Annotated in this window: 52 protein-coding genes and 1 riboswitch (1 of these 53 running past the window's edge); of the genes, 32 read left to right on the plus strand and 20 right to left on the minus strand. The window is 51.1% G+C overall.

What is annotated here, in order from left to right; all coding sequences use genetic code 11:
• The first annotated feature begins 312 nt into the window (after positions 1-312).
• Genes SBI19_RS03560 through SBI19_RS03570 form a run of 3 tightly spaced genes read left to right on the plus strand, consistent with a single transcriptional unit; the run spans position 313 to position 2,066 of the window.
• Positions 313-1,017: a hypothetical protein gene (locus SBI19_RS03560; RefSeq protein WP_317965021.1), complete on the plus strand. Its 705-nt coding sequence runs from the start codon at positions 313-315 to the stop codon at positions 1,015-1,017.
• 12 nt (positions 1,018-1,029) lie between these two features.
• Positions 1,030-1,728 (plus strand): CD3324 family protein, encoded by a 699-nt coding sequence (locus SBI19_RS03565; protein WP_317965023.1) that lies wholly within the window; start codon positions 1,030-1,032, stop codon positions 1,726-1,728.
• Entirely contained in the window at positions 1,725-2,066 is a 342-nt protein-coding gene (locus tag SBI19_RS03570) for a hypothetical protein (protein ID WP_317965025.1), read from the plus strand. Before SBI19_RS03565 ends, SBI19_RS03570 begins: the two co-directional genes overlap by 4 nt.
• A 72-nt stretch (positions 2,067-2,138) precedes the next feature.
• Here SBI19_RS03570 and SBI19_RS03575 read toward each other — a convergent pair whose 3' ends face one another.
• Entirely contained in the window at positions 2,139-2,753 is a 615-nt protein-coding gene (locus SBI19_RS03575; RefSeq protein WP_317965027.1) for a zf-HC2 domain-containing protein, read from the minus strand.
• 3 nt (positions 2,754-2,756) lie between these two features.
• A complete protein-coding gene (locus SBI19_RS03580) occupies positions 2,757-3,236 on the minus strand; it encodes an RNA polymerase sigma factor (RefSeq protein WP_317965029.1) in 480 nt (159 codons plus the stop codon).
• A 323-nt stretch (positions 3,237-3,559) separates the two neighbouring features.
• Positions 3,560-3,646, plus strand: a riboswitch (cyclic di-GMP riboswitch).
• A gap of 194 nt (positions 3,647-3,840) precedes the next feature.
• On the opposite strand from SBI19_RS03580, the gene SBI19_RS03585 reads away from it, so the two are divergent.
• The 6 genes from SBI19_RS03585 to SBI19_RS03610 all read left to right on the plus strand — a co-directional run bounded on the left by SBI19_RS03585 (position 3,841) and on the right by SBI19_RS03610 (position 13,447).
• Complete coding sequence (locus SBI19_RS03585; protein ID WP_317965031.1) at positions 3,841-5,595, plus strand: methyl-accepting chemotaxis protein; 1,755 nt, start codon at positions 3,841-3,843, stop codon at positions 5,593-5,595.
• Positions 5,596-5,616: 21 nt separating this feature from the next.
• The gene (locus SBI19_RS03590) at positions 5,617-9,387 is read left to right on the plus strand and encodes a non-ribosomal peptide synthetase family protein (protein WP_317965033.1); all 3,771 of its coding nucleotides are present in this window, start codon (positions 5,617-5,619) and stop codon (positions 9,385-9,387) included.
• A 163-nt stretch (positions 9,388-9,550) separates the two neighbouring features.
• Positions 9,551-11,065 carry a stalk domain-containing protein gene (locus SBI19_RS03595; protein WP_317965035.1) on the plus strand — a complete coding sequence of 505 codons (1,515 nt, stop codon included), beginning with the start codon at positions 9,551-9,553 and terminating at the stop codon, positions 11,063-11,065.
• 194 nt (positions 11,066-11,259) lie between these two features.
• Positions 11,260-12,435 carry a serine hydrolase domain-containing protein gene (locus SBI19_RS03600; protein ID WP_317965037.1) on the plus strand — a complete coding sequence of 392 codons (1,176 nt, stop codon included), beginning with the start codon at positions 11,260-11,262 and terminating at the stop codon, positions 12,433-12,435.
• A 31-nt stretch (positions 12,436-12,466) separates the two neighbouring features.
• Positions 12,467-13,006: a LytTR family DNA-binding domain-containing protein gene (locus SBI19_RS03605; protein WP_317965039.1), complete on the plus strand. Its 540-nt coding sequence runs from the start codon at positions 12,467-12,469 to the stop codon at positions 13,004-13,006.
• Between the two features lie 9 nt (positions 13,007-13,015).
• Positions 13,016-13,447 carry a hypothetical protein gene (locus SBI19_RS03610; RefSeq protein WP_317965041.1) on the plus strand — a complete coding sequence of 144 codons (432 nt, stop codon included), beginning with the start codon at positions 13,016-13,018 and terminating at the stop codon, positions 13,445-13,447.
• A 61-nt stretch (positions 13,448-13,508) separates the two neighbouring features.
• Here the strand turns inward: SBI19_RS03610 and SBI19_RS03615 are convergent, their stop codons facing one another.
• Positions 13,509-14,006, minus strand: coding sequence for a hypothetical protein (locus SBI19_RS03615; protein WP_317965043.1), 498 nt, complete (start codon positions 14,004-14,006; stop codon positions 13,509-13,511).
• A gap of 200 nt (positions 14,007-14,206) precedes the next feature.
• Here SBI19_RS03615 and SBI19_RS03620 point away from each other — a divergent pair, with 200 nt between their 5' ends.
• Positions 14,207-16,372 (plus strand): hypothetical protein, encoded by a 2,166-nt coding sequence (locus SBI19_RS03620; protein ID WP_317965045.1) that lies wholly within the window; start codon positions 14,207-14,209, stop codon positions 16,370-16,372.
• 119 nt (positions 16,373-16,491) lie between these two features.
• On the opposite strand, the gene SBI19_RS03625 is transcribed toward SBI19_RS03620, so the two are convergent.
• Entirely contained in the window at positions 16,492-16,893 is a 402-nt protein-coding gene (locus tag SBI19_RS03625) for a TerB family tellurite resistance protein (RefSeq protein WP_317965046.1), read from the minus strand.
• 266 nt (positions 16,894-17,159) lie between these two features.
• Here SBI19_RS03625 and SBI19_RS03630 point away from each other — a divergent pair, with 266 nt between their 5' ends.
• Complete coding sequence (locus SBI19_RS03630) at positions 17,160-19,025, plus strand: AbfB domain-containing protein (protein WP_317965047.1); 1,866 nt, start codon at positions 17,160-17,162, stop codon at positions 19,023-19,025.
• Between the two features lie 120 nt (positions 19,026-19,145).
• On the opposite strand, the gene SBI19_RS03635 is transcribed toward SBI19_RS03630, so the two are convergent.
• From SBI19_RS03635 to SBI19_RS03650, 4 genes are all read right to left on the minus strand, one after another.
• A complete protein-coding gene (locus SBI19_RS03635; RefSeq protein WP_317965049.1) occupies positions 19,146-20,111 on the minus strand; it encodes an alpha/beta hydrolase in 966 nt (321 codons plus the stop codon).
• A 173-nt stretch (positions 20,112-20,284) separates the two neighbouring features.
• Positions 20,285-21,466, minus strand: a complete 1,182-nt coding sequence (nagA, locus tag SBI19_RS03640) for an N-acetylglucosamine-6-phosphate deacetylase (RefSeq protein WP_317965051.1) — start codon at positions 21,464-21,466, stop codon at positions 20,285-20,287.
• Entirely contained in the window at positions 21,463-22,191 is a 729-nt protein-coding gene (gene nagB, locus SBI19_RS03645; RefSeq protein WP_317965053.1) for a glucosamine-6-phosphate deaminase, read from the minus strand. The genes nagA and nagB overlap by 4 nt, the downstream gene beginning before the upstream one ends.
• Complete coding sequence (locus tag SBI19_RS03650; RefSeq protein WP_317965055.1) at positions 22,188-23,051, minus strand: MurR/RpiR family transcriptional regulator; 864 nt, start codon at positions 23,049-23,051, stop codon at positions 22,188-22,190. Before SBI19_RS03650 ends, nagB begins: the two co-directional genes overlap by 4 nt.
• A gap of 344 nt (positions 23,052-23,395) precedes the next feature.
• On the opposite strand from SBI19_RS03650, the gene SBI19_RS03655 reads away from it, so the two are divergent.
• From SBI19_RS03655 to SBI19_RS03685, 7 genes are all read left to right on the plus strand, one after another.
• A complete protein-coding gene (locus tag SBI19_RS03655; RefSeq protein ID WP_317965057.1) occupies positions 23,396-24,265 on the plus strand; it encodes a PRD domain-containing protein in 870 nt (289 codons plus the stop codon).
• Between the two features lie 37 nt (positions 24,266-24,302).
• Positions 24,303-24,809 carry a PTS sugar transporter subunit IIA gene (locus SBI19_RS03660; RefSeq protein ID WP_317965059.1) on the plus strand — a complete coding sequence of 169 codons (507 nt, stop codon included), beginning with the start codon at positions 24,303-24,305 and terminating at the stop codon, positions 24,807-24,809.
• A gap of 27 nt (positions 24,810-24,836) precedes the next feature.
• Positions 24,837-26,297 (plus strand): N-acetylglucosamine-specific PTS transporter subunit IIBC, encoded by a 1,461-nt coding sequence (gene nagE / locus SBI19_RS03665; protein ID WP_317965061.1) that lies wholly within the window; start codon positions 24,837-24,839, stop codon positions 26,295-26,297.
• A 29-nt stretch (positions 26,298-26,326) separates the two neighbouring features.
• Complete coding sequence (locus tag SBI19_RS03670) at positions 26,327-26,587, plus strand: HPr family phosphocarrier protein (protein ID WP_317965063.1); 261 nt, start codon at positions 26,327-26,329, stop codon at positions 26,585-26,587.
• A 1-nt stretch (position 26,588) separates the two neighbouring features.
• Positions 26,589-28,358: a phosphoenolpyruvate--protein phosphotransferase gene (gene ptsP, locus SBI19_RS03675; protein ID WP_317965065.1), complete on the plus strand. Its 1,770-nt coding sequence runs from the start codon at positions 26,589-26,591 to the stop codon at positions 28,356-28,358.
• 200 nt (positions 28,359-28,558) lie between these two features.
• A complete protein-coding gene (locus SBI19_RS03680; RefSeq protein WP_317965067.1) occupies positions 28,559-29,023 on the plus strand; it encodes a MarR family winged helix-turn-helix transcriptional regulator in 465 nt (154 codons plus the stop codon).
• 16 nt (positions 29,024-29,039) lie between these two features.
• Positions 29,040-29,411: a VOC family protein gene (locus SBI19_RS03685; protein ID WP_317965069.1), complete on the plus strand. Its 372-nt coding sequence runs from the start codon at positions 29,040-29,042 to the stop codon at positions 29,409-29,411.
• An 85-nt stretch (positions 29,412-29,496) separates the two neighbouring features.
• On the opposite strand, the gene SBI19_RS03690 is transcribed toward SBI19_RS03685, so the two are convergent.
• The gene (locus SBI19_RS03690) at positions 29,497-29,838 is read right to left on the minus strand and encodes a FlxA-like family protein (protein WP_317965071.1); all 342 of its coding nucleotides are present in this window, start codon (positions 29,836-29,838) and stop codon (positions 29,497-29,499) included.
• Positions 29,839-30,200: 362 nt separating this feature from the next.
• Here SBI19_RS03690 and SBI19_RS03695 point away from each other — a divergent pair, with 362 nt between their 5' ends.
• The 7 genes from SBI19_RS03695 to SBI19_RS03725 all read left to right on the plus strand — a co-directional run bounded on the left by SBI19_RS03695 (position 30,201) and on the right by SBI19_RS03725 (position 36,337).
• Positions 30,201-31,205, plus strand: coding sequence for a lysylphosphatidylglycerol synthase domain-containing protein (locus tag SBI19_RS03695; protein WP_317965073.1), 1,005 nt, complete (start codon positions 30,201-30,203; stop codon positions 31,203-31,205).
• Complete coding sequence (locus SBI19_RS03700) at positions 31,198-32,397, plus strand: glycosyltransferase family 4 protein (protein WP_317965075.1); 1,200 nt, start codon at positions 31,198-31,200, stop codon at positions 32,395-32,397. Before SBI19_RS03695 ends, SBI19_RS03700 begins: the two co-directional genes overlap by 8 nt.
• Before the next feature lie 148 nt (positions 32,398-32,545).
• Complete coding sequence (locus tag SBI19_RS03705; RefSeq protein WP_317965077.1) at positions 32,546-33,829, plus strand: TcaA NTF2-like domain-containing protein; 1,284 nt, start codon at positions 32,546-32,548, stop codon at positions 33,827-33,829.
• Between the two features lie 55 nt (positions 33,830-33,884).
• On the plus strand, positions 33,885-34,451 hold the full coding sequence (locus tag SBI19_RS03710; protein ID WP_317965079.1) for a DUF1697 domain-containing protein: 567 nt from the start codon (positions 33,885-33,887) through the stop codon (positions 34,449-34,451).
• Positions 34,448-34,999 (plus strand): AAA family ATPase, encoded by a 552-nt coding sequence (locus tag SBI19_RS03715; RefSeq protein ID WP_483312239.1) that lies wholly within the window; start codon positions 34,448-34,450, stop codon positions 34,997-34,999. The genes SBI19_RS03710 and SBI19_RS03715 overlap by 4 nt, the downstream gene beginning before the upstream one ends.
• A 170-nt stretch (positions 35,000-35,169) precedes the next feature.
• Positions 35,170-35,478, plus strand: coding sequence for a PadR family transcriptional regulator (locus tag SBI19_RS03720; RefSeq protein ID WP_317965081.1), 309 nt, complete (start codon positions 35,170-35,172; stop codon positions 35,476-35,478).
• A 28-nt stretch (positions 35,479-35,506) separates the two neighbouring features.
• Positions 35,507-36,337 carry a permease prefix domain 1-containing protein gene (locus SBI19_RS03725; RefSeq protein WP_317965083.1) on the plus strand — a complete coding sequence of 277 codons (831 nt, stop codon included), beginning with the start codon at positions 35,507-35,509 and terminating at the stop codon, positions 36,335-36,337.
• A gap of 357 nt (positions 36,338-36,694) precedes the next feature.
• Here SBI19_RS03725 and SBI19_RS03730 read toward each other — a convergent pair whose 3' ends face one another.
• A complete protein-coding gene (locus tag SBI19_RS03730; protein WP_317965085.1) occupies positions 36,695-37,492 on the minus strand; it encodes a hypothetical protein in 798 nt (265 codons plus the stop codon).
• Positions 37,489-38,019 (minus strand): RNA polymerase sigma factor, encoded by a 531-nt coding sequence (locus SBI19_RS03735; protein ID WP_317965087.1) that lies wholly within the window; start codon positions 38,017-38,019, stop codon positions 37,489-37,491. The genes SBI19_RS03730 and SBI19_RS03735 overlap by 4 nt, the downstream gene beginning before the upstream one ends.
• A gap of 239 nt (positions 38,020-38,258) precedes the next feature.
• Between SBI19_RS03735 and SBI19_RS03740 the strand changes: the two genes are divergently transcribed.
• Positions 38,259-38,801 carry a P-loop nucleotide/nucleoside kinase family protein gene (locus SBI19_RS03740; protein ID WP_317965089.1) on the plus strand — a complete coding sequence of 181 codons (543 nt, stop codon included), beginning with the start codon at positions 38,259-38,261 and terminating at the stop codon, positions 38,799-38,801.
• A 99-nt stretch (positions 38,802-38,900) separates the two neighbouring features.
• On the opposite strand, the gene SBI19_RS03745 is transcribed toward SBI19_RS03740, so the two are convergent.
• Complete coding sequence (locus tag SBI19_RS03745) at positions 38,901-43,325, minus strand: S-layer homology domain-containing protein (RefSeq protein ID WP_317965091.1); 4,425 nt, start codon at positions 43,323-43,325, stop codon at positions 38,901-38,903.
• 164 nt (positions 43,326-43,489) lie between these two features.
• Positions 43,490-44,173 (minus strand): response regulator, encoded by a 684-nt coding sequence (locus SBI19_RS03750; protein WP_317965093.1) that lies wholly within the window; start codon positions 44,171-44,173, stop codon positions 43,490-43,492.
• A 242-nt stretch (positions 44,174-44,415) separates the two neighbouring features.
• On the opposite strand from SBI19_RS03750, the gene SBI19_RS03755 reads away from it, so the two are divergent.
• A complete protein-coding gene (locus SBI19_RS03755; RefSeq protein ID WP_317965095.1) occupies positions 44,416-44,745 on the plus strand; it encodes a hypothetical protein in 330 nt (109 codons plus the stop codon).
• A gap of 240 nt (positions 44,746-44,985) precedes the next feature.
• Here the strand turns inward: SBI19_RS03755 and SBI19_RS03760 are convergent, their stop codons facing one another.
• Both SBI19_RS03760 and SBI19_RS03765 read right to left on the minus strand, forming a co-directional pair.
• Positions 44,986-45,201 carry a hypothetical protein gene (locus tag SBI19_RS03760; RefSeq protein WP_317965097.1) on the minus strand — a complete coding sequence of 72 codons (216 nt, stop codon included), beginning with the start codon at positions 45,199-45,201 and terminating at the stop codon, positions 44,986-44,988.
• A 240-nt stretch (positions 45,202-45,441) separates the two neighbouring features.
• A complete protein-coding gene (locus tag SBI19_RS03765; RefSeq protein ID WP_317965099.1) occupies positions 45,442-46,071 on the minus strand; it encodes a DUF975 family protein in 630 nt (209 codons plus the stop codon).
• A gap of 304 nt (positions 46,072-46,375) precedes the next feature.
• Here SBI19_RS03765 and SBI19_RS03770 point away from each other — a divergent pair, with 304 nt between their 5' ends.
• Positions 46,376-48,733 carry an ABC transporter ATP-binding protein/permease gene (locus SBI19_RS03770; protein ID WP_317965101.1) on the plus strand — a complete coding sequence of 786 codons (2,358 nt, stop codon included), beginning with the start codon at positions 46,376-46,378 and terminating at the stop codon, positions 48,731-48,733.
• Positions 48,730-51,309, plus strand: coding sequence for an ABC transporter ATP-binding protein/permease (locus SBI19_RS03775; RefSeq protein ID WP_317965103.1), 2,580 nt, complete (start codon positions 48,730-48,732; stop codon positions 51,307-51,309). The genes SBI19_RS03770 and SBI19_RS03775 overlap by 4 nt, the downstream gene beginning before the upstream one ends.
• A 98-nt stretch (positions 51,310-51,407) precedes the next feature.
• Here SBI19_RS03775 and SBI19_RS03780 read toward each other — a convergent pair whose 3' ends face one another.
• Entirely contained in the window at positions 51,408-52,358 is a 951-nt protein-coding gene (locus SBI19_RS03780; RefSeq protein WP_317965432.1) for an NAD(P)-dependent alcohol dehydrogenase, read from the minus strand.
• Positions 52,359-52,700: 342 nt separating this feature from the next.
• Positions 52,701-53,456, minus strand: a complete 756-nt coding sequence (locus tag SBI19_RS03785; RefSeq protein ID WP_317965105.1) for a peptidase MA family metallohydrolase — start codon at positions 53,454-53,456, stop codon at positions 52,701-52,703.
• Between the two features lie 196 nt (positions 53,457-53,652).
• On the opposite strand from SBI19_RS03785, the gene SBI19_RS03790 reads away from it, so the two are divergent.
• Genes SBI19_RS03790 through SBI19_RS03800 form a run of 3 tightly spaced genes read left to right on the plus strand, consistent with a single transcriptional unit; the run spans position 53,653 to position 55,742 of the window.
• Positions 53,653-54,225, plus strand: coding sequence for a TetR/AcrR family transcriptional regulator (locus tag SBI19_RS03790; RefSeq protein ID WP_317965107.1), 573 nt, complete (start codon positions 53,653-53,655; stop codon positions 54,223-54,225).
• 38 nt (positions 54,226-54,263) lie between these two features.
• On the plus strand, positions 54,264-55,127 hold the full coding sequence (locus SBI19_RS03795) for a phosphotransferase family protein (RefSeq protein ID WP_317965109.1): 864 nt from the start codon (positions 54,264-54,266) through the stop codon (positions 55,125-55,127).
• A gap of 39 nt (positions 55,128-55,166) precedes the next feature.
• Entirely contained in the window at positions 55,167-55,742 is a 576-nt protein-coding gene (locus SBI19_RS03800) for a hypothetical protein (RefSeq protein ID WP_317965111.1), read from the plus strand.
• Positions 55,743-55,845: 103 nt separating this feature from the next.
• Here SBI19_RS03800 and SBI19_RS03805 read toward each other — a convergent pair whose 3' ends face one another.
• From SBI19_RS03805 to SBI19_RS03815, 3 genes are all read right to left on the minus strand, one after another.
• Complete coding sequence (locus SBI19_RS03805) at positions 55,846-56,469, minus strand: M15 family metallopeptidase (protein WP_317965113.1); 624 nt, start codon at positions 56,467-56,469, stop codon at positions 55,846-55,848.
• A gap of 146 nt (positions 56,470-56,615) precedes the next feature.
• Positions 56,616-57,422, minus strand: coding sequence for a CPBP family intramembrane glutamic endopeptidase (locus SBI19_RS03810; RefSeq protein ID WP_317965115.1), 807 nt, complete (start codon positions 57,420-57,422; stop codon positions 56,616-56,618).
• 215 nt (positions 57,423-57,637) lie between these two features.
• On the minus strand, positions 57,638-57,671 hold the end of the coding sequence (locus tag SBI19_RS03815; protein WP_317965117.1) for a glycerophosphodiester phosphodiesterase. The gene runs 1,742 nt beyond the window's last position; the window shows 34 of its 1,776 coding nt (coding positions 1,743-1,776); its start codon lies off the right edge, out of view — the gene reads right to left on this strand; its stop codon occupies positions 57,638-57,640.

The following is a 57,671-nucleotide window of genomic DNA, read 5'->3' on the forward strand; positions in this document are numbered from 1 at the left end:
TCAGCTTGGTAGAGCACCTGGTTTGGGACCAGGGGGTCGCATGTTCAAATCGTGTCATCCCGATATGACAATAACTTTTGCCCATGGTATGGGACCTCAATATAACACCTTCAAGAGAAGGCGATCCTGTCGTAAGAGAGGAGGGCTGATCTTGGAGGTGTTTTTTGCGTTAATGTTCGATCCGGTAACGCGTCGTGTAAAGTCAGTTTAAGATATACATAACCTATCTCTGAGCGGTTTCCAATGGTATTCTTATCCCATCAGATGCGCAGCTGGTGGAATTGAGATGAGAATCGCGAAGGAGCAAATACAATGAGCCGAGACCATATTCTTAGATCGATCTTGTCCGAGAAGGTCAACATGACGCCGGATGGATTCGATGCCGATCAATTGACCCCGGAGCAGTTCCGGGATTGCCACGAGCTGTTCTTCGACAAGATCCTGGAGATTCATGCGTCGGATATTTCGGGCGTGGAGGGTTATGGAAAGTTAGATGAGCAGTGTAAGACAGCGTATACAACATTCAGGGAGTATGCCATCGACACATTTGAAGAGGATCAAGAGGGGTACTGGTACAATTGGACGGAATTGTTCGATACAACTCTCCTTGAGCGAGAGTTCTTCGATCACTATTATAAGGAGATGGAGGCCCGCATTTCTTACTGCGAGGGACAGCGTTATTTGGTCAATGATTATACGTTCTTCAACAAAATGATTACGGACGGCAAAACAACGGTCGGATTTCCGGACTGGACCTTTGCGAGCATCAGCGATTTCCTAATGGACTTCGCGATTATGGATTTGCATAAGCCCTATATGAAAATCCCGGAACTGCTCGTTCAGTACCTGGATAGGAGAGGTATTCCCGTTCCAGATTTCAAGGAAAGATTCCTGTGTATGGGCTATATGAAAGGTCTGCATGTTTTGCGGTGGCATGCGTCCATTGATGATGAGGAGTCTTGCATCTCCATCATGAAATCGATGAGCGAACTGAAGGATCGAATTTATAACTTGTAAAATGGTGATCGGATGAGATACGAGAATGCGATCGATGTGCTCCCCGAGGAGCTGCTGAGAGAGGTTCAGAAATACGCTGCGGGAAAGCTGCTCTATGTTCCCTCCGGCGAGGACAAGCGATCATGGGGAGAGGCCTCGGGTTACCGGGATCAATTGCTGAAGCGCAATCGCATGATCCGCAACAAGTATGCCCACGGGATTACCGTATCAGAGCTTGCGGATGAATACTTCTTATCCATGGATTCGATCAAGAAGATTATTTATTCGAAGAAAGCCGCAAGCCATTTGACGTATGCTCCGACCGTGGCATCTGCCGTTCAATATGCGAATGCGGGACTGTTCGAGGAATGGATTCAATACTATTTGATGTTTACGCATAGGGCCGTTTCCGATGTCGATGATTTCTTGAAGGGAGAGCCTCTCTTCTTCGGCGTTGTGAAGTTCCCCCTTCGTCTCATTCAGCCTATTGGAATGGAGACCGGTGTCGGGGCTGCTGTTGGCCAAGATGACCCCAATAACACGCAGCCGCCGCTTCTTGTGCAATACGAGGAAGGGAAGTTCAGCTGTACCGTGCAGCAAGAGCTTCTTGCTTCATTGAAGCTGCGTAGAGTAAACGCCTATCCGTCCATTATTGTGCTGAGAGGCAATGCCGACTACAGCAGGTTCAATAAGCATTACGGCAATGTCTTTTTCTACGTGAACGAAGGATGACTTGGATTGATTCAGTCAGAACGGCAGCGATTCATGGATTCTATATGGGGTATTTCGTGGACGTGTGGCAGGAGAGCCGTCACCATGCGGAACAGTTCCTGCGGGAGATGCAATTGGAGATTCCCGAGCTGGAGATGGAGCTCGGAGAGGCCGCGGTGACGTATGCAGCAATCAGCGCCATCTATCGGCGGTTGAATGAGTTGTTCCCATGGATGCAGCCGCATGAACCGATCGCAGACCCGTTCAGAAGGAAGGATGCGATCAGTCTTCTGACAGAAGCCAAGGAGTTAGAGAAGACCGCATATGGTCAATTGGAGAAAATTTGTGCCAAGCTATAATTCCATTCCATAAAGTTATCACGACCCAGAGGCCGCCGAATGATTCGGCGGCCTCCTATGCTAAGCGAGCGTTCAACGCTGCTGCGCGTCATAGTTACTTGAGGTGAAAACGATGTCACCGTCAGCCAGCCGGAGGACGACCTTATGATTGTACTTGGTGAAGCTGTCGATTGTGGTGCCATACATGAAGGAAGTGTTGCCGCTCTCCAGAATGGGCGAAGGCAGCAGTTCACGCGGGGTGACGAGTACGCCTACAATCGGCTTGATGCCTTTATCGTCCTCGTCACCATAGATCGGTTCCGTATGTACAAGCAGAGCTTTGCCGTTGTTCAGCTCCATATTCATTTCCCACGTGTCCCCGACAATGCTGGTTGTATAGACGAGATCCTGCTTATTGACTGTTGAGCCGATAGCGTAAAGATAAGTTAACAGGGCAACAACCACCAGAAGCACGGCGAATACGGCCACTGCTTTCTTGGTCATTGTTCTTCTTACCTTCTTCAGAAAATCAATTTCCTTCTTGGCTTCGTGCGGCTTGGCGGTGTCGATCGAAGCGGATAGCTTGGCATGAAGCGAACGGCAAGCCTCGCATTCCTCCAAGTGCTGCCGCATGTCCTGTTCGGTCTCCTGACTTAGCAAGCCGTCCAAATAACTTGGCATGAGATCTTGGGCGATATGGCACTTCATTCGTTACAGCACCTCCATAAGTTTTTGTTTGGCTCGGTAGAAAGTGACGCGTGCCCAGTTCTCGCTCCGGCCTAGGATTTCACCAATCTCTGCAAAAGAGAACTCGCCGGAAATTCGCATATGAACAATCTCCCGCATAGGCTCGCCCAGCTTGTGAATGGCCCTGTACAAGTCCATTTTGCTGGTCTTGCGCAGCACATCCTCCTCTGGCGATATGCCCGGAGATGGAATATTCTCATGCAGCTCCTGGGTGGGTCGCCTTCGTCTCTTCTCAAGCTCCTGGTACCATACATGCTTGGCGATCTGGCAGAGCCAGACGCTGATCTTGCAGGAGCCGTTATAGGTATGTATCGAATATACGGCACGATAGAAAGTTTCCTCGGTCAGCTCTTCGGCCAAGTCTTCATCATGCGTCAGACTAAGCAAATAGCGAAAAACATTTTGTGCATGATTCCTATAAATCTCCTCTAGATCCTCCGCCACTTTCTCACCTCCTTCGTTCATATATCCGATTAATGAGCGATTCGTTACATCGTTATTGGAAAATAATATCGGCTGATAAGGTAGGATGCAAGAATTTAAGGGAGGCCCAATAGCGGGTAAACCGCCTCTATCTGATCGTTAATTCCTATTAACTTGCTCGGTAAAATGATGAGAGAAACCCTTAAATACGGGCAATAAACAACTATTAATGTGACAAATTGTCGAAAGTAGTCGACTTGAAGTTAGGCTTTACAAAACATTTTGTCGAAAAATGAAATGGTTTTCCTTGTAAATAAGCTGGAAAAATAGTACATTGGTAGGGTGACCGATAATAGCACACTTGACGAAAGTCAGGGCCGCAAAGCCGCGGGTCTAAGGTTCTACGGAACGATGACAGCCGGGCTGCCGAAGCGTATGGACAAAATGATGTCTAGTTGTGACAACGGCTGCTCGTACGAGCAGCCTTTTTGCGTTCAGAGACTTCGAGGTGGTACGTGCTGAGCAACCGTGGAAGGAGTGATAGAGGCAGCCCTTACATGAAGGACGCTTATCTTGTTGACATCTAGCATTTCCTGTACTTCACAAAATATCGGAGGTAACGTAAGTGAAAAGCAGAATACGAATGTCCTTTTTCGCCAAGAATCTATTGTTCTCTTCCATTAACATTATTTTGATCGGCACCATTCTTATTGTTTCTAGCTACTATATCGAGAAAAACATACTGACCGACCAGCTCCATCAGCAGATTAAGACGATCACCGAAGAATGGTCGAAGCAAATTAAACCGGAGATGGCCCGTGCATCGTTGCAGGAGCAGGACTTCCAAGGTGCAGAACAACTCAAGCTCAGACCTATCCTCGACTCCGTTAACCAGTACAATCCGAACATTGCACAAGCTTATGTAAGTGGCACGGAACTGCTGGACGGGAATAAGACGTCGCAGATTGCTGTTCCTACCGCTCTCTTGGAGCCGCTTAAGGAAATGAAATTGACGGCCAAAGATATGATCGAGCAGCCGCCGGTTATCGTCGAAACGCTGCAAAGCATGATGAAGACGGGAGAGCCGACGTTCTCCGATATTTACTCCGACGATTTCGGTACATGGACGACGATCGCTTACCCGATCAAAGACGAGACGGGTGCCATATTCGCTTATTTCGCAGCGGATGCGGACGCCAGCGCGATTAACAGCGGGCTCCACGAGCTTCTTACTTACAGCCTCCTGATCATGTTAGTCTTCCTCGTTATTGTGCTGCTTGTTCAGTACTACGTCGTGAGGAGAACGTTGTCCCCTATCAAGTTGCTTATGGCGGGCATCGAGAAGGTGAGTGCAGGAGATCTCGATGTGGAGATCGCGGCAGGCACTGATGATCTAGGAATCGTCAACGACAAATTCAATCAGATGGTTCGCCGGATGAATGGTACGATGATTAAAATTCAGGAGCTCTCTTCGCAAGTGGCGGAATCTGCCCAAACGTTGTACCTCACGACAGAGGATAACAACCGTCAGGCGGAATCGATCCATCACAACGTGAAGATGATTGCCGACAATATTCTAACCCAGCAGCAGTCTGCTCGGGACAGCTCACGCGCGATTACCGAAATGACGACCGTCATTCAATCGGTAGCACAGAACTCGTCCAGTCTGGCAGAAGAAGCGGCAGACATGGAGACCAAATCCGAGCAGGGCAATTCCGCCGTTAGCAATATGGTGGATCAGATGTCAGAAATCTCCGGGTTCGTGAACAATGTCTCGCAAACGGTGGAATTGTTGAATCAGAGATCCAATGAAATCGGCAGTATCCTCGTGATGATTCGCGGAATTGCCACACAGACGAACCTTCTGGCGCTTAATGCAGCCATTGAGGCATCGCGTGTAGGCGAACACGGCCGTGGATTTGCTGTCGTCGCAGGGGAAGTGCGGAAGCTGGCTGAGCAGTCCAAAGAATCGGCTGAGCAAATCTCGACGCTGATCGATGAAATTCAAGTCAGCATTCAACATGCGGCACAATCGATGGAATACGGAACTGGCGTCGTGGAGAAGGGGATGTCCTTGGCCCATGAAACGAGCAGCCTATTCACTGAAATCTCGAGAGCGACCAGAAACGTCTCGGAGCAAACCCAGGAAGTGTCCAGCGCTGCGCAGGAAATGTCTGCGGCAACGGAAGAGCTGGCCGCATCCGCAGATGAACTAAGTGCAACCGTCGATGTAACGACGTCGGGAACGGAGAAGATCACCCATTCCGTTGAGGCGCAGCAGCAGCGTTTGTCCTCCATTGTAGAGGCGTCCAACCTGCTGTCGTCGGTAGCAGAGAAATTGAAAGAACAGATCGAGACATTCCGCGTTAAGACCAAATAGCACAGGACAGGAGGGGAGATAATGGTCAAGAATACTGAATTGGGACCAACAACAGATGACGTACAAGATTACGAACTGCCGATTGTGCTGCTTCCGATGGACGGCGCACGTCAATTAAGAACGTATACGTTTGAAAGTATGAATGTGGAGCTTCGTGAAGATCTGCTGGCGTCTTATTCAGGCAATGTGCGTGATGAACAGAGACGTAACGCGTTTTTCTTGGCTGTCTATGCCTCCCTTCTCTACCGGTTCTCCGGCGGAGAGACCGATATCGCAGTTGGGGTATCCATGCCGGATAAAGGCGAATTCTATATGCTGATCTCTCTGGAGAAGGATCGATCGTTTCGGACTATCCTGAAGAGAGTTCTTGAACAACTCGAGAGGCCGGGATATCAATACGGCGATTCGATGGCGAATACCGGCTTTATCATTGACGGAAAGCCGGATTCCAATACAGAACAGCCTTTAAGCTGGTTGCTATTAGGCGAAAGCCAGGAAGTACGATTGCAAGCGCACTACGATACGTCCCTATTCAAGGAGTCGACCATTCGTCGTTATATAGATGCCTACAGCAAGATAGTGGAGGCAGCTCTAACCGATGAAACCGTGAATATTGAGACGATTGATTTGTTGTCTGCAGAGGAATACGCCCTGTACGACAAATTAAACGATACTGATTTGGATTATCCTGTTGACTTAACCATTCATCAATTTATTGAGAATGTGGTTCGGCAGTATCCAGATCGAAAGGCTGTTTCATCGGCGGAGAACGCTTATACGTATCGGACGTTGAATGAGCAAGCTAACCGAGTCGCTCACCTGCTGTTAAGCAAAGGGATACGCAAAGGCGACCTGGTGACGATCTTCATGGAAAGAAGCACGGATACGATTGTCAGCCTGCTCGGCATTCTGAAGGCAGGGGGGGCGTATGTTCCCGTAGACCCTGAGTATCCCGAAGAGCGCATCAGCTATATTCTGGAGGATACGAGAGCAGGATACATACTAACGAAGCAATCTCATCTGAAGCGGGCGGAGCAGCTTGGGGAAAAGCTCGGTACGGTGAAGCATGTTGTTGCCGTAGATTCGGCGGAGAATCTAGAGGCTTACAGCGCCTCCAATCCAGAGCAAGATATCGCACCGGACGATCTGGCTTATGTCATCTACACATCGGGCTCGACGGGAAGGCCCAAAGGTGCGCTGCTGGCTCATCAAGGGGTAGTGAACCTAGGCGTCTTCAGTCGGAAGGAATTCGAGATTACGGAGCGCGATATTGTGACGCAGTTCGCATCGTTCAGCTTCGATGCATCTGTCTCGGAGATGATTTGCGCGCTGTTCAGCGGCGCACATCTGCATCTGCTCTCTGCTGAGGAGCGGGTTTCGGTAGATGCCTTCGTATCCGTGTTGGAACGAACGAAGACGACGTTCATCCCGTTCGTCCCGACCGTGTTCTTCAATCAGCTCGCCTCCGTGCTCTCGGAAGAGGACTTCCGCAGGCTGCATCGGGTCAGAACGATTATGACCGCAGGCGAGGCTTTGTACGGGGAGCAGGTCCGGGTATTCCAGAAGAAAACCGATGGCAGAATTACCGTGTACAATTTGTACGGACCTACGGAGTGCACAGTGGGAACGACTTACTATCGGATCCCTTCGCCGGTGCGAGATGGGCTGACCCATGTTCCAATCGGATTGCCGAACAGCAACTACAAAGTGTATGTCGTTAACGAGGCCATGCAGTTGTGCCCAGCGAACGTTCCCGGCGAGCTGCTGGTTGAGAGCGTTGGTCTCTCCCGAGGGTATCTGGGTAAACCGGACAAGACGGCAGAAGTGTTCGTTCCCAGCCCATTCAAGCCGGGGACCAAGGTCTACAGAACCGGAGATATCGTCAAGCTGCTGGAGGATGGAACGCTGGAATATGTCACCCGCAGAGATACGCAGGTCAAAATCCGAGGACATCGGATCGAGATTGGCGCCGTCGAGGATGTCATGTCTAAATATCCGAATATACAGGAAACGGCTGTCGTTGCAGTCAAGGAGCCGAACGGACAGTTAGCGCTCGTCGGTTACTATACCTCCAAGGACGGCAATCGATTGTCATCTTCAGAGCTGCGCGTTTTCCTGAAAGAGAAGCTGCCCGCTTATTATGTGCCCAAATGGTTAAGCAGACTCGATAAGATGCCGCTCTCCCCAACGGGCAAAGTCGACCGCAAGAAGCTGGCCGCTTACGAGCTTTCATCGATTGAAGAAGAAGAACAATCTCTGGCGGACCCATCCATGCGGCCGCATACGGAGGTTCAGAAGCGTATCTCTCATGCCTGGAAGGAGGCATTGGGTAAAGAAGCGGCCAGCATCGAGGACGATTTCTTCCGTATTGGAGGCGATTCGCTAGCTGCCATTCAAGTGCTTGTCAGTCTCAAGCCGCAGTGTCCAGCGCTTGAAACACAGCATCTCTATCAATACAGAACGATTGGGCAGTTAGCCGGCTGGATGGAACAACTGGCCGAGCAGGGACAAGCTGCATCTGGTGTAGGGGCAGCGCGGGACGGCAGCATTAAGCTGCTGCGTGAATATCCAAGAATGCTAGGCTCAACCATTTCGAATGCAGAGCATAGCGAACCTGCATGTATATTATTGACCGGAGCGACAGGTTATCTCGGCTCTCATATTCTCTATGAGTTGTTGAAGAAAAGCCAAGCCAGGATCGCAGCACTCGTTCGCAGATCGCATGAACAATCCGCTGTGGATCGACTATGGGATGTCATGAGAACATATTTCGGCGACAGCCTGCTGTTCCTGATGAACGAGCGCGTTACAGTGGTTGAGGGCGATCTCGAGATTCCCGGGCTTGGGTTGTCACCGCAAGACAAGGAGATGCTGTACAGCCAGATCGACACAGTTGTTCATGCTGCCGCCGACGTAAGACATCTAGGCGATGAGGAACAGATTTTCAAATCTAACGTCGATGCTACTCGGCATTTGCTCGAACTCGCTCAATCCAGACCAGGCGTACGCTTCCATCATATCTCGACGATCGGCGTTCCCGAGCAATTGGCATTGGACGGGAAGTGGGAGTCCGTAGAACAGTCGGGCGCAATCGATGCGAATCTAAATGTGGACAACGTCTACACGAACAGCAAGCTGGAAGCGGAGAAGCTTGTGTTCGCCGCCGCCTCGCAAGGGCTTGCCGTCAGCGTGTATCGGCCGGGGAATATCGCCTGCCACTCCTTGTCGGGCAAATTCCAAACTAACATAGAGAGCAATGCCTTCTATCGAATGATCAAGGGCATGCTGCTGCTGGGCAAAGCGCCGGAAATCAGCTGCTACATCGATGTTACGCCTGTTGATTATGCAAGCAGCACGATTACCGATCTTATGCTGAACCAAGAAGCAGTCGGGCGCGTATTCCACATCTGCAACCCGAATCCGATCACTTACATGGAACTGATCGAGATGATTAACAAATGCGGATACAGCGTGGAAACGATGGAGTTCGGCAAGTACGTCCAATGGCTGTTCGATCCGGCTATCGCGAAGAGCCAAGAGGCGCTTGAGCTTGCTATGGCAATGCTGGAGGGTGATGGAGCGAGGGACTCGGAATACATCTACGATTGCGAGACGACCATCTCGCTGCTGGAGCCGACGAGTCTTCGATGCGCCTACACCGATCTATCGTTCATTCACAAGCTGATCGCTTGTGCCAACTACGTCGGCTATTTCCCGCAGCCGCAGCAAAGTTTACCGACAGCACTGGCTTTAACGGCTGCAGCCGCACAAGCTGCACAAGAGCGACTGTAGGAAGATCGTATATTTAAATGCGAAGGGCATCCTTATGGGGTGCCCTTCTAGTTTTTTATTTTGACAGCTAAATAAACAATATTACCCATCCGAAACTACTAAATAGTGGTATACTTTCTCAAGGTCGACCATTTTATATTTTACTAATAAGGGAGAAGTCTACATGAAGTCTGGCTGGTCAATCGTAATCGCCTTATTGCTCTTTCTATCGATCAGTTCAAGCGCGACAGCCGCCGAGCCTACGGCTTACGGGGTAACCGTCGATGGGATGAAGATTGCCGCACTTGCTCCACAGTCGAAGAATGGCATGACTTACGTCTCTATCATCCCCTTGTTCGAAGCTTTGGATACGAAGATGACGGTCGATAGCAAGAAACAAAAAGTCGAGGGTACAAGAGGAAAGAAGAAGTTTACACTTACTGTCGGGTCCAAGAGCGCAAAGCTTAACGGCGCTGCGATTACATTAGACCAAGCCCCCCTGCTGATTAATAACACGGTGTACGTGCCTGTTCAAATCGCGAACAAGCTCGTCGGCGCCGAAATCGAGAAGAACGTCTCCGCTAAGATTATTAACGTTCGTTCTTATTCCATCGATCTGACGGTTAAAGAGAAGCTGCCGATTACGAATGATAAAGACTTGCCGATTACGCTCCAGCATCGCGGCAATGTGAAACTGAAATGGTCGTTTAAGGATGAGAGTCCGCATCAGCAATACACGGGATACGTTGGTCCGAACCAAACGTTGATCTTTAAGGGTTTTGGAGACCAACGCATTGATACGGATTATAGCGGACATAAGCTTTATGAAGAAGAGGGTTACCAAAGTGCGAGCTATGAATTTGAGGCACGAAAGAGTTCAAATGGCTATGATATCATTGCACGTTCGGATGATGACAGCCGCAAGTGGCAAGGCATCGATCTTTATTTAGATAGTAATGTTGAGTCGATATTTTATATCGATAATAAGCCTTCCTTAGATTTTCTATATATCAACGCAGCAGTGGATAAGAACGGCAACTTAATCGTACTCACGAAGGAAGGTTTAGCTGCATATAACGCCCAGGGTGAACGGCAGTGGGTTCGTACGGGGTGGTCTACAGAGGAGGGTACGCTGTCTGCCTTTGAGGATGGGTTGACGATATCGGCAGATTCCGAGAACCGTCTTTATATTCAGAATTACGCCGGCTATGCTGTAGTCGATGCTGCAGGTGAAGCGCTGTGGACGGCGGAAGGTTATTTTCAGCCGGATATTACTTCTGAGGGCTTAATGCTATACTACGGCGGCTCTTATCGTATCGAAGATGGCCAGTTAAATTCGGTCGGGTCCCCCTATATGGATTACACAAGAGGAAACTATGTGAGTACTTATGAGGAGAATTCGCTGAAACGGATGGACAAGACGGGGACGAAACCGTTGTGGATTTTCGAACAGTCGCTGAAGGAGAAGAACAGAGGGTATAGTCTGTTCAGCAGTACGCTTGTCGTGGATGGCGACGGCAACGCGTATATATCGACAACAGGCGGTACGGTTTATAGTCTCGATCCAGCGGGCAACTTGCGTTTCATGCTGAACGTGGATAACGGTACAATCTCCAGCACGCAAATTATCCCGCTATCGTCTACGACATTCGTTGCGATCGATAACAATAACGTCATGTATTTTGAAGTGACCAAATAAGACCGGATAAGTATTTCAAAGAAAGCATCGCCGTGGTTCGTATAGACTGCGGCGATGTTTTTTCTATGCCTTGCAGTCAGACCGCAATAAAGTCGTCTTACCCGCCAATAATGACCGCTTAGCCCCAAAGCATATCGAAACCATAAATCACCGATTAGATTAAGGGTATAACAATGCGGTGAAAGGTGGTCTATATGAAGACAGCCATTCGAATTGCGGTCGGCGGAATCATTGTGATTGGGGTGCTGGCTTATATGAATAGGCCGATATCTCGAGAGGCTGTTAATGAGAAAATACAACAACATCTCGTGAAGGTTGTGGAAAGCAGCGATTCGCTATCCAGCGCCTTGTTGACGATTTACTCGAATAAGACCGGTTATCATGAACAATTTGCGGTAGGTACGGTCAATCAAACTTCCGATCAACCGGTTCAAGCCGACAGTCCTTATCATTCGGCGAGCGTTGGCAAAACCATGTGTGCCGCGATCTTTGGTTTGTTGGTAGACGAAGGCAAGATCAGTTTCGATGATTCAATCAGCGCTTGGCTGGATGCGGACATGCTGCGAGGGTTATTCGAGATAGACGGCACGGACTATAGCAATCTAGTCACCTTAAGGCAGTTGCTGAGCCATACATCGGGAATCGCCGATTATTTCGAAGGGCCGGTGAAGAGCGGGGAACCAATGCTGGAGCTGATCTCGTCTAATCCAGACCTCGCGTTTACACCGGAATCATTGGTCGCTTTCACGAGAGACCATCAGGAGCCTGTGGGGCGTCCGGGACAACAATTTCACTATTCGGATACCGGATATATTCTGCTTGGACTTATTCTGGAGGCGATTGAGGGCAAGCCTTATTCGGACATCTTGCAGGAGCGGATATTCGAGCCATTGGGCATGATGGACAGCTACTTGATGTTCTACCGCGATGAACCTGCTGATATCATTGGAATCTATGTGAATGGCGTCGACTTGAGCAGCCGAGACGCGTTATCGGTTGACTGGGCAGGCGGCGGCGTCGTGACTACGATGGCGGACTTACTCATGTTCATGCAAGCATTGGAGAATGGAAAGCTGTTGTCTGACGAGACCTACAGCCAGATGACCGACTTCCAATACCGTTACGACAAAGGGATTTATTATGGCATGGGCATGATGATGTTCGACCTGAGCGAGTTGTCGTTTCTATTACGATTCAGCGGACTGACAGCTATGTATGGCGCCGTCGGGGCTACGGGAACGTATGTCTTGTACGATAAAGATAATGACACTTATTTTGCGGCGAATTTCGGATCGCTTGATTTTGCAGAGAAAGCGATTGAGGAATTGGTAACAATACGAATGATTTATGATAGGATGACAATAGAATAAACAACTCTAGTATTTGTCATTAGGAGACCTAATGGTTCAATTATTGTGCTCGACTAAAGTGTATGAGAAATTGAAGCAAGAGCTGTCCAAGCATCATATCGAGGTTACGACAGACAGCGACTGGGTGCTCGTTGAGCAAGGATTTGCTCTGCCCGAGGGCAAGCGCTGCATTGTGTTTGATGCTATCGATTACATGGACGTGGTGAAGCTGCTGGTATCCGGCATTAGGGAAGATACACAGTATGCGAATACGCTGACGGGCTTGATCGATAACAAGTTTGCTGTAATTGAACCTAAGGATGTCGTCTATCTAGAAGCGGGTTCCGATGGTCTGATGGCCTATACGAAGTCCAATCGTTACAGTGTCAAAGAAACGCTGCAATATTACGAGAACCTCTGGGCGGCCAAAGGGTTTATCCGAATCAACAAATCGCAGCTCGTTAATTTGCTTCAGGTGAAAGAGATCATTCCTTGGTTCAATTCCAGATACGTGCTTCGCATGGATAATAACGCAGAGCTCGAAGTGTCTAAGATGTTCTCGAAGAAGCTTAGAAACACATTGAACATATAGGTGACGATTATGGAGAAAATTCATTTAGAGAACGTTATAAAGTCCTTTTTTCTAGGCCTCTTTCTCGGTGTAATGCTGCAGTTGCAGACCCGCTCGGATGTGTCTGTCGAATACAGGGTTCTGCAGGCATTGGCCAGCGGGAGCATAGGGTTCATTATTGGTTTCATAACGGAGTGGCTCACATTGAAGCTCCCGATCAGTATGGCGAAGGCGCGGGCGTACTTCTTTATTAACAACCTTATTGCCTTGATCGTTACCACACTTATTATGGGGTCTTTTGTTCTAATCGTGGGTTATAGTAAAGCAGACAGAGGGCAATTCATGACCGTATTATTAATCGTGCTTGGCGTCGTATGTATAGCCAATTTCTTCGATTACATGATGTACCGGCGAGCGCAGAGGAAGCTGGCATCTTTCAAGGCTTTGATTAAAGATAAGTAGCTTCTTCTATACAAAAGCCGCCGGAACCCCGGCGGCTTTCTTCTTGTCATCCTGACGCTGTCTAGCAATTGCCCTTGCAATTATTGTAGATCGCTTCAGCCTCCTGCAAGCATTCTTGAGCGTTTCTGCCTCTGAGTCGGCAAGCCACAATGTATTGGGAGTATGCCAGGCGGCATAATGGGACTCGGATAAAGCAAGGCACAGCAGCTTCAGCACTCGACTTCCTCGACCGGGATGCGGACAGCTCACTGCTCAGCTTGCGGAAGACTAGCGCCAATGCGGGACCAAGCTCTCTAAGCTTGCTGCGGTCGTATACCTGTATCCGCTGCCTAATGCCTTTGGATTTGCAGTCGCAGCCGCACTTCTTCGGCTTGCCGCTGCTCGAAACAACAACCAAAGGCTTGCCCTTCAAGGAGATCTGCAGCACACCGCTTACGATGCCTTGCGCTACGCGCTCGGTCTCTACAAAGTTAACCTCCAGGATACCATATTTGGTCTTCGTCTCGGCATCTGCGGAGAATATCGCGGTATTTCCGATTCGCTTGAAAATAACAGCCATCTCGAATCCCCTCTCAAGGTACATCTACCCATCATATATGAAGGGTACAGATCGATAGGCAACCGGATAACGGTCTAATTTGAACAAAAGAGGCCATTGCCTAAAATGGAAGAAATGATAGTTTACACTTCCTATTAATGGTGCTAGTATTAGGAACTGTGTCCTACATATATCCAATAAAAGAGGGGATTTTTGCCACCGTGTTTAGAAAATTTGGTTACATAGTCCTAGTACTAATGATCGTGTTAGCGGGCTGTTCGAAAGCGGGAGATAAAGCTGTCGACAATGGTCCGAAGTATCAAGAGGATCCATCGGTTAATATTGCGAAGGACGAAGTTCTTCTGTATGTGATGACGGATATGGCCAACGGCCTCGGAGATCTATATATCCAGAAGGGGGGCGCAGACAAAGAGAAAATCGCCTCCAATGTACTTAAGGACCAATTCGGTTACATGTACAATGCAAAGGTTGCCATGTATATCGACAAAGAGCATACGCTTTACCAGAAGGAAGCGGGCAAGCCGAGCGAGCAAATTGCGACGGATGTCTATGGCGATTCGATCGTGCACTCCGAGGATGAGACGACGATTCTGTTCCTGAAATCAACGGTTGCCAAAGACTACACCGGTTCAACCGGAGATCTGTACCGAATGGTCAGAGGCAGCGAGAAAGAGAAGATTTCCTCTGATGTGAGCAACTATAACTACGAGGTTTCGAAGGACGGCAAGGTTGTAACCTTCGTAACGGCGGACGGATCGCTGTATCGCAAAGCTGCGGATGTGACCGACAAAGAAAAGATCGGATCCGATGTGTCTGTGTATCGGACGAGTCCAGACGGCAGCGTGACCATCTACCAGAATGCAGAGAATGACGTTTACATTAAGTATGCGAATGCTGTAGATAAAGAAAAGCTGGCGTCTTCGAATATTGGTCAAGTGGTATATACCCAAGACAGCAAGACGCTCGCTTATCTTGACGATTACCGAAGCGATTCGTCGAAGGGCGAACTCATTCTGATGAAGAACGGATACGAGAAAGCGAAGCTTGCCTCGGACGTTCAACAATTCGAATTCACGGCACTGGGCGATTATATTTATTTCTTGAATGAAGATAAGACGCTGTATGCGAAAGAATTGACGGATGCCGAGGATGCGGGCGATAAGAAAAAGAAAGAAGCGGACTCTTCGGAGGCTCCGGCAGCGCTTAAGATTCTTAATCCGGCCGAGAAAGTAAAGATTGCGGACGATATCAAATCTTTCAATGTTGCGCCGGACGGAACGAGCGTCATCTTCCTCGATTCGGATCATAACTTGTTCATTCAGCGTTCCGGGGAAGAGAAGGCAAAGGTCGCAAGCGATGTTAGCGAAGCGCATCTCTATAACCAGACGATCCTCATGTTGAGCAAAGAGAAGACGTTAGCTTCCGTTGATCTTACGCTGGATGAAGCCGCGCTGGCCGCTAAGGACAAGGCGGAGAAAGAGCTGAAAGACAAGGAGAAGGAGGCCGGAGCGACTGCTGCTGCACCAGCGCTGCTGCCTGCAAGCCCGGTTAAAGAAAAGGTTAAGATTGCAGATAAGGTCGAGGAATATTCGGCTGATCCAAGCCTGAAATATATCGCATTCAAAACGACGGATAACGAATTCTTCTTGAAAACAAAAAATCAACCCGAAGCGGTCAAAGTCATCGAGAAGACCGACGCATACAGTTCGATTCATTTCCTTAACGTCATGTTATTCGAGAAGCTCGTCACGATCGACCAACTCGTCGGAAGCTGGCATGCATCCGTGGATGCAGAAGGAGAATCGTATGACTGGTATGTGGAGATAACGAAGGACTTGAAGTATATCATTTATGATAGCGGACCGGATGATGTGACACGTCCATTCGAGCTGTTGAATGCCACTCCGAACACGGTAGAAATGTCGTTCACCAAAGATTCGGACGATATGGCCACGATGGAAGTAGTTGATAAGAATAATCTCAAGGGACATTATTATTCGGAGGATGCAGAGGATTCTATTACGGATCTGAAGCGCGTTACCAAAGAAGAACTGACCAAAGCTGTGGCCGCTAAGAAGGAGCAATACAAGAAAGAACAAGAGAAGCAAGCGATCATCGATGCAGCCAATTCGACAGCGGATAGCCTTCTCTACGAATATCTGTACAACAGTAACGATGGCGTCAAAGTATACAATGATCATTCCACGGAGAGCGAACAAATGGGGACGCTTGGGTCGTACACCGAACTGTATGTCAGCGATACGTTTGTGTCGGAGTCAGGCGAGGTATGGTGCAAATCCAATGTTTACTTCAGCGACGTTTCGATGTACCTGGACGTATGGTTCAAACATAAAGACATACAGTAAGCAGTAAGGATGATGACCGGACAGTCCTGCACTTGGGCATCCGGTTTTTTCTTATAATGATTCCGCTGGGCAAAAAATAGCCGGAAGACACCATGATGGTGGCTTCCGGCCCTTTCATTTTACGGCATATCGAGGATTAGCTTAACGCCTTCGATCTTCAGCTTGTCCAGCTGAATGACCCATTCCTTGAACGCCTCGTATTTCTCGTCGGAGATATTGAACCGCCGCTTCATCTCCATGATGACTTCCTTCTCGTCGTCATTGAAGTCGCCATCGGCATAGCACAACAATAGAATCTCTACTAAGAAAATATGCTGCACACGTTCATCCTGTACGCAGCCTAGAATATCAGCAATCGAGCGCGAAGTCGCAGCCGCCGCCGGCAAATCCAGCTCCGCCGCGATCATGCGCAGTCCGCCTTTCTCCTTCAGGTTCACGAAGCCGTCGGCGTTAGCTACGATATTCGCCAGCTCGAGGAATGACTCCTTATGCTCTTTCTGTTGCAAGAAGTGTAAAAACACGCTGCCAGCTCCCTTATCTGTTATAGTCATCGGTTGATCATATGATCATAGTTTTCGACATCAGCCGCGGTATTCCTATCGTTTCAGCATTAGAAATGTACAGTTCCTTCAGAGCGCTCCGAAATGTACACAGCTTGATCGCCGAAATTTGTACGATTTGTTCATTTACACAGCAATTGTTCACTTGTAAACAATAGACCGCGGACTAGAATGTAGTTGAAAGCGCTTACCCTATTTATTATATACCATTGGAGGTGGATGATGAAATGAAGAAAGGGTTGATTGGCATCCTGCTTATCGCTTTCTTCGTATCACTGCTCGGCCTATCACCGGAGCGGGCGAATGCCGCGAGCGTCAGCATTACGAACGGTACCGATTGGGTGGACACCGCAGGCAATCCGATCAATGCGAACAGCGGCAACATTTTGCAGATCGGCAGCACCTATTATCTTTACGGTGAGCACGCGGTTAACGGCACGTTCGACAGCGTTAATGTGTATACCTCGACGGATTTGAAGAACTGGACGTTCAAGAACGCGATTCTGACGAAAAATTCGGCCGCCGAGCTCAATAGCAGCAAAATCGAGCGTCCGAAGGTCATTTACAATGCCTCTACAGGCAAATATGTGCTGTGGGCGCATTATGAGAACGGTACGGATTACGGCCTTGCTCGCGTCGCAGTAGCGACGAGCAGCACGCCGGACGGCAATTTCTCGTATCAAGGCAGCTTCCGTCCGCTCGATTACGAGTCCCGCGATATGACCGTATTCGTCGACACGAACGGTACGGGCTATCTGATCTCGGCGTCCCGCAAGAACGGCGGCGCGAACGATACGATGGCCGTGTTCCAAATGAACGCGAGCTACACGGGCGTTACGACGTTCGTCGGCTGGCTGTTCGAGAACGCCTACCGCGAAGCGCCGGCAGTCGTGAAGAAAGGCTCGCGCTACTACCTGTTCACCTCGCAAGCATCCGGCTGGTATCCGAACCAGGGCGCTTACGCCACGGCTACCTCGATGACCGGCACATGGTCGGCGTTGACCAACTTCGGCAACCCTTCAGCATTCGGTACGCAAATTCATGATATCGCGACAATAACGGGCAGCAGCGGGACGTCTTACATCTATATGGCCGATCGCTGGAATCCGCTGAACCTGAGCGATCACAAGCATATTTGGCTGCCGCTGACGCTCAACGATACAGCTGGAACGGCAACGCTGGAGTGGTACACGACCTGGTCATTCGATGCCGCCACCGGCGTCGTCACGACGCCTTCGCTTCTGAACCATGCCCAAGGCAAGACGGCCACGGCCAGCTCCGTTGCATCGGGATCAGCTGCCTCGAACGCGAACGACGGCAACTACACGAACTCGTGGGCGGCTTCATCCAGCACTTGGCCGGCATGGTGGCAGGTCGACCTTGGATCGGTGAAGACAATTACCGAGGTGGACATCTCTTGGTTTATGTATAAGGGCTCGGAGGGCTACTACAAATACAAAATCGAAATCAGCAACGACGGCTCGACCTATTCGACGCTTGATCTGACGGGCAATACGCGATACGGCTTCACGACCGACGCGGTACACTTCACTGCCCGTTACGTCCGTATCAATATGGTTACGGCGGTGTTGTTCAACAACCCGAACAACTGGTATACGCCAACGCTTCATGAGGTGAAGCTGCTCGGTCCTTCCACGGCGGAAGCGACAGGCTACAGCACGTTCGCATCGTATAACTTCCCGACCTATTCCATTCGCCATTCCAACTTTGCCGCGCGGATCGATCCAAACGTCTCGCCTGCAGGGGATTCGCAGTTCCGAGTCGTTCCGGGTCTGGCCAGCTCGTCAGGCGTGTCGTTGGAGTCGGTTAACTACCCTGGCTACTTCCTGAAACGCAATTCAAGCAACAAGATCGTGCTGGAAGCCTTCGCGGACACGACAGCCTACAAAGCGGATGCGACCTTCCTAATTGCATCGGGTTGGGCTGACAGCTCCAAAATCTCGCTCCAGTCTTACAGCCAGCCTGGTTATTATATCCGCCACTATAACTACGTGCTGCAGCTGGACCAGATTACGTCGTCGAGCGCGGCAACGACGAAGAGCGACGCCACGTTCACTCGAACGAATTTCTAGTCGAATGTCATAGTCAACCCCCAAGGCTGAATAAGCCTTGACGGCCCTGACGCTTCAAGGGGCAGTCCTATCCGAGCTTCTACTGCGGCTCAGGGGGGACTGTCTCTTTTTAAACGACTACTATTCAGAATCACCCGAAATGCCCGCATAGAACAATAGGTATTTCTCCAGCATGCCGCCCCAATACGCCCCGTTGTGTCCGCCGGGTGTGCTCGACCAGACCACGTCGGCATTCTGTTCCTGCAGCAGCTCGTAGAATGCGTAATCCTGCACGGAGAGCTGATCGTTAGCCCCTGCATCGAGGTAGATCTTCATGTCTTGCAGCCTGCTAGGGTCTTCAGCCAGCTTGAAGGGGTCTCGAAGCGAGCGCAAAGCATCATTCGCGTAGAGCCAATCTCGCTGGTCGGTAAACTGGTCGCTGGACGTATAGTTCCATAGGGCGGCGCTGTGTGCTCCGATTTTGCTAAACAAGTCATGATGATTCAGACCAAGGTACAACGAGGCGTAGCCGCCCATGGATATACCGCCAATGGATCTGCTTGCTCTGGAAGCTTGGGTGCTGTAATGCGTATCGATGTAGGGGATGACTTCTTGCATCAAATAGTCTTCATAGGGGCCGATGCTGACGCTGCCGGGGTCCTGGCCTTCGCCTGGTTTGGAGTTGACGCCGAAGCTGTTGCGGTATTCCGGTTCAACGATAATAAGCGGTTCGATTAGGTCGCTCTGGATAAGACGATCCATAACCGATTGGAGACTGAGGTAGGCTGCATAGTCGCCATAGCTTCCTCCGTAGCCGTGGAATAAGTAGAGCACAGGATACTGGGCATCGGTGCTGTAGCCGGGAGGAAGGTAGACGGATGCGTGCATTTCCTGGCCGAGCAGCTTGCTATCCATACGGATTCGCTCAACGGTCGAGCTTAGGGACGATTGCTTTTGTTCGGAGGGAATGGAAGCGGGTTCAGGTGCATTCGTGGAGCTGCCAGCGGAGGCAGGAGCTTCCGACTGAGGCGTGGACGATTCCGGGTAGAAGGCCAGGATGAGCAAACAGATAGCGGCAAATAAGGCTAGGCTTACAACATACTTCATAAGAGGAGGGCCCCTTTCTCGCGAATGCAACAATTACTAAATTATTACATAAAAGCAAGTGATAGAACAGATCATAGAGTCCCGCATTGAGCAGTTGGAGCGGTACGTTTGTAAAAAAACCACCGCACGAAGCTAGGCTTCGTACGGTGGTTTAAGTTTGCGGTCCGTGCGAATCAGCGGACGATTTCTTGTCCGCCGATCCATACGCGCTCGAGCTCCAATTGGTCGCTCAGCAGCAGAACGTCGGCCCGTTTGCCGACTTCCAGCGTACCCGTAACGCTGTCGATGCCGAGCTGACGAGCCGGATTGGCGCTTGCCATGCGGCTCGCGTCCGCAATCGGAACGCCAATCTCGCGAACCATATGCTGCAGCGCGCCGATCATCGTGAGCGTGCTGCCCGCGAGATTGCCGGAGTTGGTCAGCCGCGCAACGCCGCATGTCATCGTAACCGGGAGCTCGCCTAAGCGGTAATCGCCGTCCGGCATGCCTGCAGCAGCCATAGCGTCAGTGACGAGGATGACACGGTCAGGTCCTTTGGCGCGGCGCAGCAGCTCGATGCCTGCGGCATGAACGTGATGGCCGTCGGCGATCACCTCGGCGATGATACGGTCGTCGGTCAGGACGGCGCCGACCGTGCCCGGCTCGCGGTGATGATAAGGGCGCATCGCGTTGAACGTATGGACCGCGTGGCGCAGCCCCCGATCCGCCGCTGCAATGATCTGGTCATACGTCGCATCCGTATGACCGCACGCGGGGACGATGCCGTGGCTGTCCAAGCGTTCGATATAATCGAGCGCGCCCTCCGACTCCGGCGCGAGCGTCTGAAGCCGGATGACGCCGGGATAGCGGCTCACCCACTCCTCGAGCCATTCGGGTTGCGGCGGCAGAATGTATTCGGGATTCTGCGCGCCCTTCCACTTATCGCTGACGAATGGACCCTCGAAGTGAACGCCGAGCACTTGCGCATATGGCATAGGCGCTGCCATGAACCGGCTGACGCGGTCGAGGACATCGGTAAGCTCATCGCGGGATGCTGTCAGCGAAGTGGCGAGGATGCCTGTCGTTCCGTGGCTTGCGTGAAATCTGGTAATCGCGCGCAGCCCTTCTTCGTCGGCATCCATGAAATCATGCCCCGCGCCGCCGTGAACGTGAACGTCGATGAAGCCGGGGAGAACCCAACTCCCGTTGCCGTCGATGACCTCGATCTCGCCGAGTGCTGCAGGCGCTGTTCCACTGCCCAACGACTCAATGCAGCCGTTGGACAGCTTCATCCAGCCATCCTCCAGTACGCCATCTGGCGTAACAAGTTTAACGTTCTTCAGTATGAGCGGGTTTACAGCTGTAAGGCCGCTCATGCCAGCTTCTCCGCTGCCGCCCGATCGAGAAGCACAACCAGATGCGGATGCGTCTGCAGCAGGGAAGCAGGGCAATCGGTCGTGATCGGCCCTTGCAGCGCACGCTGCACAATGTCGGCTTTGTCCGCGCCCTTAACGACAAGCAGGATCATCTTCGCCTTCAGAATCGTACCGACGCCCATCGTGATGGCCTGGCTGGGCACTTGATCGATAGAATCGAAGAAGCGAGCATTCGCTTGGCGGGTTTCTTCCGCAAGGTCAACGACATGCGTTCCCCGAATGAGCGCATGGGCAGGCTCATTGAATCCGATATGGCCATTATGTCCAAGACCTAACAGCTGAAGGTCGATTTGGCCGGCGTCTTCGATCATCTCGTCATAGCGAGCGCATTCCGCTTTCGGTTCCGGTGCGTTGCCATTCGGAATATGCGCTTGAGTCAGCGGGATATCGATATGATCGAACAGATGCTGCCTCATGTAGGAGCGATAGCTTTCGGGATGGTCGTCAGGCAATCCGATATATTCGTCCAGGTTGAATGTCGTGACGTTCTTGAAGCTGAACATGCCGCGCTTGAAATCGCTCACCACATGCTTATACAGGCCGACCGGCGTTCCGCCTGTCGCCAAACCCAGCACTGCACGCTTATTTGTTTGTACAACGCCTGTAATGATGCCTGCGCCGGCTTCATTCAATTTGTCATCCGAATCGAAAGTGAGGATATTCATAGGGTTGTTCGCTCCTTTTTTCCTGTAAATTGTGTGACCGTTTGGAAGGATCGCTCCAGCCGCGGGACATAATCGTCGAAATGCTCGCTGACAAGGCCAGTGAATAGAATGTCGATCACATGCAGCATGGCCATCCGCGATGCCATGTCTCCCCGGCGCATGCCGGCTTCAGAGGAGGACGTGTACAGCCGGATATTCGCGTGATCGGTCAATCCCTCGGCGCCGAAGCGGGTGATCGAGATGGTCGTCGCGCCTCGATCGGCGGCGCACCGCAGCGCGTTAATGGTTTCAAGTGTCTCCCCGGAATAGGAGATGCCGATGGCAACATCATGCTCCGATAATGAAGAAGCGGAAGTGAGCTGCATGTGTGAATCCGTGAACACGGCGGCTGCCTTACCGATTCGAATGAGCTTATGGAAGAAATCCTGCGCGACGAGACCCGATGTCGCGGCCCCGTACAGATCGATCCGCGAGGCGGCGTGCAGGGCTTCAATCGCTCTGCGAAGCTCTGCGATGTCTAGGATGTGCGTCGTGTCCGTTATCGATCGGAGATGATTGACCGTAATGGCCGATACGATGTCGGCAAGCGGATTGCCTGCCACAATGTCCTGATATTTGGTTGTGTCAGGGGGCTGCGCCAGCTCGCCTGCAAGCTGCATTTTGAATTCGGTGAAGCTCTGAAACCGAAGCGTGCGGCAGAACCGCGACACCGTCGCCGTGCTTCCGCCAGCTTCCTTGGCGAGCTCAGTAATCGTCAGACGAGATGCTTCCTGCGGCCTAGAGAGGAGGTAAGCCGCCAGCTCTCGTTCCTTTGGATTAAAGCTGTCCATTTTGTCACGAATAGTCGTTAGTAAGCTCACATTTGCGGCTCCTTTCATTGCAAGAAAATAAATTTCACAGTTTCTTTATATTTTAAGAAAATAATTTTCAAATAGCCTGCTTCTAAGATAACGGATCTCTCAGCAAACCGCAACTGTGAAAAGTTATCCCTCGACTAGACAAAAGTTTCCCATTGACGAAAGCGCTATCTTTTTTTATATTTGTAACGGTTACAACAACGGCGTGTTACTGCGAACGCAGGCATGAGCCGAGAAGAGGATCCAACCCTTAACAGGGAGTGGCGCCTTTTCTCGGCTTTTTTCGTTGCAGATTCGTGTAACCGATGTTTCAAAGGGAAATCTAACGATACGGGGAGGGATTAGGATTGACGTCGAGCGACAGCATGAAGGTGGAGAAGATCGTCGGTAACAATGTTGTGCTGGCGGTAGATCCGCTAAGTTCCAAGGAGTACGTCCTATTCGGTAAAGGCTTGGGGTTCGCCTGTAAGAATGAAGCAGTGATCCGTAAAGACGACACCCGTATCGAGCGAAGATATAAGCTCGACGAGGGGGATTCAAGAGAACGGTACGAATCGCTAGTCGACGACCTTGATCCGGACGTCATCGAGGTTTCGGAACGCATTATCGAAATGATGAAGGAGAGGCTCGGTACGCCTGTCCATCCCAAAGTGTACTTCGCTCTTCCCAATCATATTCAATTCGCGGCTTATCGGCTTCGCAATGGGATGGCGATCAATAATCCGTTCCTGCTCGAGACGAAGCTGGGCTTCCCGATGGAATTCGAGATCGCAGGCATTGCGGCGGAGATGATCGGACGCAAGCTTGGCATTGAGGTGCCGGAGGATGAAACAGGCTTTCTGGCCTTGCACGTTCGTTCCGCATCGGTGACGATGCCGGTCGGAAGGCTGGCGCTTCTGGCGGCGGCCATCAATGATACGGTGGCGCGGATCGAGAGCGGGCTGCGCATCGACATTCCGAGGGACAGCAGAAGCTATCTCAGGCTCGTCGCCCATCTGCGCGAAGCATTCGAGTCGTTGACGGAGGGGCGTCAGGCCAAGAACCCGCTCACAGCGCATATTCGCGAAAGCTACCCGGACGAATTCGGCATCGCCTCAGATGCGATTCGCTTGGCTGCGGATGCACTTGGATTCGCAGGTTCAATCGAGGACGAGGCCGGATATTTGGCATTAGCCCTGAATCGGTTCGTTCAGACATTCGAAACGAAGCAGCAGTAGCATTTTACAACTAGACAAGAGCAAGGGGTGCATGAATATGCTAGGCAAATTATTCGGTAACAGCAAAACAAAAACGATGACGGTGGAAATCGCCGCGCCGCTCGCCGGGAAGCTTGTTCCACTCGCTGAAGTGCCGGACGAAGCGTTCTCGCAAGGCTACATGGGGCCGGGAGCAGCGATTGTACCTACATCAGGTACCGTAACAGCGCCGTTCGATGGGACGATCGGGCATCTGATCGATACCGGGCACGCTGTCGTTGTCGAACATGAATCGGGGCTGGAATTGCTCATTCATGTCGGCATCAACACCGTCGAGATGAAGGGCGAGGGATTTAAGCCCTTGGTCAAAACCGGAGACAGCGTGAAGAAAGGGCAGCCGCTTATCGAGGTTGATTTGGAACGCATTCGCGAAGCCGGCTATTCCGTCGTGACGCCGATCGTCGTCGCGAACGAGGACATGACGGAGTCGGTAGACAGCGCAAGCGGCGATGTCGAAGCGCAAGCGCCGGCAATTCTAAAGGTTCATCTCAAGTCAGGAAAATAACATTTGGCGAGAAGGGGAAATCCATTTATGTTGGCATTCTTGCAAAAGATCGGTAAATCATTGATGCTGCCCGTTGCCGCTTTGCCGGCTGCGGCGCTGCTGCTCCGTTTCGGCAACATCGACTATGTCAAAGATTTCGGCTGGGGATCGGTTGGCGATTGGATCAACCATTATATTGCGCCGTTCCTTGCGGCCGGCGGCTCGGCGATCTTCGATAACCTGCCGTTAATCTTCGCGATAGGCATTGCGATCGGGATGGTAGGCGACGCCGTGGCGACGCTTGCGGCTGTTATCGCTTACCTCGTTCTACAGAATGTGCTGGAGAAGGTGCCTGTTGCGTTCAGCGGAATCGTCGGCAAAGATATAAAGCTGGATATGGGCGTACTAGGCGGCATTCTGGCAGGCCTCATTGCATCGTACATGTATAAACGATTCCATGATATTAAGCTGCCGGATTGGCTCGGATTTTTTGCCGGCAAACGGTTCGTTCCGATCATTACCTCGTTCGCGATGGTTATCGTGGGCCTGTTGTTTGGCTTGATATGGGGTCCGGTGCAGAATGCGCTGGACGAATTCGGCAACTGGGTTGTCGGTCTGGGCGGCGTTGGCGCCTTCATCTACATGACGGCTAATCGACTGCTGATCCCATTCGGCTTGCACCATGTCATCAATTCCATTGCTTGGTTTCAGATCGGCAGTTACACCGATGCGGCCGGCAACGTCGTTCACGGCGACCTGCACCGCTTCTTCGCCGGCGACAAGTCTGCCGGACTCTTCATGACAGGCTTCTTCCCAATGATGATGTTCGCGCTTCCGGCAGCGGCGTTCGCGATCATTCACACGGCGAAGCCGGAGAAACGCAAGGTGGTTTCGTCTATCTTCGTAGGTGCGGCGTTCGCCTCGTTCCTGACAGGTATTACAGAGCCGCTTGAGTTCGCGTTCATGTTTGTCGCGCCTGCCCTGTACGTTGTTCACGCTATTCTGTCTGGCGCATCGGGCTGGCTGATGGCCTACCTTGGCGTCAAGCATGGCTTCGGCTTCTCGGCAGGTTTCCTAGACTATGCGATCAACTATCCGCTGGCAACGAAGCCGCTCTTGATCATTCCGGTCGGTATCGGTTTTGCTATCGTTTATTACTTCCTCTTCCGGATTATCATTGTGAAGTTCAATCTTAAAACGCCTGGACGGGAAGATGGCGAACTCATCGCAGATGGTCAGTTGTCGGAAGGTAAAGGCGCTGACGCACAGCCTGCGAACGATAAGCCGGGCCAAGTGCTCGCGGCGCTTGGCGGTCCGGGCAACATCGAATCGATTGATGCCTGCATCACCCGCCTTCGCCTCGTCGTGAAGGATGAGAAGGCAGTGAACGATGCCGAGCTGAAGAAGCTGGGAGCATCCGGCGTCATTCGGTTAAGCAAAGGCGCGGTACAGGCCATATTCGGGACGCAGTCCGAGCGTTTGAAAGACGATATCAAGAAGAGACTATAGAGATTCAGATATAGGAGGCAGGAGAAACCATGCAGAGAACATTTACAGTTGAGAATCCGACAGGCATTCACGCACGCCCTGCGCGCAAAATCGTGGAAGCCGCAAAGTCGTTTGACGGAGACGTGTTTCTGGAGAAGGGCGGAAGCCGGTTCAGCGCGAAGAGTCTGGTGAAAGTATTGTCGGTCGGCGCCAAACAGGGCGATGCGATCGCTGTTATTGCAGAAGGAGAAGGTGCCGAAGCGGTCATCGATGCAGTAGGCGCAGTTCTCGTTCTGCAGGAAAGTCACTAATATGAGTAAGGCATTGCAAGGAACACCTGCATCTTCCGGCATCGCAATCGGATACGCTAAGGTGCTTCGTACGAATATAGCTGCGCCTGCCGCGAGCAAGATCGATCCTGCAATGGCGGAGGCTGAAGCGGCAAGATTCGATGCGGCCGTCTCGACAGCTGCCGAGGAGCTGGAAGCAATCAGGACGAAGCTTCTGGGGGACGGCAAGGAGCATGAAGCCGAGATCTTCGAAGCGCACGCCTTTTTGCTTGAGGATGAGGAATTGGTCGGAGCTGCTCGGGAGAAAATAACAGCTGAATTATTCGATGGTATATCGGCAATCCTCGAAACGGCGAAGGAAGTTTCCGAGGTGCTCGGCGCATTGGACGATCCGTACCTGCGCGAACGGTCCGCAGACGTGCTCGATGTCGGCCGCCGGATTGCGCGCCTGCTGAGCGGGGAACAAGCGGTTGACGCTGCAGGGGGAGATTCGCTAGACGGCGTCGGTGCGTTAGATGCTCGAGCGATTATCATCGCGGAGGACTTAACGCCATCCGAGACAGCCGGCCTCGATGCGTCGACTGTCGCCGGATTCGCGACGGCTGTGGGAGGGGCAACCTCTCACTCTGCGATCATTGCTCGGTCAGGCGGTTTTCCCGCTGTCGTTGGCATCGGGGAGGGTCTGATGGATATACAGAATGGACAGCTCGTCATCGTGGACGGCGGGGCAGGTCTCGTTCTTATCGAACCGGATGCGGCCATGCTTGCCGAATACGAAACGCGTCGTCTGGCAGCGGGCGGAAGACAGGTTGAGTATGACATGTTCCGTGACCGGCCATCCATGAGCGCGGACGGCGTTCAAGTCGAACTTGTCGCCAATATCGGCTCCTCGGCAGATGCGAAGGAAGCGCAGCGCAAGGGTGCGGAGGGCATTGGGTTATTCCGTACGGAGTTTCTGTTCATGGGACGCGACACGCTGCCTACCGAGGATGAGCAATATGAAGCGTATCGGACCGCGGCCGAAGCGTTCGGCGCGGATGCGCCCATCGTGATCCGCACGATGGATATCGGCGGCGACAAGGAGCTTCCGCTGCTGGAGCTCGAGAAGGAAGATAATCCGTTCCTTGGCTACCGGGCGATTCGGATTAGCCTCGACCGTCCGGAGCTGTTCAAGACGCAGCTTCGCGCCATCCTTCGTGCGAGCGCGCATGGCAATGTGAAAGCGATGTTCCCGATGATTGCAACGCTTAAGGAATGGCGTATGGCTAAGCAGCTGTTAGAGGAAGCGAAACAGGAGCTGTCAGCGAAGGAAGTTCCGTTTAATCCGAACATGGAGACCGGCATCATGATCGAGATTCCGGCTGCGGCGATGATGGCGGACCGGCTTGCACGAGAGGTCGATTTCTTCAGCATCGGCACGAATGATCTTGTGCAATACACGATGGCGGCCGATCGGATGAATCCGAAGCTGTCGACCCTATCCGATCCGTTCGCTCCAGCTGTAATGCGGCTTATCGACCGTGTGATAACGGCGGCCCATGCCGAGGGCCGATGGGTCGGGATGTGCGGCGAGATGGCCGGTCATCCACTCGCGCTTCCTGTTCTGCTCGGGATGGGACTTGATGAATTCAGCATGAGCGCCGGCTCGGTGACCCGTGCGCGCTGGCTGTTGGCGCGGCTTGATCGGGAACGGCTGCAGAGCCTCGCGAGAGCGGTTCTTGATGTGGACGACGCTGATGAAGCGAAGGCGCTCGTACTGAACGAAGTGCCGGAGTTACGCGAGATCGTGTGAACGGGCAGTACGCCGCTTACTTGCTGATTTTAAACAATAGTATCTCAAATAAGAGCGCTGCCCATCGAGGGAGGCGCTCTTTTTCTGTTGCGCACAACATTACTCGAAACAATGATTTTCGGAAATTAGTTGCAATAGCATCCTATCTGGCATAAGATGAAATTAGTTGCAATGACATCCTATATGAAGGAGGAATCCCATTGAGCGATGAACGCTGGCATTCGAATAGCAGCACAGTGGAATCGCACGGGCAATATATCTCTGCGATTTATCGCCACATGCAAGTTGTCATTTCAGCGGAGCTGGCGCCGTATCGAATTGGAAGCGGGCAGTACATCTTTCTAATGGCGATTGCGTCCGGACAACCGATTACGCAGAAAGCGCTGAGCGAGAAGCTGCTCATTGACAAGACGACGACCGCTAAGGCGATTGGGAAGCTGGAGTCAGAGGGTTATGTGCGGAGGGAAGTCGATCCTGCGGATAACCGGTATCAGCTGATTTATTTGACAGAGTCCGGACAAGAGGTTGTGCCGCAAGTGCAGGAGGCGCTGAACCGCGTAAAGAGCAGGACACGGAAGGGCATTAGCGATGAGGAGTATGATGTGCTGTTAGGGCTGTTGAAGACGGTGCTTCGCAATTTGAGCGAGTCCAATCCAATCGAATGATTCTAGGGAGGGTATCATGATGATCGCGTACCCAATTATTGCAGTGGAGAACTGCAAGGATGAAATTCAGTATTATCAAAGCGTGCTGGGCGGAGAGATCACGATTCTGCGTAAGCAGGGAGACGATGTGCTCAATGCAGACCTCAAGGTTGATGGGGCTGTCCTTAAGTTTAGTGATACGAGAGCAGCGAGGCCAACCATAAGAGGCGACTACGTGAGAGTGTTTCTGCAAATCGATACAGAGGATGATTATCGACGAATCTACGGGGAGTTTGCGACCGGCGGGACGATTCATACGGAAATATATGAGGCGCCGTTCAATGGATTATTGGGCATCGTGTCTGACCGCAACTGCGTAAGCTGGGTTTTGTCCTATTATCGATCGTAGTGCCGACAGCCGTAACAACTACAGGGTAACGATGTTCATTCCATTCACCGCACCCTGCATGGGAAATGTCTATTGCTCAAAAGAACTAAACGCGAATATCGATGCTGCTGCCGTCAGTTTGCGCCTTTGATGACGACGTTTTGCCGGTGATGCTGTCTTGAGACGGTGCGGACGGGGCTTGCGCGCTGGAGCCTGAACCCTTTTGCTTTTGCGCGATTTGAAGCTCGATCTGCTGGATCTGCTGTTGAATCTGCTGAACCTTATTCTGCTTCGTCTTCGCATCATCCTTGCTCTGTTGTTCCTGCTTAAGCTCGTCTTGCAGTTTGTCTCTCTGCTTCTCTAAGTAAGCAGTATCACTCGTGCTGGAGCCGGAGGAATAAGATGCTGCCGAAGCAGTGCCGCTGACGCCCGAAATAGAGAATCCCATTGGTTCCACGTCCTTATCTTATAGCTTAGATGCTGGTGATGCCGGAACTGCTCGAGTTCCATAAAAACAGAAGCGATATGACAAGCGGAAAAGCATACCCACATCTTAAATCGGCGAGCTTAAACCCCGCTGAATGTGGCCTGAAAGTTTGACAGGTTTCGACAATGCGGTGAACCTCAATACATCGTCTCGGGGCATTGAATCCTAGGCGGTGTATTTTTTATTTCAAGAAAACCGTTGGCTCTTGCCAAGACTGCTTTCGACATTCGGTAAGCAAAAACTTAATATATATCGGCATCTCGCTTTACTGTTCGGGTTTACAATCAGGGGATTACGCTACCGAGTTGGAAGGCGGTGAAGCGATGACAGCATTACAACGGTGGGCGCCATTGATGCTGAAAGCTATTCTTGTGGTCGTAATGGTGTTCTTCGTCGTGCGAAGCGTCCCGTTAAGGGCAGCGGACATTCCGGATTACCTGATGCGCGCAGATTACCGATTTTACTTGTCGATGTTCGTATTCGCAGTATTTCTGATGCTGCAAGCGAGCATATGGGTGCTGATCGTGAACGCTGCAGGAGCAGGAGGCGAACGGGATGATCGACGGGAGAGCTCCAAGCTGGGGCTGCTTACTGGGCTGCGTATCTTCATCGACTCGCAATTCGCCAAGTACATACCCGGCGGGTTCTGGAACTACGCAGGTCGCATTGTGCTCGCAACAAGGGCAGGCGTCCCCCTGCAGACGCAGCTGGCATCGATTATCTACGAGAATGTCCTATTGGTATCCGCGGCACTCGTATACGCGCTGCTGCTTGCCTTAAGTCTAGACATAAGCCCCGTGCCGCTCGTGTCAGCCGCAATTATCGTTATCGCTGCAGCCTATTTATTTTATGACCACGTCATGACTTGGATTGGCCGCCTATTCATGCGGGCCTCCCGGTGGAAGCTGCTAAGCAAGCTGCTCTCTAAGGTGCGGAAACCTTCTGAATCGGCATCCGTTGGCGGTACGGTCGCAATGCCTCGCAACTACTTCTTCGGGTTTTTGGTTTGTTTTCTAGGCAGCCATTTTGTAATGGGGATTGCGTTCTGGATGCTGATTAACAGCTTCGGCGCAGGCCGGATTGGCCTATTATACGCCGCAGGGACATTCGCCACCTCGTGGCTGCTCGGGCTGCTCAGTCCGCTTCCGGGAGGGCTTGGCATAAGGGAAGGCTTCCTCGTCTACTTCTTATCACTGAAGCTGGGTACAGATGCGGCGCTGCATATTTCCGTTATTGCTCGGCTGTGGAACATCATGGCGGAAGTGACTTTCTGGTTACTCATTAAAGCGGTTAGCCATCTACCGAAAAGGGTGAAAATGTATGAGTAGAAAAGTGGTTCTCGTAACCGGTGTTTTCCCTCCTGGAATTGGCGGTATGCAGAATTATTACTATAACCTATCCAAGCACACCAAACACCATATGACGGTTCTCGCGCCTGACTATCCGGGCAGCGACTCATTCGATAAGGGCCAGCCGTTCCGCATTATCCGTGGACCGTTTATGCGAGGAGAGCGTGCAGACGTCACGAGCTGGGGGCGGCTGCTGCGCTATGTGCAAAGAATGCACCGTAACGAAGACCCGGATATTACCGTATACGGATACATATTGATCGGCTTCATCGGTCTGCTGCTGCGGGTGTTCAGCGGCCGGCGGTATGTGATCTCCACACATGGCATGGATATGCTTATGTTTCGGAAGTATTTCGGATTAAATCAGATCATTAAGCTCATTCTTCGTCGGGCGGATGGCGTACTGACGAACAGCGAGTATACGAAACGGCTGGTTGAACAATATGGGGTAGATCCGAGCCGGATCGGGCTCGTAAATCCAGGAGTCGAGGCGATTTTCAACCGTGAGGTGAAAAATGCAGAGCTGCTGCGGCAGCATGGACTAGAGGGAAAGTACGTGCTGCTGACCGTTGGCCGACTGGTCACGCGCAAAGGGCATGACCGGGTGATTGAGTCCATGCCGGCCATTATGCAGCGAATTCCTAACGCCGTCTACGTCATCGTCGGGGATGGTCCGGAACGCGGACGCCTCGAGCAGCTAGCGAAGAAGATTGGCGTTTCGGAAGCTGTTCGGTTTGTAGGCAGCGTTGATGGGAGCGAGCGGCTGAACGACTATTACAACCTCGCCGATCAGTTCATTATGGTATGCCGGGAGCTGGAGGAGGGCGATGTGGAGGGATTCGGCATCGTGTATCTGGAGGCAGCCTCTGTAGGGGTACCAGTCATTGGCGGCAAATCCGGCGGTGCATCGGAGGCGGTGCTGGACGGCGAGACGGGATTGCTCGTTGCGCCGGAGTCTCATGCGGAGATTACGGCTGCGATTGTCCGTCTCGCTGGCGATACCGTGCTAAGAGATCGGCTTGTGCAGGAAGGCTATACGCGTGCCAAGACGCAGTTCCAGCACGAGAATCTCGCGGAAGCGTTCGACCAATATATCGGATGGCTCTGCGGACGTCCGGCGCGAGGCAAGAAGCGCGCCGAAGGGCCGGCGATTGGGAGATTGCGATCTTAAATATAAGGAGAGCATGACCTGTGGGTAGGTCGTGCTTTTTTTTTCAATAAGCATGGGCATTACATTGGCTTACGGTAGGATATATACAACTAAATAGATTTATGAGAAGATCAGAATATTATATCCTAATATTGGAAGGTTGGAACAAATGAGGACTAAAGTTTCGATTCTAATCACACTTGCCCTCTTTACTTTTGCAACATTTAATAACTCTTTTAACTCTGTTACAGCATCAGAAATGAAGCAGGCAGACGCATGCCAGATTGTATCGGATAGCGGCAGTACGTTGGTGATAGGCGACCATTATTTGGGGCATGCTGATTTTTATGTTTTCTGTGGAGGAAGCAGAAGTGATGGCGATTTAGCAGACCAGGCAATATTTAATGTGAATCCGACCTATCTAAACACAACGAAAAAAAGTGCAGGCCGTTTATCTGTCACCGCTAAGGAAGCAGGCAATCTCACAGTACGAGCGACTATGCCAGATAAAAGTGTCGTATCCTATTGGGTCACGGTGATGACGAAGCTACAGTATGATAAAGTCCTCGGTCCTAAAGAAATATCAATCGACGAGGCATTAATACTATTCCGCATGAAATTCAACGATGTGAATGGTGAGTATGGTTATAGTCGTATCTATTCCGATGGCAGCTACGTATTCTCGAATCAAACTAGAGAAGAATCACTTGGAGAAAGTGAAATTTTCAGAGTCGATCCTATAACAGGTACCGTATATGGTTATCTTGACGATGAATATGTCGATAATCTGATGCTTGATAAGCACGACCCGCCTTATAGCATTGAACAAAGCGTACAGTTGCTGAAGCAGCGTTTCTTAAAGAAGGTTCCTGCTAATCAAACGGTAGAGGCAACCGGCAACTATTCGAAGGGATGTATCGAAATTGGTGTATTCTCGCTTGTAAAATCAGCAGAGACTGGCAAGATGGTAGCAAATTATCACTCGCATTACACAACCTATCTGGTCGATCCAGCAACCGGAGATGTATTTAACGCAAATCCCTCCTATGCTTATAAAGGATCTATATCCACTACCAAGGTTACTCGGACCAAGAATAGGTCGATTTATTATAATGACATGCTTCAGGACTACTATCGCAGCCTCTCTTCTGCTGTAAATGATAACAATTTACGCTCATTAGAGAGTATTCTTAGACCTGACAGTAGTATCGATAAGCAGCAACGCCAATTTGCTAAGAGTATGTATACTAAGGGTACGAAAGAGCAGTTTGGTAAAACGTATAAGATCGACCACACGGAACAAGTTTCGTCGAAGATCGTTAAAATTTACGTTGAGGAAGAAACCTCTGTTACGCCGAAGAACGGGAAAAACCGTATCGTAAAAGAAAAATGGATGTATCAGGCCGAGAAAGAAGCCCACGTGTGGCGGTTTACAGCAATGAGTAGATGGTAAAGCGGTAGAAGGTGTATTTTCAATAATATCTTAGTCATATGGAGGAGGACTGACGATGATATTCGTAGCTTTGCTTAGAGGCATTAACGTGGGCGGCAAGAATAAGGTCGATATGAAGAAGCTGAAGCTTACGTTCGAAGGGATCGGCGCAACGGATGTCGTGACCTATATTAATACGGGTAACATTATATTCAGGGACGATGCTCGCTCCGTCCAGCAGCTCAGTGAACAATTGGAGGCAGCGATAGCCGTAGACTTTGGTCTGACGATCAGAGTTATGGTTCGTACGATGGATGAAATTAAGCGCATCATGGACAAGCTGCCTGAGCACTGGACGAATGACACGGATATGAAGAGCGACGTTCTTTACTTATGGGATGAGATCAATGAAGAAGCTGTGCTTGAGAAACTGATCATTAATGCTGAGGTCGACCGCGTTAGTTATGTGGATGGTGCCGTATTCTGGTCGTACGACCGCGCTGATGCGGACAAGAGCGGCATGAACAAGATGGCGACCAGCAAGAAAGTCTTCCAACAGATGACGGTGCGAAACGTAAACACGGCGCGCAAAATATACGAGCTCATGCAAGCTGCCGAGCAGAAGCAGCTTACTAAGGGATGAGTATGGCCGCAGAACGTCCTATTACGATCTTAATAACCGGAATCATGGCCAGCGGTAAATCAACTGTCGCGCAGCTGCTTGCTGAGCGTTTTGAGAAATCGGTGCATTTGCGCGGAGATATTTTCCGAAGAATGATCGTCAACAACCGCAAAGAGGTTCATCCGGACGCGGGCAGTGACGAGCTGGATCAGCTGCGATTGCGATATCGGCTGGCTTCGCAGTCCGCAGAGACGTATCATCGAGCAGGGTTCACCGTTGTGGTGCAAGATGTCGTCGTTGGACCGTTATTGAATGACTTTCTCTCTTACGTCAATAACCGTCCCTTGTACATAGTGGTGCTCTGTCCTAGCACGGAGGCGGTCGCCTTAAGGGAGGCTGCTCGTTCCAAGAAGGGCTATGGCGCTTGGACCGTCGAGGCATTGGATCGCGTGCTGCGAGACGAAACGCCCCGAGTCGGGTTATGGCTGGATACAACTACCCTGACTGCTGAGGAGACGGTAGATGAAATTATCGCGAGATTGCAGGACGAGGCATTAATAGAGAATTAATCGTTGGACACAAAGTGTAAGGACAACCCATGCGGAGCACGGCGGAGAAGCCGATGCTCTTTTTTTTGTGTGTCGGTCACAATAACCTTCCACAATCCACTATATGATTACACAAACTACTATACGGTATAGAGTAGTTATGGTATAAATACTGTGAAAGGAGAATGATTTTGGATATTAACAAGGAAATGCTCAAGGGCTATATCGAGAGCGTCATCTTAAGTCAGCTGAGGCATGAGGATCATTATGGCTACGAGATTTGCCGACGGATCCGGGACATCAGTGAACATACATTCGAGATTAAAGAAGGAACGCTGTACATCGTCCTGAAGAGGCTGAGAACAGTCAGCTGGTGCAGTCGTACTGGAATGAAGACGATGAGAGCGGCGGCGGAAGACGACGGTACTATCGAATTACCGAAGCGGGCATCGCGTATCTGGCCGAGAGGAAGCAGCAGTGGTTTTTTTTCAAACATATGATGGACATGTTCTATAAGGGGGTCTGACGTTGGATCGGATTGAGAGCTATATCGCTTCGCTTAGTAAACATGTGCAGCTGGAGCCGGAGGAATTAGAGGGGTTCAAGCATGAGATTAGAAGCCACCTGCGTGAATCGATGAGAGCGCTGCAGCAGGAGGGCTATTCGCAAGATGAAAGCTTGAACATCGCGCTGCAACGCTTTGGTGAAGAAGAGAAGATTAACGCGGAATTCAGGAAGCTGTACCGATTCCAGAAGGGGGTCAAGAAGTCGCTGCTGCTCGCCTCCTGTCTGCTGCTTATGTTATCCGTTCTATTCGTTCTATCGTCCCGAGCTCAAACCGATCGGGATAGCAACGACTTCGACAACATGCTTCACGATTACCATAACAATCTCGAGGGCAAGATCGCTGACAGCAGCATAACGAATGCCGAGATGGAGGCCTATTTCAAGAACCATAAACGCATTCTGCGAGGCGTGGCGCTGCTGCAGACGGAGAATGGTCAGAAGACAACCGAATATGCTTATCCGAGCGACATGAGTCTTAGCAACCCTGATTCAGAGCCCTATATCCCATTTCCAGTGGAAAATAATAATCCGGCGAAGAAGCTGGAGTTTCGCGTAGACTTGGATCGATCCGCCTTGTTCTCCCCGCTGCCGGATATGATGACAGTATCGGCGAAGGTCTGTTTCGTCCTGTACTGGGTGCTATTCGCACTGTGGAATGTGTTCAACGCCCAGCGGGTGGGACGGTTAAACCTCTTCTGGGGAATCCTGTTCTTCACGTTGAATATCGCGGGTTATCTCATCTTCCTACTCGTTGAGCGAGTAAGCGTAGGAAGGCTTAAGACGGCAATGTGAGGAACTGTAGTTTGCAAAATGAAAACAATCGGTCAGGGCCCCTGACCGATTGTTTTTTTGATAAGATCAACTTTCTCTTATGTCCCCTGCGTCGCCCCGTTCACATAAGTGAACCACAGCGTATCCAGCGCGCTTTGCCCTGGATTGTAGGTGAAGAAGTACTCCACTTTATCGCATGCGGCTGCTGGCCGAGACCGAGCATAAGATCGTCGACGTGACGGACATGGTCGGCTACGAGAGCTACAAGAGCTTCACGCGACGCGATAGGCATGCAGCCGAATGAGTACCGTCAGCAGATGAGGCGAAAGGCGGAGTAAGAAGAAGGCGACTCAACGAGAACCGCCTTTTTCGAGTCGCTTAATGATAGTTAAATGACTTGCTTGTAATGACGTTGCCGTGGGAGTCCAGACCTTGTACGGTGTATTCATCCCGATGATCCCGATGGAATGGAAGTGGGGCAAACCAGTAGGTGTACCCCTCCTGGGAAGGTATGATCGCCGCGCTATGCTGCATCCCTTGTCCGTCCGTTACTCGGACATCGGAAATGACGGGGTCAACGACAATTCCATGGAATAGACCCGTTGTCTCCAATGCGCTAAATGCGGTAATTAATTCATCCTCTGCTTGTTCATAAAAGACCCCTTCTTTATCTCTCCTAAAGCTTGCGCCGACAGCGCCTGCCCATTCCCACGGTTTCCACGGCTGCATGGTCTGCTCAAAATTATCGATACGCAGCGTTACGATCTGAGCGTCGGGGGGATCATTTCGTCTCGCGATGACGGGTTTGCCTGTGACCTTGGTAATTTTTTCGGAGAAAACCAGTGTAGACTTATCACTATAGTTCTGCACATACAGCACATGAGAATCAGGGCTCTGCTGGTTCACCAACTGCTGCCACTCGCTGTTAGCGAGCGTAGAACTGGTCGCAACGGTTGGCGGCTGGATGGACTCTCTCTCATTAACAAACAGAATGAGTCCCAGCACGCATGCCATTGCAAGACCAATGAAGGACAGTCTGCGTGGTACGGAGACCGTCTTACGCGTTGATGATATTGCGTTCGTCGTGATCCTCACCGCCAATTGATCGGTAAACGTCTCCTCTTTCAATGGGTTGTTCTGCAGCGCACCGTACCAGTCGGGATTCGGTTGATTCATGACCATTCCTCCTTCAATAACGCGGACATCCGCTTGCGTGCTCCGAACAAACGGGACTTCACCGTACCTTCGGGAACTTGCAGAATAGCGGCTATTTCTTTAAGAGAAAGCTGATACTTAGCATGGAGTACAATGACCTCTCGGAACTTAAGCGGAAGTTGGAAAACCTGCTTCCAGACGTTATTCGCTGCCTCTTTCTCTATGTACGATTGTTCTGCCGAATGAGAATAATCGTTAGATGTTATGCCGACTAGCAGCACTCTCCGGAAGAAGGCCGTGTTTCGATAGTTGTAGCTGATGTTTCGAGTTATTTTCATTAACCATGTCTTGACGGAAGCCTCTCCGCGAAAAGAAGTAACATGCCGATACACCTGAATAAAAACATCCTGTGCAATGTCGTCGGACATGCTCCGATTCTTAGTGATGGAGTAAGCATAGTTCCATACTTCTTGTCCATATTGCGCGATAAGACCTTCTAGCGTTTGCGGATCCATTGCAGTCAAATACTTTAATGAATCATGACTCAATCCTGATCACCTCGATATATAGACAGCATACAGCTTCTTTTGGTTCATTTTAATTAAAATTACAATATAACCCTTAATGAAATGATATAACTTAGCATGAGGGTGGGTGTCTTGTTGCAGTTTAGGGCTGTCAAGAATGGCTTAAAGCAAACTGGCAATAGGTTACGGGAGCGACGATTCGTATAATAAGGTTATAACCTGCTTAGCGGAATTTGGCGTGGGGCAGAACGGGGGATACGATGACACGGAAGTTACCTTTATTTATCGTGACAGGAGCCAGCGGCGTTGGGAAAACGACGGTTATGCAGAACTTAAGGGAGCTGCTGCCCGAGTTTGTCGTCTTCAGCACGGATAACGATAATTTCGGTACAACGGCGGCCAAGCTGGAGTATCAGGACCGTTATAATCTGCTGCTGCACTGTGCGAACGCCATTGCGAAGTCGGGAAGAGGAACGATTATATGCGGGACGGTTATGCCCTGGGATGCGCAGAAATGCGATACATATGAGGAGTTCAGTGAAGTATGCTTCATCAACTTGCACTGTGATGATGCAACTCGCAATTGGAGGCTCCGGAATCGTGAGGATCGAGCAACATGGACGGACGACATGCTTAAACAACATGAGCAATTCGCCCAATGGCTTCTGGATAACGCGGAGACGGCCTACAACCCGCCAATGCCGATCATAGACACGACATCAACGCCGCCATATGAGGTCGCCGAGCAGATTAAGCGCTACATTGCTGCCAAGTGGAATGAAAGCAAGACAGGAATAGAATAGAGGCTTCATTATAATAAAAAAGCTCGCCAATCCTTCCAGCCCCACGGGGTCAGTCGGATCGGCGAGCTATCTTATTTATTTGTCTTGCGAAGCTTTAATCTAAGCTTCATAACCATTCGTATAAAGCTCGTATTCATGCGTTACCGATGCTTCCATAATATCTTTGAAGAACTCGTTATCTGCCGGTACGTCGTTCCAGATCGAAGCGACATCAACCTGCCATGGCTGACGGTCGAGCATTTTGTTGAAGATACGTACTGTCTCTAGGCGCGTCATGGCTGTGCTTGGGCTGAACTTGCTGTCCGTGAAGTCGAACAAGAGACCTTCCGATTTCACCGTTGCGATGGCGCCGTCCGCCCAATGTCCTTGCGTATCCGTATAACCGCTTGCTCCCGCAGCTTTCCACTCGTTCAGGTTGAGAAGAAGCTGTGCGAACTCAGCGCGTGTCACTTTGCGGTTAGGCTCGAACTTATCGTGGCCCGTTCCGATCATCCAATGATGGGAAGTAGCGATCTCGATCGCGTTAGCAGCCCAATGGCTTGCACTTACGTCGGAATAGGACGTGGTGCCTGCTTTCGCTGCTTCATTCGGTGCGTACAGGCGCGTCAGAATCGTTGCGATTTCCGCACGCGTAAGGCCGTTCTCTGGATGGAAGGAGCCATCCGGGTATCCGTTCATGTAAGCCGTATGTTTACCGGTCGATTGTACTTCGGCTTGCAGGTTGAAGCTGAACTGCATAATCGTCTGGCCGATATGGATAATGCCGTTCTTAACGTAGCTATCCGTTCCGGCTGTCGCTTCACGCTTATCGTTCCGGCTGTCGAACAGCACATAGCCGTTTTTCTCAGCTGTGAAGTAGTAATCGCCGTCTGCGAATACCATCCAGCCGTACTCGCCGTCTTTGGTGCTTACTTGCGGATTGTGGTTCTTGTTCGGTGCGAAGTCCGGCAGTTCTGGCAAGTTCACCAGTGTGCCTGGCGTTCTGCCCTTGGAGCGATTCAGCTCCGTATCTGCCCAGTACAAGCGCATCGTCGCATCTTGCATTGGCTGCTTCGTCAATGTATCGAGAATCGTTCCGTAAGGGTCAACCAGATCGATCTTCAAGGTTGCAACGCCATTGCTGTCTACTGTGAGCTTGCCGACTGGGCCAGCAAGCTTCTCGCCATTCGGAGCATAAACGTTCAGCGTCAGGCTGTATTCGCCAGCTGGCAGCTTAGGCAGCGTGAATGTACCGTTGGCGTTCATGTTGACTGCCGGCACATCCACTACAGTGCCGTCAGCCTTCACGATTTTGCCGGTTACCTTGAGACCGTCACCAACAAGCTTCGTGATTTTGTCTTGCGTAACTGTTTCGCCAGTCGCCTTGTCCGTTACAGTAACGGTTGTTTCCGTTGCGTTTGGAGGTGCAATTACTATCGGTTGATACGGCATTATTATTACTACGTTGGACAGACCTGCATAAGGGCCCGACTTCACATTCAGGCGGAAGTAATAAGTCTTATTGTTCGTCAGACCATTAACTGTTGCGCTAATTGAGCTGTCATTCAGCGATGCTGTCGTCTCAGCAGGCTCAAAAGTAATACCGTCCGTAGACACCTCGACAATGATATCTTCACTGTCCGTGCCTGTCAGTGCAGGGAAGAGCAGCGTAGCTTGTTGATTGCCCGGAGAAACGGTCATATCCGAAACAGGTTTCGAAGGTGCTGCTTGAACAATGTTGGAAGTGCCCTTGAACGGACCCGATCCAACGTTCAGGCGCACATAGTACGTGTCACCATTCGTCAGGCCCGTTAAAGTTGCGCTCGTAGAAGCTGCAGTCAGCGCTTCCGTGGTCGTAGCAGGTGAGAATGTCGTGCCGTCCGTCGAAACTTCAACAACGATAGCTTTACTCTTCGTACCCGTCAGAGCAGGGAAATTCAGCGTAACTTGCGAGTCGCCGGCAACAACCGTCAGACCCGTGACAGGTTTCGAAGGCGTTACTTGAACGATATTGGATGTGCCCTTGAATGGACCCGATTTGACGTTCAAGCGGACATAGTATTCGTCTCCATTCGTCAGATCCGCAACAGTCGCGCTCGTTGAAGCGTCAGTCAGTTCTTCTGTTGTTTCAACCTGTGTAAAAGTCGTACCGTCTGTCGAGATCTCAACAACGATATCCTTGCTGTCCGTACCCGTCAGAGCAGGGAAGTTCAACGTAACCTCTTCGTTGCCTGAGTCGACCGTCAGATCGCTTACTGGTTTCGAAGGCAGCACTTGTACATTATTGGATGCGCCCTTGAAAGGACCCGATCCGACGTTCAAACGTACATAGTACGTATCACCATTCGTCAGGCCCGTTACCGTTGCACTCGTAGATGCTGCCGTCAGCGTCTCCGTAGTAGTTGCAGGTGTGAATGTCGTACCATCCGTCGACACCTCAACAACGATAGCGTTACTGCTGGTACCCGTTAGTGCAGGGAAGCTGAGCGTAGCACGTCCGTCGCCTGCAACAGCCGTCAGGTCCGTGACTGGTCTCGAAGGCATTACTTGAACAGCATTGGATAACCCTTTGAAGGCGCCCGATCCTACGTTCAAGCGGACATAGTAGACTTCGCCATTCGCCAGATCCGCTACAGTCGCACTCGTGGAAGCTGCAGTCAGCGGGTTCGTCGTCTCAACGGGTGTATAGTTTGTTCCGTCCGTTGAAATTTCAACTTTAACATCTTCATTCCGTGCGCCTGTAAGCGCTGGGAAGTTCAGTGTAACTTGTTCGTCGCCTGCAACAGCCGTCAGGTTCGAAACCGGCTTCGAAGGCGTGACTTGAACGTTATTGGACTTTCCTGCATAGAAGCCCGATCCGACGTTCAAGCGCACATAGTACGTAGTGCCGTTCGTCAGGCCCGTTACCGTTGCGCTCGTAGAAGCTGAAGTCAGCGTTTCTGTCGTTGTTGCTTTCTTGAACGTCGTACCATCCGTCGAGATTTCGACTGCAACGTCATTGCTGCCCGCCAGACCGGAGAGGGCTGGGAATTGAAGCGTTGCTTGGCCATCGCCGGCCGATGCCGTCAATGTCGAGATTGGGGCTGGGTCTGCGCCTTTCACGAATACGTTGAACGTTTGCTCGCTAGTGAGTCCGTCTTGCGTAATCGTTGCTTTCAGCGTTACATAAGTGCCCTGTGGTGTGGAAGGTCTTGTTACTGTTCCGTCAGCTGCGATAATGGATGGCTGATCGGATGACCAAGTTGTCGTCACAGTCGGGTCTTGCACGAGCGTAAGATTTTGGGTGACGCTGATTTTGCTGTCGTACCCTGCATATTGAATCTGCGTTACCGTTTCCGCGTGTTCAATCGCGTGGATTGCATCTTTCTTGCCTGTAACCTCGTCAACGATTTGGTCTGCGATAGCTTCAATAATCTCGTCCTCGGTTAAGCCCGAGTTTACGAATTGTCCGCCTTTGACCAATTGGTCGATAAGAGCTTGAACATCATCTTGATCCTCTTCGTTCGTGATGCCAACATATTGCACATTTTGTTGATTCAACGAATTCGTCAGCGTTTCCTGATCCGGACCGCCCAAATAGTCGTCATTGTTATCGTTAATATCGATGACGTAACGGTAAGGGGAGTTTGGCTCCCAGACGATTTCATTGACAGCCGTCGTCAGCGTCTTGCTGCTAGTCGAGTACAATTTCATATTGTCATACGTAAAGATGGAGATGATCTCGCAGCCGTGATCGATATAACTAACGAGAGGGCCGAACTCATTGCCATACGTATTCGGAAGTGCGAGATTCGTAATGACGCGAACGCCGTTATCCCACATATTCAGTTGGTTATCGGTTGCAACAATCTTAATGGCATGCTCAGTCGTCGCCCCTTTGGCGAAGCTGCTTACTAGTGTAATGCCCTGAATATCACTCAATTGCCAAGCGTTTGTTGTTTCGTGGAAAACGTTGGCGTCAACATTATTGATTTCATATACTTTAATGCCGCCGTTGACGTACAGGATTGCATAGCCGCTCAGCTTGCCGCTTCCATCGATAGTCGAGTTGAAGAGGAAGCCGCCGCCCTCCATGCTGTGGTAGTCGACTTTGGACTCGTCCATGTCGAACGTAATAACCTTCTTGCCGACTGGGCTGCCTTGCGTCAGCATGAAGTCCTTATAACCTGGTGCAGTATAGCCGTAGAAAGAGACCGTCTTGTTGTTGTTCGTGAATTGAACGTGCCTATAATCGGCCGTCTCTACTTGAGGTATGGAGTAGAAGCCATACCAGCTGTCGTAACCCGTATGTACATACGTTTCATCTGTAACGAATTTCTGACTTGCGCTTGCATCCATAATGGATACATATTTCGGGTTAATGCCCACCGCGTCCAGCTTCTGCTTCACAACTGCAGTCAGCTTCGCTTCAAATTCTTCGGATTGATAAGTGCTTGTTCCCGCATTGTAATACACTTCAGCTACAGGCTGCATTGCGAATGCCAGTTGGGCATTCATGGCCAGCAGCATGAAAGCTGTGATCACGGTTAACCATTTCTTCTTCATCTGTTACGTTCACCATCCATCTTCGAGGTTAGTAGAATACGCAAACTTTAATATAAATAAAATAAAGTAGGCCTAGAAGTGACATTTCGTCACGATATTACAAAATTCGACCTAATTTATACAAACCAAGGAATAGCAAGAGAACAGCTGCAGATTGTGCTCTCTTACCTTGCAGTTAGGTATTGGTCTGGTGTTGATGTTTGGGTAAGTGCCCGAATCGCTTCGCGACGGTTCTTAGCCGGAATTTTGGAGAAAATGTGGGTCAAGTGATTCTTCACTGTTCCTTGCGACAGACACAGGGCTTCGGCGATTTCCTGATTGCTCAGCCGCTGCATTAACAGCTCGATGATTTGCTTCTCCCGTTCCGAGAATTGATTGTCTAGATGGGACGGTAGCTTATGAGAATGACTAGCAACACCGTTAAGCTGCTTCAGTAGAAATTGCGCCAACAGCATCGCCACATTGTTAGGGTAGACGTGCTGGCCCTTGAGAATATCGCGAATCGTCTGTGCCAGGTTAGGGAAGTTTTGATCCCTTACGAGATACCCATTGGCGCCGTGAGCGAGGAACTGGACGATGGAATCTTCCTCGTTCTGTGAAGACATAACCAATATGGGCAGCTTCGGCGCGATCATTCGGATTGCCTGAATGTAGGAGACGCCTTCCGACGCCGGCATGAACGTATCCAGCACGATGAGATCAACCGAGTTCCGCCACACATACTCAAGCGCGTTTAGACCATGATACATAAGCGCAGAAACTTCCATATCCTGTTCTGCTTGTACGGACTGCCAGGCTGCCGTGGAGTTTGGATCTCCATCGACCACAATCAAAATTCGAGCTTTCACATGAACCGACCTCTTCGAGCTAGTAATAGGTACATTCTCCTATTAATCTACCATGTTCAACTGAACATATTCTGAACGAGATCCTACTTTAGATCTATATTCGGCTCTGAAAATAAAAAAGAATACACCAAATAGCTTTTGGTGCCTAAATAAAGAGGCATAATATTTTTCTCCGGAACTATTGCATTACCTACAATTCCAAGTATAATACTAGGTATATAGGTGAGGATGGAGATGAGCTTATGATCTCAACCGGAGCATTCGAGAAGCAGAGGGTAGACGATTACTTGGATTTGTTGAATTATGCGAAGCGGATCGGAGACATTCCGTGGCAGCAGGAAATTATAAAGGCGCTGAACGACGCAGAGCGTCACCTGGAGAAGGCAGCACTCGAACTTCGCAGAGAGACACTGTGGCAGCAGTTCGACGCCATTAATGTCAAAATGCTGGAGCTGTATCGGCAGCTGCGCGAGACGGACAATTCGACGATCGCGGCGAGGATTACCGAGGAAGTGTGGGAGCTGAAAATACGGCGAACCGAAATCGGTAAACAATTATATGCCGCCCGTTAATCGGTCTTGAGCAAATAAAAAAGCCCGCATGCAGTTAACCGCTCTGTCGGACATCGGATATTGCTATGCATTTGGCAGGACTAGTGCGCGTGCAGTTGACTGCTCCGCAGCATCGTAAGTACAGTGATATGAAACAAAGTACGAATCCATGGCCAGATGGATATGTACAATACTATAAATAATAATTATAACCGGGTCAATAACCGCCGTGTTTGATAACGCCTTGGAAGAGGGGGAATCTTAAACGGCGGTTTCTTTCATTTGACGCATCATGCTCATCATCATCGTCATCATTTCGTCGCACTTCTGCATGTTGGACATCAAGTTGTCCATATCCATGGCGTCCATCATATTCATTTCTTGCATTTGGTCCATCATCATCTGCATGTTCTTCATCTTGCACATCATTTCTTCCATACACATCGACATCATCATTTTCATCGTCATCATTTCCATTCTCGCACACATCCTTTTATGGATAAATTTAGTTTCAAATAGAAGGTTAACGGATTCGGATGGGAATTTCAAGCTGTTTTGAAAAATAATTATTGATTTATTTTTTAACTGTATGTTAATATATAGGTTTTATTATTCCGCCTGGGTTGATTGGTTTTATAAGTATTAAGGGTTAAAAGGTATAATAAAAAAGCGGACACCTGTTCAGGTATCCGCTTCTTTGTTGCAAAGGTGTTGTTCCTAGAACGATTCCGGAGCCGGCGGCTTCTGTTCTTGATTGCGCAGTTCATCGTAGAAATGAGCCGTCGTGACGGCCATGTATGGCCCAAGCCACAGGTAACCGATGCCAAGCGTCAACAGGGACAGCAGTCCCCAACCGATGAAGGTGAGATGAAGCACGAACAAACGCCATTTGTTGCCTTTCATCATCTGTTTACTGCGGCGGATTGCTTCCAGCGGACTCATTCCAGGGTTATCCGCTAGAATGTAGTAGGCCATGGAATAACGGAACGTAGCGATAATACCTGGGATAATGAGCAGCAGCGTCCACAGGAAGGTGAAGATCAGGATCAGAATATAGAGCAGGAAAGCTCTGACCGGATGATTAAAGCCTTGATAGATGGACGTCGCCGGCGGTCTCTGATGGCGGGAGATGCTCAGGAAGAATGCAGCAGAGCCGAGCGCGATCATCCCTGCAATCAGATAGCTCATAATATTGCCCGCGACTTCCATGGAGTGAGAGAACAATCCAAGAATGCCGAGAATAAGAGACGGAATAGCCGCCAGCAATACAGCTCCGATCGATTTGCCCCATTGCCCCCGCAAGCTTTCCCTAGCTCGTCTGCGTAATTCAGAATAAGTGACGTTCACAATATTATCCTCCTAATGACTTGTATACTTAACAGCATATTGTAAAAGAACCACTTTTATATTCGACGATTTCGTCGGAAAACCTCTTTCTTTGTCGAAGATGGATGTCGAAAGGCGTGGGACCCTTTACACAGTATTATGTACGCAAAATGAAGCGATACGGATTCGGGAATTTGTAACGTATAACCTAGCGATATGGAGAGTTCTGCAATTTCATTCCATTTTAACTAATTTTAAGAGACGCATGACACCTAAGACCGTATACAATAAAGCTAATCTAGTTCTGTCCAATGGGGGGCGAAGAATGCTTACTCTGCACAATATTTCGAAGTATTACGCCAAGGAAGGAAACGTCGCTCTAGGCCTTCGCAAAATCAACCTGACGCTGAACCGCGGCGAGTTTATCGCCGTTGTCGGCGAGAGCGGGAGCGGCAAGAGCACGCTGCTGAACGTTATCAGCGGGCTTGATTCGTATGAGGACGGCGAGCTGCTGTTCAATGGCGAAGAGACTTCGTATTACAGCAAGGCGGATTGGGAGGCGTACCGGCGCGATAACGTCGGGTTCGTGTTCCAGGACTATCATCTGATCGAGAGCTTCACCGTGTATCAAAATGTGGAAACAGCGCTCATCCTCGCCGGAGCCGGCAAGGAAGAGCGGAAGAAGCGCGCGCTCGAGCTGATCGAGCGCGTCGGACTGTCCGCCTATAAGCATACGAAGGTGAGCAAGCTGAGCGGCGGCCAGATGCAGCGTACCGTTATCGCTCGCGCGCTCGCGAAGGACAGCCCGATCATCGCGGCCGATGAGCCGACCGGCCATCTCGATGCGGCGACAGGCAAGCAGATCATCGAGCTGCTCGCCGAGGTGAGCAAGGACAAGCTGGTCATCGTCGTGACGCACAATTTCGAAGAGCTGCAGCACGTCGCGACGCGTAAGATTACGATACATGACGGTGCAGTTGTTGAGGATCAGAAGCAGCGCAGACAGGCGGCGCCGACATCTGGGAAGGTATCGTCAGCAGCTTCGGAGGAAACGCAAACTGCTGAGGCGGCCACATTCGCGTCAACGTCGGCAAGCGAGGGGCGCCGGATGCAGCCGACCCGTGCATCGCGCCTGCAGGATCTACTGCTTATGAGCACGCGCCATCTGGCGGCTGTTCCGTTCAAGTCGGTGCTTATGTTCCTCGTGCTGCTGCTGCTAAGCTTCGGCTCGGCGTTCGGCTATGGCACGATGCAGGACATTAATGAAGGGTTATCGCTGCGAAGCAGCAGCATGTTCTTCGCGAACAGCTCCGTGGAGCGCGTTATCGTGAACAAGGCGGATCGTTCGGCATTCACGCCGGAGGAACGCAAGGAGCTCGCGAATTTCTCGCAGGTGGTTGAAGTATGGGAAGAGGACCTGGCGCTGGATCAGCAGTTGACGGTTGAGCTGCCGAAGCGGCTGAGCAAGAACGGGACGATCGTGACGAGCGGCATCGCGCCGCGATCTTCATTGAATGAGAGCAGCCTGATCGAAGGCCGCGCTCCACGATCAGAAGATGAGATCGCGCTCAATACGCGCGTGCTGCGCAAAGGGATCGAGACCGAGGATGTGCTCGACCATACGTTTGATTTTACATATGGGGACAGCAAATATCCGCTCAAGGTGGTCGGCATCGCGGACAGCAAGAAGGTAGGCGAGGTTGCCTTCGTGCCTGAAAGCGTGCTGTCGGCGGTTTCGAAGGAAGCAGCCCTCCAGTACAAAACGATGTCGTTCGCAATCGGCGACACCGAATCGATAACATTCACACCGCAGCTGGAAGCGGCAGCGAAGGCTGATAAGGACGGGGAAGCGGAGCCGACGGCTGCTGTACCTGCACAAAAGCCGCTCCCGCCGCAGACGGTCGACGTCAGCCAGACGCTCGCGACACCGTATTGCTCCACCCACAAGGCAGAAGGCGAGACATGTGCGGAGCTGCTGTCTGGCAGCACGCTGAAGATCAAAGTGACGGGCATGTATGACAGCAGCGAATCGACGTTCACGATTCGGGACGTCATTCGCGATCAGCAGTCCGGGCAGGCGCCGGTCATGTATTTCAGCGAATCGGATTATAGATCAGTTGCGCAGGATCAGAATCCGTATCAGATGAGTCTCATGACGGACTCGGATGCGGACAGCCGCGAACTGCTTGCAGCGCTCCGTTCAGATGGGTACCATGCGATCTATCCGCATGAAACGCTGGACCCGCAAACGGTGTTCGCGCCGATCCTGAAAGTCATTGTAATCGGCATCTTCTTGATCGGCTTCATCGGAGTCTTCATTCTCATCTCGTACTTCATCCTGCGGACGATTGTGAAGAGCAAACGCCGGGACTATGTCATTCTGCGTTCGATCGGCGCATCGCAGAAGCTGGTCAATCGGCTGATGTTCACGGAGATGGTCTTGGTAAGCACGGTATCGCTCATTACGGCATGGATCGTATCGAAGATTTGCAGCTGGCTGCCGGAGAGCTCGGTGACCCGGGCTGTGTCGAAAATGTTCGCCTATTTCGACTGGCTGGACTACGTCTATCTGTATCTCATTCTGCTGCTGATCGTGCTGGGGCTGACGAGCCATATGCGCAAGAAGCTGTTCAGTGAAAGCGTCATGTCAGCTTACAAAGGGGAAGAGGGGTCGCCGACATGATCGAATTAAGAAATGTAGACAAAACGTTCTTCAAAGGCAAGGCTAACGAAGTCCGTGCGATTCGCCAGACGAGCATGACGTTCCCGGACCGCGGGCTTGTCGTGCTCTGCGGCCCTTCGGGCAGCGGCAAGACGACGCTGCTGAACGTGCTTGGCGGCCTGGAGTATATCGACTCTGGCGAGATTAAGTTCGGCGACACGGTCATAGGCAAACGGAATGCGCGGCAGTCCGATGCGATTCGGAACGAGCGGATCGGATACATTTTTCAACAATATTACTTGCTGCCTTACATGACGGTGTTCGAGAATATCGAGCTGGTGCTGAAGATGCTGGGGTTGAAGGACAAGGCGGAGATCGAGCGGCGCATTCGCTACGTGCTTGAGGTCGTCGGCATGTACAATTACCGTCACCGCAAAGTGTCCGCGTTATCGGGCGGTCAGCAGCAGCGGGCCGGCATTGCCCGGGCAATAGCGAAAAATCCGGACATGATTATCGCGGACGAGCCAACCGGTAACCTGGACAGCCGCAACACCGTCGAGATCATGAATATTATTAAGAAAATATCGGAGCAAAAGCTCGTCGTCCTCGTCACGCACGAGCGGGAGCTTGCGAACTTCTACGGCGACCGCATCATCGAGATCAGCGACGGCCGCGTTGTGAGCGATACGGTCAATGAGCATCAAGGCTCGCTCGACATTCGGCACCAGAACACGATCTATCTGAAGGATCTCCAGAAGCAATCCATCGCAGAGACGCCTGTACCTGTCGAATGGTACTCGGACTCGCGCGGCGGTGCGGAAGGGGATGGTGTAGGTGCGGCTTCATCGGCGTGGCCTTCGCCAGGGATGAAGGTAACGCTCATCACATCTGGCGATTCCCTGTACATTCAAGTGCATGGCGGACAGAACGAGAAGCTGAAGGTTCGGTACGTCGACGATGCATCGGGCATCACGGTACTGGATGAGCACTTCAAGGGGCTGGATCAGGAGACGGTCCGCCAGTATCATTTTGACCCGAGCCAGCTGGAGAGTGCTTCGGGAGAAGGCGCTGAGGCGGCACGACGTACGGGAGGCTCGGCGATCTCGACGCGTGAAGCATTCCGCAGCGCCTTCCGTAAGCTGTGGGGCTATTCCAAGCTGCAGAAGCTGATGTTCCTCAGCTTCGTCTTCGCGGCGATGCTGATTGCGGTTGCGATCTCGCTGATCGGCAAGTTCTATGATCTGAAGCCGGAGGAGTTCCAGGTAGCGGATCGGCATTATGTGATGACGACTGCACCGTTAAGCGATTTGGAAGGTGATGCGGCAGCAGGAGCAAGCGTGTTGTCTATTAATCCGTTCACGCACAAGCAGTCATTCGATGTGAATGTGGGCTCGTTCTATCAAGTCAATTATCCGATTGGCATGGAAGCGCATCCGTCAGACATCGAGCTGCTGGATAAGGACAAGCTTATAGCTGGACACTACCCGGAGAAGTTTCGTGAGGTTGTCCTAGAGGCATGGTTAGTGCGTGAGCTGCTCAAACAGTCGGAGTTCAAGCAGGCAGGCGTATCTTCCCAGAACGATTTCATCGGCATGAAGCTGAGCAGCAGCAGGTTCGGCTATCAAGTGCCGCTGACGATCGTCGGCATTAGCGATACGGGGTCGCCAACCGTGTGGATGAACGATGCGCTGCTGTATGAGATGGCGGAAAATGTTCCATCTCGGGCGACGCACGAGATGGGCGACGTATTCTCGGAGCCGCCAGTGTCAGGGGCTCAGGCAGCACCGCTCGCTATTGGCGCCTGGGAAGCGATGGACGGATATGTGAAGCTATTGGATGGCGCAGCACCTGCGAATGCCGGTGAGGTTGCATATCCGGAGGCGCTTCGCGAGCAGCAGGGCTACAAGGTTGGGTCGACGCTGGAGGGCATGCAAGCCGGCAGTGGTCAAGGTTATACGATTGTTGGGTTCTATCAGACAGCAGGGCTTGAACAGCAGGCAGGCGGGCAGCGTGAAGTTGTACTGGCGACGCATGAGGGCTTGGCGGCAATATTCGGGGAGAGCCATGATGCCGAAGAGCCCGTGCTTGTGTACAGCAAGGACGTTGCAGCGACCGTCAGTTACTTGACTGGCAAGGGATTCGAGGCCGTGGATGCCTATGATAAAGACTACAAGGAGTACAAGTCCGATCTGCGGAGAGCGTACGTAACGATTGTCAGCTTCGCGATCGTGCTGCTGGGCGTGTCGCTGCTGCAGCTGTATTTTATTATCCGATCGAGCCTTATGACGCGCATTTACGAGATTGGCGTGCTTCGTGCGCTTGGCGCTTCGCGGTGGGATATGCACAAGATGTTCGTCATCGAGATCGCGGTGCTGACGACGATGACGTCGCTGATCGGCTACCTGTTGATGACGTTCATTATCAAGGAAGTGGATCGGATGATTTCACCGTTCCTGAAGCTGTTCTATTTCCCTCTGCCGTATATATTGGCGGGTGTCGTGCTCGTCTATGCGATCAATATTGCTTCGGGTCTGTTCCCAGTATGGAGGCTGACAGGCCGTTCGCCTTCACAGATTCTGAAGCATCATGACGGGTAGGGCTGGATAGATGAACTCAAAGGAATAAGTTAAGAACGTCAAATACAGAGCGCGGTGGAATGGATGCCGCTGCTCTGTATTTTTTGTTAAGGGGAAGGTTAGTTCAGGGGATGGTCGATGGTTATCGCTACGCCGCCTCGCTTGCGGCTATTCTCTACATAATCGTGAGCTTCGGCAATCTGATCCAATGGGTACGTTCGGTCAACGACGGGTCTGATGCTGCCTGCTTCAATTAGAGCTGAGAGCTTATTTAGGCGTTCTGATCTCAGCTCGAGCTTGCCATCATCGATGGAGATCGATTTGCCGCTTGCGGTCAGAGCGCTTCGGCATAGGTCCTTCACCGTCGAGCGTTTGGCTTTGCCGGCCGTGTCGAGCATAAGGTCATAGCGTTCGATCAGCTGCCTTGTATCGTCGGTGTCATTGGTATAATCGATCACTTTGTGAGCGCCAAGCGCTTGGACGAAGGCGAGATTGCGGGTGCTGCAAACGCCCGTTACTTCCGCGCCGTAATGACGTGCCAACTGGACCGCTATCGTCCCGGAAGTTCCGGAAGCGCCGTAGATGACAACTTTATGTCCAGGCCGGATGTTTCCTTCTTCTATGCGCTGCAGAGCAAGGAGGCCGCCATAGGCGGCAGCAGTTGCCTCTTCGTAGCTGATGTTGGATGGCTTATGGGCTAGGCAGCCGCGCATCGAGTCCGTTTCTTTCATACATTTGTACTGTGCATAGGTGCCGAGTCCAAGTCCCGTCACACCATACAACTGGTCGCCCGGCTTGAACCGCTTAATGTTACTGCCAATGGATTCGACTTCACCTGCCAGCACCATGCCGATGACGGATTTTCTCGGTTTGGTCAAGCCCAGTGCAATGCGCATCGGCAGCCAGAAATGGATAGGCAGCTTCGAGCCGCGAATATAGGTGTCGCTCGCTGTGACGGCCGAAGCGTAAATTTTGATGCAAACTTCGTCATGCTTGGGGATGGGTTTCGGCACCTCCTTCAACTGAAGAACATGAGGCGGGCCGTACTTGGTGCATACTGCGGCTTTCATGAGCATGCGATCAGCTCTCTTTCGGGGGAATGAATGCTGGCTCCGAGATAACCCGTTGAGCGTGCAATAAGCGCGTTCGCAACCGTTTCGCATTGGATCAGGCTGGTTTAGCCAAATGGGATTGAGCGCATGAATGTAACGGTTGCGACAGCGGCTATTGCGCCATAAAAGCATTAATCTCAACAATAACGGTTGTATGCAAGGCTATTGGAGTCCTATCAAGGCCAATAAGCTGCATCATGAAGTAATAAGGACTCTGGCAACCGAAAGTTTGAGAAATCAACCTGTTTCGCACGCCATAAGCACGCTCACAACCGTAAGCCGTGTGGGCTGGGCATTCTGCTACTTACTCAGCATCGCGTCGTGCCAAGTCTTGAAGAATTGATCAATCGGCATAGTCAACAACTGCTGGATATGCGCTTGTTCAGGCTGGCGAATCATATCGTTCAACGTAACGATGCCGTATGTATCCACGATGTACTTCACCATGAGCCCGCTGTAGAAGTAGGCGGCGCCATGGGCCTTATTGAAATAGTCGTGGTCGGCGAACTGCTCGAAGGTAGGGATGTCGAAGTAGCTGGTCTTGCTCTGCATCTCTTCCTCTAACTGACCTGCCGCATAATAGGCGATGCCTTCGTCCAGCCACTTGAGATGACCGACCTCCGGATTAATCTGCTGGATGAGGAGATGAACGAATTCATGAATGATTTGCTCGTTGAAATTGTGCCTGATTATCTCATCGCTTAAGTCGGCGGGCGTGTACACTTTAATTATGCCGTCCCGTGCATCGTAAGTTCCTTCGGTATCACGCCCAATCATAGCTTGATAGGCGTCCCTGTCGGTATAGACGTGAATGATGGTCTTATCCTTGGCCTCGTACGGAAACAGTCCAATTAGCCGATTATAATTTGCCTCGAATGTTTCTGCTAGCGATGCAACGGAGTTAACGGCATGTTCATTCGGACTGTAGAAGCGGGCGTGCGAGGTCTCCTGTATGAGTGGAAGGTTGTCAGTCATGCTGGAGCAGGCGGGTAAGACGATGAGCAGCGGTGATGAGCCAATTAATGCGAAGATAAAGAAGCGTTGTCGCAGTTTCATAGACTGAAATTCCCTCCTTGCCTACAATTCTAACAAAAAATGTTTATATTGAATACATGAGTATCTATAACCTTTAGTCAATGAATAATAGACAGGAAGCGGCTTGGGAATAAAAAATACACATATTGACATTCGTGCAGTCGTTGTATAACATACGTTATATAACAGTCGTTATATAACGATCGGAGACGAGAAAATGCCCCCTAGAGCGGAGATGACGAAGGAAGTCATATTGGACGCTGCTTTCCAAATGGTTCGAGAACAAGGACTTGATGTGTTAACAGCGAGAAACATCGCACAGCGGCTGAAATGCTCGACGCAGCCAATCTATAGCGCGTATGGAAGCATGGAGCAGTTGAAGGATGATGTATACAGCCGAACGGTACATTTTGCAATCGACAGCATGCAGCAGTACCGGAACGAGTCCAACGCTTCGGCGATGAACTTAGCGATCGGCTGTCTGATGTTCGCGCGCGATGAGAAGCAATTGTTTCGAACGTTGTTGCTATCCGATTACGGGACGGATTACTTGAAGCGGAATCCAGACGTGATGAACGAGCAGATGTATGCGGCATTCATGCAAATTGATGATGGACTGGCGTCCATACCCGAGCGCAATGTCCAGAAGATGTTCCTGAAGCTTACGGCTTACTGGATCGGGATCGGTACGATGATCAATACGGGCACGCTTGCGCTGGATATTGATGAGGCTACGGAGATGTTAGAAGAGATGTTCCAAGCCCTGAAGGAGAAAGAGGGCTTAATCTAAACTAATGGGGATGCACAATAAGAGAGGAGGCAATGGAGTTGGCAAAGCTGGGGTCATGCATAGGCACAGGTTCGAGCTGCGAGGTGTATGAATGGGGGGATGAGGCTGATGTCGCCGTTGATAAAGTCGTCAAACTGTATCATTCCCATGCGTCGCAAGACGAGGTGGATCGCGAGTTTCGAAATTGTCTCGCGGCTTGGGAGAATGGGCTGCCTGCTGCGCGCCCGTTCAAGCAGATCCTATGGGAGGGGCGGCACGGAATCGTATTCGAGAAGGTCGTGGGACCAACGCTGGTGCAGCGGCTTTTCGAGCGGCTGCATGCTTTTGACCTATTCAGTGACGATTCGAGTGACGAGCTGATTCAATTCGCAAGGACGCTGCATGCCATCCATCAAGCTGGCGAAATCGGTGGGATTGTGACGGAGCAGAAGTCGCATCTGAAGGAGATCATCGCTCGGCCAGTTGGGCTCAGCGATGAAGAGATAGCCGCACTCCATGCTTATATCGACGGGCTTCCTGCAAAGAGGCAGGTTTGTCACGGGGATACAAACGTAACGAACCTGATCCTGAGTGACCGTGGCCCGATCATGATCGATTGGATGCACGCGGCAATCGGAAACCCAGCGATGGACGCAGCGGAATTCTGTGTCACCATTCTGTATGCGGTTCTGCCGCCGGAGATGCCGTCTGAAGTCCATGCGTTCTTCAACGCATCGCGGCAGACGATCTATCGAACGTTCATAGACGAGTATACAAGGCTGACGGGCGTGACGGAGGCAACGATCGAGCCGTGGCACGCAGTAGCTGCTGCTCGCCAGCTCACATCGGGAGCAGTGGGGGAAGAACAGGCAGCCGCGATGGCCGCGATGATACGAGAAAAGCTGCGTTTGACGGTAGTGTAGACCATACAGGTAGCTTAATCTAACCCTGTAGGAGGTGAAATGATGTTCGAGCACATTACGCACTATTATGATGGCGTACCGTTACGCAGTTTATCTGCCCTATCGAAGGCAGATGCATTGAAGATGATGGAGTCCCGATGCGATGATACGCCGTTCTTCGAGAGGTTCAAGCAGCCGCTGCAGTACTGGGAGGACCGTATGGAGACAGAGCGATGGCTCAGAGAAACGTTCGCTGCCAAAGGCGGAAAACCTAAGACGAGCTATCCGATCTATGCGGTTCTTGGCAAAGCAGAATGGATCGAGAATTACGTGGCGTCGGAACGTTTTGAATTCGATCTGCTGCGGCTTCCGGTTTCTATTTTCGAAGAGGAGGATATTAGCTTTACGTTTCCCGATAGTATGGTCTCCTATTTCATCGCTAAGAACAGACCCGAGTATTACGTGCCGCATCTTCATGGGCATGTGTTCACCTTGTCGGAAGTGCAGACGTTGATAACGCCGGATCTAGTCAATCGAATTGCATCGATGCATCCGGAGGGGACGATTCCTTACGTTGAAGCGCAGATTTGGAACCATGAAGCGGCCATGCGTTATTATGAGGGGACTGTTAAGTAGATCCTAATCTTATCTATGCGGAGTGAAGCACAACGTTAGACAGCCGCGAGCGAATCACCGTTTGGCGGGTGCTCGCGGCTTTTTTATTGAGCAGTAATGAAAACTAAGCTTCGATGCCTTCATCCAAGGCGGGGTAATGCCCCCGCTTAAGCTGGCGAATGCTGTAGCCGAAGTCCATCTGCAGGTGGGGATTATCCTTGAAGCCTTCCCAATCGCCGCCCCAAGTGAAGCCGAGCTTCTTGGCGATTGCGACAACTTCCATCCAGTCGGCTTGGTCATTGCGATTGCCGTCGTATTTCATATCCCAGATCACATCGTTACTTGGCATGCGCAGTGCGAAATCAACGGCAAGTCCGTAGTTATGGTACGATTCGCCGCCCTTAACCTGTGTTACGACTGCACCGCTGTCCTCACGCCCTTGGCGGTATAGTGCGTCCTGCTCGGCAGAACTGCGGAAACCGTCTGTAATGACGACCTGAATGCCCAGCGTCGCTGCTTCAGCGACGAGTTTATCGCTTGCTTGCGCAACGGCAGGGTGAAGTCCAGTCGGTGCAGGCGCTTTCTCCCCAGGGCTCTGGCGATAAAACCACACAACGGCGATGACGAGCAAGGCCAGCGCAAGAAGGACAAGCAGGTTTATACGAGGCCAAGGGTAAGTATGTGCAGCAGAGCGGGCTCTCGATCTCGGTGGGGTTATATAGTCTGAGTTATGATTGATGGGCTGCATTAGGATATTGGCCTGCCTTTCTACCGTACTGCGAATGATGGTCGGCTTATCGAACAAGCTGATATCTATATTGTAAAAGAAACTTTCTTAAATAATCTTCAAGCAAAACTTAAAGTTTATTTAAGAATTGGATACAGCATGCATTCTCAGATCGAACTTGTTTCATTCGTAGACGTGCACCGCTTCTTACTTCTTGCAATCCGCCCAACCACTACAGCAATAATTGCGGCTATGGTACATGCAATGGACAAAGTTCCCATGGCTAATCGGCTTCCGTCCTCCTCGTTGAACCAGAGAAGCAGGCCTAGATTGATCAGCGCGTGGTAGGCTGCAGCCAGCAGAAGCGTTCCGCTCCTCGTGTTCCGCATCAGCTCACCAAGGATAACGGACAAGGACACGGCAAAGAGGATGAAGAACGATGCATATGCAATGCCTTCGGAGAATACGCCGACGTGCCAGATTCCCCATAGAATACCGACGACAATGGAGGCGGGTAGGACGCCGATTCGGTTTTGAAGCGTTGGCTGAAGGAAGCAGCGCCAGCCGATTTCTTCGCCTGCAGCCCCAATGAATTGTGCGATAACGATGAGCCAGAATGGATGTGACAAAGCAGAGGGCGGCGTGTACGCCGCGGCATGGCCTGTGACCGAGAACCAGAGCCAGGCGCCAGCGAACGTGATGACGATGAGCGCGGCTGAGATGGTTATCCGATTCGACTGCAGCGGCCAGAGCCGCAAATCTAGCTTGAATGGAGGCTGCTTCTTATGGCGCCAAAGGAATAGAACGGCAGCGACACCTAGTGTTGGACCGAATTGCGTCAGCTGAATAACAACCTCTGGAACGTCAAGTGAAGGCTGAAGAAGCCCGAACAGCATTGCACCAACAGAGGTAACCAGGTAGAAGACCAAGATTGCGATTACCGGACTAGGCTTGTTTGAGTACGCATTGCGCATGATTGAACCATCCTCCTCTGAATAACAATTGTTGGGAAAATGGTATCAGAGCAGTTCGTTACCCGAAACGGTCTCGGGGTCTATTCCTACGCACCGACTCAGGTCGAGGAGCTGCTGCGACCTGAAGACTCTTCTCTATTGCCCACCAAAAAAGCCGGCAACGTCACGCGCCGCTAGGCGAAGACATTGCCGGCTTTCTCATTGTGCCAACAAACCTATAGATCAATACCGACCATCGACTGTGCCGTC

The organism is Paenibacillus sp. CCS19 (genome assembly GCF_033239625.1).
Classification (GTDB): domain Bacteria; phylum Bacillota; class Bacilli; order Paenibacillales; family Paenibacillaceae; genus Paenibacillus_T.

What these genes read in the sequence shown, in the direction of transcription:
- SBI19_RS03635 (WP_317965049.1), bottom strand. Translation starts at nt 20,111, where the DNA reads ATGAAGTATGTTGTAAGCCTAGCCTTATTTGCCGCTATCTGTTTGCTC.
- SBI19_RS03770 (WP_317965101.1), top strand. Translation starts at nt 46,376, where the DNA reads ATGCTTACTCTGCACAATATTTCGAAGTATTACGCCAAGGAAGGAAAC.
- SBI19_RS03630 (WP_317965047.1), top strand. Translation starts at nt 17,160, where the DNA reads ATGAAGAAAGGGTTGATTGGCATCCTGCTTATCGCTTTCTTCGTATCA.
- SBI19_RS03810 (WP_317965115.1), bottom strand. Translation starts at nt 57,422, where the DNA reads ATGCGCAATGCGTACTCAAACAAGCCTAGTCCGGTAATCGCAATCTTG.
- SBI19_RS03595 (WP_317965035.1), top strand. Translation starts at nt 9,551, where the DNA reads ATGAAGTCTGGCTGGTCAATCGTAATCGCCTTATTGCTCTTTCTATCG.
- SBI19_RS03610 (WP_317965041.1), top strand. Translation starts at nt 13,016, where the DNA reads ATGGAGAAAATTCATTTAGAGAACGTTATAAAGTCCTTTTTTCTAGGC.
- SBI19_RS03560 (WP_317965021.1), top strand. Translation starts at nt 313, where the DNA reads ATGAGCCGAGACCATATTCTTAGATCGATCTTGTCCGAGAAGGTCAAC.
- SBI19_RS03670 (WP_317965063.1), top strand. Translation starts at nt 26,327, where the DNA reads ATGCAGAGAACATTTACAGTTGAGAATCCGACAGGCATTCACGCACGC.
- SBI19_RS03685 (WP_317965069.1), top strand. Translation starts at nt 29,040, where the DNA reads ATGATGATCGCGTACCCAATTATTGCAGTGGAGAACTGCAAGGATGAA.
- SBI19_RS03710 (WP_317965079.1), top strand. Translation starts at nt 33,885, where the DNA reads ATGATATTCGTAGCTTTGCTTAGAGGCATTAACGTGGGCGGCAAGAAT.
- SBI19_RS03785 (WP_317965105.1), bottom strand. Translation starts at nt 53,456, where the DNA reads ATGAAACTGCGACAACGCTTCTTTATCTTCGCATTAATTGGCTCATCA.
- SBI19_RS03690 (WP_317965071.1), bottom strand. Translation starts at nt 29,838, where the DNA reads ATGGGATTCTCTATTTCGGGCGTCAGCGGCACTGCTTCGGCAGCATCT.
- SBI19_RS03800 (WP_317965111.1), top strand. Translation starts at nt 55,167, where the DNA reads ATGATGTTCGAGCACATTACGCACTATTATGATGGCGTACCGTTACGC.
- SBI19_RS03705 (WP_317965077.1), top strand. Translation starts at nt 32,546, where the DNA reads ATGAGGACTAAAGTTTCGATTCTAATCACACTTGCCCTCTTTACTTTT.
- SBI19_RS03715 (WP_483312239.1), top strand. Translation starts at nt 34,448, where the DNA reads ATGAGTATGGCCGCAGAACGTCCTATTACGATCTTAATAACCGGAATC.
- SBI19_RS03700 (WP_317965075.1), top strand. Translation starts at nt 31,198, where the DNA reads ATGAGTAGAAAAGTGGTTCTCGTAACCGGTGTTTTCCCTCCTGGAATT.
- SBI19_RS03790 (WP_317965107.1), top strand. Translation starts at nt 53,653, where the DNA reads ATGCCCCCTAGAGCGGAGATGACGAAGGAAGTCATATTGGACGCTGCT.
- SBI19_RS03565 (WP_317965023.1), top strand. Translation starts at nt 1,030, where the DNA reads ATGAGATACGAGAATGCGATCGATGTGCTCCCCGAGGAGCTGCTGAGA.
- SBI19_RS03600 (WP_317965037.1), top strand. Translation starts at nt 11,260, where the DNA reads ATGAAGACAGCCATTCGAATTGCGGTCGGCGGAATCATTGTGATTGGG.
- SBI19_RS03660 (WP_317965059.1), top strand. Translation starts at nt 24,303, where the DNA reads ATGCTAGGCAAATTATTCGGTAACAGCAAAACAAAAACGATGACGGTG.
- nagE (WP_317965061.1), top strand. Translation starts at nt 24,837, where the DNA reads ATGTTGGCATTCTTGCAAAAGATCGGTAAATCATTGATGCTGCCCGTT.
- SBI19_RS03745 (WP_317965091.1), bottom strand. Translation starts at nt 43,325, where the DNA reads ATGAAGAAGAAATGGTTAACCGTGATCACAGCTTTCATGCTGCTGGCC.
- SBI19_RS03780 (WP_317965432.1), bottom strand. Translation starts at nt 52,358, where the DNA reads ATGAAAGCCGCAGTATGCACCAAGTACGGCCCGCCTCATGTTCTTCAG.
- SBI19_RS03730 (WP_317965085.1), bottom strand. Translation starts at nt 37,492, where the DNA reads ATGAATCAACCGAATCCCGACTGGTACGGTGCGCTGCAGAACAACCCA.
- SBI19_RS03755 (WP_317965095.1), top strand. Translation starts at nt 44,416, where the DNA reads ATGATCTCAACCGGAGCATTCGAGAAGCAGAGGGTAGACGATTACTTG.
- ptsP (WP_317965065.1), top strand. Translation starts at nt 26,589, where the DNA reads ATGAGTAAGGCATTGCAAGGAACACCTGCATCTTCCGGCATCGCAATC.
- nagB (WP_317965053.1), bottom strand. Translation starts at nt 22,191, where the DNA reads ATGAATATCCTCACTTTCGATTCGGATGACAAATTGAATGAAGCCGGC.
- SBI19_RS03740 (WP_317965089.1), top strand. Translation starts at nt 38,259, where the DNA reads ATGACACGGAAGTTACCTTTATTTATCGTGACAGGAGCCAGCGGCGTT.
- SBI19_RS03805 (WP_317965113.1), bottom strand. Translation starts at nt 56,469, where the DNA reads ATGCAGCCCATCAATCATAACTCAGACTATATAACCCCACCGAGATCG.
- SBI19_RS03570 (WP_317965025.1), top strand. Translation starts at nt 1,725, where the DNA reads ATGACTTGGATTGATTCAGTCAGAACGGCAGCGATTCATGGATTCTAT.
- nagA (WP_317965051.1), bottom strand. Translation starts at nt 21,466, where the DNA reads ATGAGCGGCCTTACAGCTGTAAACCCGCTCATACTGAAGAACGTTAAA.
- SBI19_RS03590 (WP_317965033.1), top strand. Translation starts at nt 5,617, where the DNA reads ATGGTCAAGAATACTGAATTGGGACCAACAACAGATGACGTACAAGAT.
- SBI19_RS03760 (WP_317965097.1), bottom strand. Translation starts at nt 45,201, where the DNA reads ATGGAAATGATGACGATGAAAATGATGATGTCGATGTGTATGGAAGAA.
- SBI19_RS03605 (WP_317965039.1), top strand. Translation starts at nt 12,467, where the DNA reads ATGGTTCAATTATTGTGCTCGACTAAAGTGTATGAGAAATTGAAGCAA.
- SBI19_RS03575 (WP_317965027.1), bottom strand. Translation starts at nt 2,753, where the DNA reads ATGAAGTGCCATATCGCCCAAGATCTCATGCCAAGTTATTTGGACGGC.
- SBI19_RS03615 (WP_317965043.1), bottom strand. Translation starts at nt 14,006, where the DNA reads ATGGCTGTTATTTTCAAGCGAATCGGAAATACCGCGATATTCTCCGCA.
- SBI19_RS03775 (WP_317965103.1), top strand. Translation starts at nt 48,730, where the DNA reads ATGATCGAATTAAGAAATGTAGACAAAACGTTCTTCAAAGGCAAGGCT.
- SBI19_RS03695 (WP_317965073.1), top strand. Translation starts at nt 30,201, where the DNA reads ATGACAGCATTACAACGGTGGGCGCCATTGATGCTGAAAGCTATTCTT.